This window comes from Pseudomonas sp. SDO5591_S426 (genome assembly GCF_054070755.1).
On sequence record NZ_JBSVXD010000031.1, the window covers coordinates 1 to 42,870 of the forward strand.

18 protein-coding genes are annotated in these 42,870 nt (G+C 62.2%); 12 read left to right on the plus strand and 6 right to left on the minus strand.

The genetic code is table 11. The features are described 5' to 3' along the window. The first annotated feature begins 300 nt into the window (after positions 1-300). From peaA to peaD, 4 genes are all read left to right on the plus strand, one after another. A complete protein-coding gene (peaA, locus tag ACW9JC_RS09455) occupies positions 301-1,881 on the plus strand; it encodes a quinohemoprotein amine dehydrogenase subunit alpha (RefSeq protein ID WP_457454822.1) in 1,581 nt (526 codons plus the stop codon). Between the two features lie 81 nt (positions 1,882-1,962). Beyond that, complete coding sequence (gene peaB / locus ACW9JC_RS09460; protein WP_457454824.1) at positions 1,963-3,393, plus strand: quinohemoprotein amine dehydrogenase maturation protein; 1,431 nt, start codon at positions 1,963-1,965, stop codon at positions 3,391-3,393. Position 3,394: 1 nt separating this feature from the next. Further along, entirely contained in the window at positions 3,395-3,718 is a 324-nt protein-coding gene (qhpC, locus tag ACW9JC_RS09465; protein ID WP_008016081.1) for a quinohemoprotein amine dehydrogenase subunit gamma, read from the plus strand. Between the two features lie 24 nt (positions 3,719-3,742). Continuing rightward, positions 3,743-4,861, plus strand: a complete 1,119-nt coding sequence (peaD, locus tag ACW9JC_RS09470) for a quinohemoprotein amine dehydrogenase subunit beta (protein ID WP_448108743.1) — start codon at positions 3,743-3,745, stop codon at positions 4,859-4,861. Between the two features lie 138 nt (positions 4,862-4,999). On the opposite strand, the gene ACW9JC_RS09475 is transcribed toward peaD, so the two are convergent. Next, on the minus strand, positions 5,000-5,401 hold the full coding sequence (locus ACW9JC_RS09475) for a lysozyme inhibitor LprI family protein (protein WP_448108742.1): 402 nt from the start codon (positions 5,399-5,401) through the stop codon (positions 5,000-5,002). Positions 5,402-5,561: 160 nt separating this feature from the next. Between ACW9JC_RS09475 and ACW9JC_RS09480 the strand changes: the two genes are divergently transcribed. After that, positions 5,562-6,050 (plus strand): SRPBCC family protein, encoded by a 489-nt coding sequence (locus ACW9JC_RS09480; protein ID WP_338582124.1) that lies wholly within the window; start codon positions 5,562-5,564, stop codon positions 6,048-6,050. A gap of 7 nt (positions 6,051-6,057) precedes the next feature. After that, positions 6,058-6,867, plus strand: a complete 810-nt coding sequence (locus tag ACW9JC_RS09485; RefSeq protein WP_457454838.1) for an aminoglycoside phosphotransferase family protein — start codon at positions 6,058-6,060, stop codon at positions 6,865-6,867. Positions 6,868-7,126: 259 nt separating this feature from the next. Here ACW9JC_RS09485 and inhA read toward each other — a convergent pair whose 3' ends face one another. Next, complete coding sequence (gene inhA, locus ACW9JC_RS09490) at positions 7,127-7,813, minus strand: isonitrile hydratase (RefSeq protein ID WP_457454825.1); 687 nt, start codon at positions 7,811-7,813, stop codon at positions 7,127-7,129. Between the two features lie 89 nt (positions 7,814-7,902). Here inhA and ACW9JC_RS09495 point away from each other — a divergent pair, with 89 nt between their 5' ends. Next, positions 7,903-8,886, plus strand: a complete 984-nt coding sequence (locus ACW9JC_RS09495) for a GlxA family transcriptional regulator (protein ID WP_457454826.1) — start codon at positions 7,903-7,905, stop codon at positions 8,884-8,886. Here the strand turns inward: ACW9JC_RS09495 and ACW9JC_RS09500 are convergent. Next, positions 8,855-9,757, minus strand: a complete 903-nt coding sequence (locus ACW9JC_RS09500) for an alpha/beta fold hydrolase (protein WP_457454827.1) — start codon at positions 9,755-9,757, stop codon at positions 8,855-8,857. The two genes, ACW9JC_RS09495 and ACW9JC_RS09500, sit on opposite strands and share 32 nt — an antisense overlap. Before the next feature lie 350 nt (positions 9,758-10,107). Then, positions 10,108-11,931, minus strand: a complete 1,824-nt coding sequence (locus ACW9JC_RS09505; protein ID WP_457454828.1) for a glycoside hydrolase family 15 protein — start codon at positions 11,929-11,931, stop codon at positions 10,108-10,110. Between the two features lie 196 nt (positions 11,932-12,127). Between ACW9JC_RS09505 and ACW9JC_RS09510 the strand changes: the two genes are divergently transcribed. The 5 genes from ACW9JC_RS09510 to ACW9JC_RS09530 all read left to right on the plus strand — a co-directional run bounded on the left by ACW9JC_RS09510 (position 12,128) and on the right by ACW9JC_RS09530 (position 38,195). Then, complete coding sequence (locus tag ACW9JC_RS09510) at positions 12,128-13,300, plus strand: MFS transporter (protein WP_338582120.1); 1,173 nt, start codon at positions 12,128-12,130, stop codon at positions 13,298-13,300. A 73-nt stretch (positions 13,301-13,373) separates the two neighbouring features. Further along, a complete protein-coding gene (locus ACW9JC_RS09515) occupies positions 13,374-14,108 on the plus strand; it encodes a thioesterase II family protein (RefSeq protein ID WP_457454830.1) in 735 nt (244 codons plus the stop codon). 243 nt (positions 14,109-14,351) lie between these two features. Beyond that, positions 14,352-25,334 carry an amino acid adenylation domain-containing protein gene (locus tag ACW9JC_RS09520; protein WP_457454832.1) on the plus strand — a complete coding sequence of 3,661 codons (10,983 nt, stop codon included), beginning with the start codon at positions 14,352-14,354 and terminating at the stop codon, positions 25,332-25,334. After that, positions 25,334-37,096 carry an amino acid adenylation domain-containing protein gene (locus ACW9JC_RS09525; RefSeq protein WP_457454833.1) on the plus strand — a complete coding sequence of 3,921 codons (11,763 nt, stop codon included), beginning with the start codon at positions 25,334-25,336 and terminating at the stop codon, positions 37,094-37,096. The genes ACW9JC_RS09520 and ACW9JC_RS09525 overlap by 1 nt, the downstream gene beginning before the upstream one ends. Before the next feature lie 142 nt (positions 37,097-37,238). Beyond that, the gene (locus ACW9JC_RS09530) at positions 37,239-38,195 is read left to right on the plus strand and encodes an alpha/beta hydrolase (protein ID WP_457454834.1); all 957 of its coding nucleotides are present in this window, start codon (positions 37,239-37,241) and stop codon (positions 38,193-38,195) included. Positions 38,196-38,457: 262 nt separating this feature from the next. On the opposite strand, the gene ACW9JC_RS09535 is transcribed toward ACW9JC_RS09530, so the two are convergent. Together ACW9JC_RS09535 and ACW9JC_RS09540 are read right to left on the minus strand one after the other, a co-directional pair. Then, positions 38,458-40,938: a TonB-dependent siderophore receptor gene (locus tag ACW9JC_RS09535; protein ID WP_457454836.1), complete on the minus strand. Its 2,481-nt coding sequence runs from the start codon at positions 40,936-40,938 to the stop codon at positions 38,458-38,460. A gap of 117 nt (positions 40,939-41,055) precedes the next feature. Then, positions 41,056-42,705 carry a cyclic peptide export ABC transporter gene (locus ACW9JC_RS09540; RefSeq protein ID WP_457454837.1) on the minus strand — a complete coding sequence of 550 codons (1,650 nt, stop codon included), beginning with the start codon at positions 42,703-42,705 and terminating at the stop codon, positions 41,056-41,058. Positions 42,706-42,870 lie beyond the last annotated feature (165 nt).

Genomic DNA, 42,870 nt, shown 5'->3' on the forward strand with positions numbered 1-42,870 from the left:
CGGCGATTTTCGTGTAGGAGCTGCCGCAGGCTGCGATCCTTTGATCTTGATCCTATGCTTGTCTCAGAGTGAAACAGTTGTCGCGAAATTAAACGAGGAACGCAGATCCAGCCATTGGCAAAAACCCGGTACTAACCGGCAAATCATTGATTCATTGAGACATTCGTAAGCTGGCACGCTCCGTGTATTGCTCATCGCAGACGTTTCTCTTGCCTCCGTCAGTGGTTCGCCACCGACGGCAGAAACCAAAAAAACGATAAGCCACAAAAATAAGAAAGCACCGTGCGAGGTTCGACGTTGATGAAGAGAAAACTCCGATCAGGCATGAGCGCCAGCCTGCTGGCCGTGGCCGCTTGCGTGGCGCTGCATTCGCCTCACAGCCTGGCAGCCCGCGACGCCCAGACCATCCTCAAGGAAACCTGTCAGGGCTGTCACACCCCTGAAGCCGATAACGCCCTCAGCCGTATCAGCCACCAGCGCAAGACGCCGGAAGGCTGGCTGATGAGCATCGCCCGCATGCAGACCATGCACGGTTTGCAAATCAGCGATGAAGACCGCCGAACGCTGGTCAAATACCTGGCCGACACTCAAGGCCTGGCGCCGAGTGAAACCGATGGCGTGCGTTATGCCATGGAGCGCCGGCTCAACACCGTCGAGCAGTTCGACGACCAGACCAGCCAGATGTGCGGCCGCTGCCACTCCGGTGCACGGGTTGCGCTGCAACGGCGTCCGGCCCAGGAGTGGGAACGGCTGGTGAACTTCCACCTCGGCCAATGGCCGTCGCTGGAATACCAGGCGATGTCCCGTGACCGCGACTGGTTCGATCTCGCCCGCAAAGAGATGGTGCCGCTGTTGGCCAAGCGTTATCCGCTGGACAACCCGGCCTGGAAAAAATGGCTGGGCACCGCGCCGAAAAGCGAGGCGCTGGTCGGCGACTGGAGCTTCAGCGGTCACCTGCCGGGCAAGGGTGAACTGGCCGGTGTGATGAGCGTCAGCGCCGACGGCAACGACACTTTCAAAGTCAGCGTCAAAGGCCAATACGCCGACGGCACGCCGTTCAACGGTGAGGGCAGTGCAATCCTCTACACCGGCTACGAATGGCGCGGCAACGTGACCATCGATGGCGTGACCATGCGCCAGGTGTTCGCTGCCCAAGGCAATGCGATGCAGGGCCGGATGTTCGAGGCCGAGCACGATGAGCGCGGTCTGGACTTCGTCGCCGCCAAGCAGGGCTCCCAGCGTTTGCTGGCGGTGCAGCCGGGTTATGTGAAGGCCGGCAGCGAAACCGAAGTGACCCTGATCGGCAGTGGCCTCAGTGGCAAGCCGAACTTCGGTAAAGGCGTGGAAGTGCTCGAAGTCGTCGAGCAAGGCCCGGAGCAGATCAAAGTCAAAATCAAGGCTGCCGCCAATGCTCAGCCAGGCCTGCGCGCGGTCACCGTCGGCACGCTGAAAGGCCCGAGCCTGTCGGTCTACAGCAAGATCGCCTCGGTCAAAGTGGTGCCGGAATTCTCGGTGGCGCGGATCGGCGAGGGCGGTGGTTCGACGCCGAAAGTCCAGGGCCGTTTCGACGCGGAAGCCTGGGGCAAAGGCGCTGATGGCAAGCCGTATCGCATCGGTGTGTTCCCGGCGCAGTGGAAGGTCGAGGCCTTCGACGACCGCGCCAAGGAAGACGAAGACGTCAAGTTTGCCGGCACCATGCACGCCGACACCGGCGTGTTCACCCCGGGCGATGCCGGGCCGAATCCGGCGCGCAAGATGTCCACCAATAATGCCGGCAACCTCAAGGTGATCGCCGCCGTCGACGACGCAGGGAAATCCCTGACCGGCGAAGGCCACATGATCGTGACCGTGCAACGCTGGAACAATCCACCCATTCCGTGATGTGCCTGGACTTGTACGTTTCAGACATTTTTTCGGAATGACCGCAGGCCCTCAAAGCAGGGCTTGCACAGGAGGTTGGCAATGGGCGCTATCTTGAATCTGGTCGAACGCAACCTGCACGAAGTGCACGTCGATGCCGACCGCATGCTGTTTCACATACCCAGCAGTTCGCTGTTTGCCAGCGATGAACTGACCGGGACCATCATCGATACCTTGCGCGGTCCCGGTTGTTCTTCGGACGACCTGATCCAGCGCCTGGCCGCGCGCTTCAACGGCGAGGAAATCACCGAGACCCTGCGCGAGTTGATGGCGCTGGAACTGGTCAGTGACGGCTCGCCGCTGACCCCGGACATCGCCACCAAACGGGTCGAGCGCACGGCGATCAATACCGTGGTCTTGAACGTCAACACCGGTTGCAACCTGAGCTGCACGTATTGCTACAAGGAAGACCTCGACAAGCCTTCGGCCGGCAAGAAAATGGACGTGGAAACGGCCATCGCGTCCGTGGAAATGCTGCTGCGCGAATCCCCGGACGAAGAGCGTTTCACCGTAGTGTTTTTCGGCGGCGAACCGCTGAGCAATCGCAAGCTGATCGAGTACATGGTCGACTACTGTGAGAAGCGTTTTCGCGAGGCGGGCAAGTTCGTCGAGTTTGTCATGACCACCAACGCCACGTTGCTCACCGAAGAAACCGTGGATTATCTGAATGCCCACCGTTTCGGGCTGTCGGTCAGTATCGACGGGCCGAAAACCGTGCACGACCGCAACCGCATCACCGTGGGCGGGCAGGGCACTTACGACGTGGTGCGGCGCAAGGCCGAGATGTTGCTGTCGCGCTACAACAGTCGTCCGGTGGGCGCGCGGGTAACGTTGACCACTGGCGTGACCGACGTCGAAACCATCTGGGATCACCTGTTCAACGAACTGGGTTTTGCCGAAGTCGGTTTCGCCCCGGTGACCTCCGGCGACATCAGCAGCTTCAACCTGACCAGCGACGAGCTGATCGAAGTCTTCGCCAGCATGAAGCGCCTCGGTCGGCGTTACCTGGACGCGGCGCTGGAACACCGCAACATCGGTTTCTCCAACCTGCACCAGTTGATCACCGACATCCACGAAGGCCACAAGAAAGCCCTGCCATGCGGCGCGGGCCTGAAGATGCTGGCGGTGGATCACAAGGGTGAATTGAACCTGTGCCATCGCTTCACCGGTTCGAGCCTGCCGACCTTCGGCAACGTCCACAGCGGCGTGAAGCAAGTGGAGTTGAACGACTTCCTGTCCCAGCGCCTGGACCGCAGCAACACCGGTTGCGAGGACTGCCAGATCCGCAACCTGTGCTCCGGCGGCTGCTACCACGAGAGCTATGCCCGCTACGGCGACCCGACCCACCCGACTTATCACTACTGCGAACTGATGCGTGACTGGGTCGACTTCGGCATCGAGGTCTACACCCGAATCATGGCTCACAACCCTGCGTTCATCAGCAGCTACATCACTCCGCGCAAGGCTCACTGATATGAAACATCTCAAGGCAATCAATAACAAAGCGTTGAAGCTGGATCAGGCCGCGGACGAGAACCGCATCGAAGAAGTGGTGGCTATGAGTTCTGTGGCGGGCTGTGCGTCGACCACCGACCCAGGCTGGGAAATCGATGCGTTTGGCGGTGTGTCGTCGCTGTGCCAGCCGATGGAGGCTGACCTGTATGGCTGTTCCGACCCGTGCTGGTGGCCGGCTCAGGTGCCGGACATGATGAGCACCTACCCGGACTGGAACAAGGATGCCCAGGCGTCCAACGACAACTGGCGCAACCTCGGCACTGTCTTCCCCAAAGACAAGTGATCTGACAAGAAGAAGGATTCCAGCATGCACAGCATAAAAGCCTGCGGCCTGGCCGCTTTCGCCGTCCTGAGCACCTGTTCGCTCAGTGTCCTGGCGGATGAAAACACCGCGTTGCAAGACGGTCACGAATACATGTTGACCACCAACTACCCGAACAACCTGCATGTGATCGACCTGGCCACGGACACCTTGTACAAAACCTGCAAGATGCCCGACGCCTTCGGCCCCGGCACCGTGCAGTTGTCGCCGGACCGCAAAACCGCCTACGTGCTGAACAACCACTATGCGGATGTCTACGGCGTTGAGCTGGACAGCTGCAAGCAGGTGTTCCACGCCAGCATTACCCAAAAACCGGGGGAGAAAGCCAAGTCGATGTTCGCCTTCACCCTCAGCCACGATGGCAAGGAATTGTTCACCGTCGCCAACCCGACCTTGATGCTCAATGATCGCTACGAAGTGCAGCAGCCGCGGCTTGACGTGTACAAGACCGACGCCGGCATGGACGCCAAACCGGTGCGCAGTTTCCCGGCGCCGCGCCAGCTGACCATCATGCAGAGCGGCGACGACGGCACGCTGTACGTGGCCGGGGCGGACGTCTACAAGGTCAATGTGCAGACCGGCAAGTTCGACGTGCTGATCCCCAGTCGTCACTGGAAACGCGCGAACTACAGCGCGCCGGACGTGCTTTACGTGTGGAACCAGCAGACCTATCGCCATGACTTCTCGCTGCTCTACACCGCCGCGAAATTCAAGGACAAGAAACAGGACCCGGCCACCGCCGAATACCTGTACGGCCTGTTCAGTGTCGACCTGAAGACCGGCAAGACCGAAACCACCGATTTCGGCCCTCTGACCGAAATCTACTTCAGCGGCATGCGCTCGCCGAAAGACCCGAACCTGATGTTCGGCGTGCTCAATCGGCTGGCCAAGTACGACATCAAGGAGAAGAAAATGCTCCAGGCGGCGACGCTTGATCACTCCTACTACTGCATTTCCTTCAACAAGGATGGCAGCAAGATCTATCTGGCGGGGACGTTCAACGACGTGGCGATCTTCGATGCCGACAGCCTGAAACAGACGGGCAGCATCAAGTTGCCGGGTGGGGACATGGCGATTACCACGGCGCAGATTTTTGTCCGGTAGATTGTGGCGTCTGGGCTGACGCCATCGCTGGCAAGCCAGCTCCCACAGTTTCTTCATTGGCCGCAGATTGTGTGTTCGAACGAAGATCCCTGTGGGAGCGGGCTTGCCCGCGATGAGGCCCTCAAAAACACTAGAGATTCAAACCCCCGGCACCGGACACCCCAAATCCCCCTCCTGGCACTTCAGATAAGTCTTGAACGTCTCAACCCGCGCCTTGGTCAACTCGGTCACGCAATTGCTATAGATCAGCGGATAAACACTCCCGCCTTCCACCCCGGACGCCGAAAACTTGCACTCGGCATCGCGAAACGCAATCCACGACCGCTGCGCGCCCAGCAACAGTTTCTTGCTGTCGGGATTGCCCTTCAGTCGCGAAGTGATTTGCTGGTAAAGCGCATTCAACTCCTTGTCCGCCGCCGCATGCTGCTGCGACGCACACTGGTTCATCGTGGCCTGGTCGGTGGCGTTGTCGCAGTCAACGGCATGAGCCAGGGAAGTGAACAACAAAGGCGTCAACGCCAGGAGAAAGCGTGCGTGCATGGCAGAAACTCGCTGTGACAGGGGAAATTGCGGTGCAGTGTAGCGAAGCCGGCGTCGATGTCAGGCGAACGATTACGACAGCTGACAGCCCACTCATACAACTTTCGGGCTGGACATGTGGTCTTAGAGGCCTACTGTTGTTCAGTACAGGAGGTGACGTATGAAACCAGTTCCCAATAGTTTTGAGCGCAAAATCAAGCTTAAATCGCCGCGCTCCCATGTCTGGCGTGCCTTGGTCGACGCGGAGGCGTTCGGTCAGTGGTTCGGCGTAGCGCTTGAAGGCAGGCGTTTCATTGCCGGCGAGTGGACGCAAGGGCAGGTGACGTATCCCGGTTACGAACATGTGTTGTGGAATGTGTTGGTGGAGCGGGTCGAGCCGCAGCAGTTGTTTTCCTTTCGCTGGCATCCTTACGCCGTGAATCCGAAGATCGACTACTCCCAGGAGCCCACCACGCTGGTGAAATTCGAAATGGAAGACTACGAGGACGGCACGCTGCTCAAGGTTTCCGAGTCCGGATTCGCGCACATTCCCGACATACGCCAGAAGGAGGCGTATTACATGGACAGCCGTGGCTGGGAAGAGCAGTTGAACAGGCTGGAACAATTCCTTGTTGAAAACGCCAAGGCCCGCGAGCGCGAGAGTGACTGACGGCAATATTTTTGAGCCTTGGCTGAAACGCTGGGCGCTGGTGCCGGATGGACAACCGATCACCACGCCCGGCAGCCGCTTGTTGCCGGTGCGCCGGGGCGATGCGCCGGCCATGTTGAAGATTGCCATCGACGCCGAAGAAAAATTCGGCAACCTGTTGATGACCTGGTGGGACGGCGACGGCGCTGCCGAGGTTTACGCGCAGCACGGCGACGGCTTGTTGCTGGAGCGGGCGATGGGGCAGCGGTCATTGATGCATATGGCCCTCAACGGCGAGGACGATGAGGCCAGCCAGATTCTGTGTGCGGCGTTGGCCCGTTTGCATGCTCCACGACCGACACCGCCACCGCTGCTGGTTGCCTTGTCACCCTGGTTCGCCTCGCTACGAGTGGCGGCGCAGCTTCAGGGCGGTGTGTATTCCGTGTGCCTGTCGACCGCCGAAGCCTTGCTGGCCGAGCCGCAAGACGTGGTGGTGCTGCACGGCGACATGCACCACGACAATGTCCTGGATTTCGGCCCGCGCGGCTGGCTGGCCATCGACCCGAAACGGGTGAGCGGCGAGCGCGGTTTCGATTACGCCAATTTGCTCTGCAATCCCGACTTGCCGACTGCCACGGACCCGCGACGATTCCAGCGGCAGATCGAGGTGGTGGCCGAGGCCGCCGGGCTTGATCGGCGCCGTTTGCTGCAATGGGTATTGGCGTTTGCCGGTTTGTCCGCGGCGTGGTTTCTTGAGGATGGCAACGACCGGGCGGCTGAAAGTCAGCTTCACGTCGCGAAACTCGCGGCCTCCAGCCTTGGTGCATGTGGCATCTAAGGGTTTCGGAGGGGACGCTATAGCGAATGTCCTACACGCCGTAACAACTATGTCGTCTATTGCGGATTGGATCCCATGCGTATTCTGGCCCCATCCACTGATGCACAGGGAGTGCTCAGGATCATGGATGATCGGCCATTTGCATGGAATGCTGACGACAGGGAGTCGTAATGGTCTTGGAAGAACCCGCTTCGGCGGGTTTTTTTATGGGCGCAGGAAAAGTCCTGGCAGCGGGAGCCTTGGCCCCCGCAGCTTTTTTCTACCGACGGTCGAGTTTCGCGGCGGCACGCTCAGTGATTTCCGTGCGCAGTTTCAACGAACCTGCGGCGCGTTTGCGGGCCTCTTCCAATACGCTGGCTGGCGCAGTTTCCGGGCTACCTGCCTGGAACGGCGGAGCCGGGGCGTATTCCAGCTGCAATTGCACCAGTTCAGCGGTGTCCTGATCGAACAGTTCTGCAGCCAGGGTCAGGGCGAAATCGATGCCTGCGGTGATCCCGCCACCGGTCAGCAGATTGCCGTCACGCACCACCCGATCTTTCACCGCAATCGCCCCCAGCGGTGCCAGCAATTCGTGATACGCCCAATGAGTGGTGGCGCGTTTGCCTTTCAACAAGCCCGCCGCGCCGAGCACTAGCGCCCCGGTGCAGACCGACGTCACGTAACGCGCATTCGCGGCCTGAGCCTTGATGAACGTCAGCGTTTGCTCATCTTCCATGAGCGGACCGACGCCGCTTCCCCCGGGTACGCAGATCACATCCAGCGCCGGGCAGTCGTCGAAGGCAACGGTCGGCTTCAACATCAGGCCGGTGCTGGCGGTGATGGGCATCAGGTCCTTCCAGATCAGATGCACCTTCACATCGGGCAACGAGGCCAGCACGTCGTAAGGGCCGGTGAGGTCGAGTTGTTGCACCTGTGGAAACAACAGAAAACCGATCTGCAAGGTCATGGTGTTTTTCTCCTGAAGTGGGTGGACGACTTCACTGTAAGCGCCTAGGATTTGGCGCATACGCCAATCACCCCACGAATTACGCCAAAATGCCGAAAACCATTCACGTACTCGCTTTCGCCAACGTGCAATTGCTCGACGTCACCGGGCCGTTGCAGGTATTTGCCTCGGCCAACGACATTGCCCGCCAGCAAGGTTCACCGGCACCGTATGCGCCATCGGTGATTGCCAGCGGCGGCGGGGCGGTGATGTCGTCGGCGGGGTTGGCGTTGTTGGCCGAACCATTGCCCGAGCAGGGCAGCGACACCTTGATCATCGCCGGGGGCTGGGGCGTTTACGCGGCGGCGGAGAATCAGCCTCTGGTGAACTGGGTGCGTGAGCACGCGGCACAATGTCGACGGGTGTCATCGGTGTGTACGGGGGCTTTTTTGCTGGCGGCCAGCGGCTGGCTCGATGGCCGGCGCGTGGTCACCCACTGGACCCGATGCGAGCAGTTGGCGCAGCAACATCCGCAATTGCAGGTCGAGCCCAATCCGATTTTCATCAACGACGGCCCGGTCTGGACTTCGGCCGGGGTCACCGCCGGCATCGACCTGGCGCTGGCGATGGTAGAAGCCGATCTGGGCCGCAATATGGCCTTGGAGGTCGCGCGGCAACTGGTGGTGTTCCTCAAGCGGCCCGGCGGCCAGTCACAATTCAGCGTGACCTTGTCCTTGCAGAAAGAAGGCAACCGTTTCGACGAGCTTCACGCCTGGATCAGCGAAAACCTCACCAAAGACCTCGGCATTCCAACCTTGGCGCTACAGGCCGGCATGAGCGAACGCAGCTTCGTCCGCCACTACCGCGCCGACACCGGCCAGACCCCGGCCCGAGCCATCGAGCTGATCCGGGTCGAGACTGCGCGACGGCTGCTCAGCGATACCGGCGTGCCAATCAAACGGGTCGCCATGCAATGCGGATTCGGCAGCGAAGAAACCCTGCGTCGCAATTTCCTACGGGCGATGGGCGTAACGCCGCAAGCCTATCGCGAGCGTTTTTCCGTCAGCGTTGCAGCAGATCCAGTAATGCCTTGAGCGTCGCCTCGGGGGCTTCTTCGGGAATGTTATGCCCGACACCCGCCAGCATCCGGCGCTCGTAACGCCCGGTGAAATGCTCGATGTCGTCGTCGACCTCCGCTGCCGGGCCAACGCCATCGTCGGCGCCGCACAGGGAAATCGTCGGCACGCTGATCGGTGGCTGGTGGGTCAGCGCCTCCTCGATCGACTCCAGCGCCGGGTCGCCGGCCACATACATGAAGCGGTGACGATAGGAATGAATCACCACGTCGACGAAATCCGGGTTATCGAAAGCCGGCGCGCTCAAGGGATAACGCTCGGCCCTGTTTGCCCAGGTCGGTGACCACAGCTTCCACAACAACTCACACACGCCCCGGCGATTTTCCGTCAGTCCCTCAACGCCACGCGGCGTATGAAAATAATACTGATACCAGAGACGATGCTCGGTTTCCGGGGCGCGCGGCCGGATCGAACGAGGAATGTTCTGCAGGTTGTAGCCATCACCCGTCACCAGACAACGAACCCGCTCCGGCCACAACGCCGCGACAATGCACGCCGCCCGACCGCCCCAGTCATAACCGCAGAGCGCCGCTTGCTTGATGGAAAGGGCATCCATCAGCTCGAGCAAATCCTGGGCGAGGGCGGCTTGCTGCCCGGAACGCAGCGTGTCAGGACTGTTGAATCGCGTCGGGCCGTAACCGCGCAGGTAGGGCACGATCACGCGGTAGCCCTTGGCCGCGAGAGGCGGGGCGATTTCGTCGAAGGCGCGGGGGGAATAGGGGAAACCGTGGAGCAGGATGACCGGGTCGCCGGTGATGGGGCCGTGTTCCTCATAGGCTAGGTTCAGAATCGGAGTCCGGACATACTGGATCGGCGCGTGATTACTCATTCGTCAGCTTTCCCCTGGAACTCAACTTTCGCTATCTGGTTGAAATACTTCGCCGCTCCGCTGTACCCGCTGAAGGTCGATGTTAGGTGGGGATGGATAGGCTGGCAATCGGGGATTGCGGTGGGGTTGTTTATTAGATGTAGGACTCGGGCTTGTACAGAATCCACGCCGAATGAGCTTTTGTGGCGAGGGAGCTTGCTCCCGCTCGGCTGCGCAGCAGTCGTAAAACCATTTCGATGCGGTGCACCTGACAGATCGTATTCACAGCCTCCAGGGCTGCTTCGCAACACAGCGGGAGCAAGCTCCCTCGCCACAAAAGCCTGTTCGCCAGAGCTGATTAGGCGGCGACCTCAAGGCTGCCAAAAACTCTTCTCTCCACTCAACTTCCGATCAAGAAAACACGCCGCGCTAATCAACGCCAGATGCGTCAACGCTTGCGGCGTGTTGCCCATATGGCGCGCGTGGCTGTCGAACTCTTCGGCGTACAGCCCCAGCGGGTTGGCGTAGCGCAGCAGTTGTTCGAACTCCAGATGAGCCTTTTCCACCCGACCGGCGCGGGCCAGGCATTCGACGTACCAGAAGGAGCACGCGGCGAACGCGCCTTCGGTGCCGGGCAGGCCGTCGATCTGGTTGAGGTCGTTGTGGTAGCGGTAAACCATGCCGTCGCGCACCAGGTTTTTTTCGATGGCGTCGAGGGTCGAGAGCCAGCGCGGGTCCTTTGCGCTGACGAAACGTACCAGCGGCATCAGCAGCATCGAACCGTCGAGGCCAGTGCCGCCGATGTGCTGGACGAAATGCCCGCGTTCCTCATTCCAGAAGTTGTCCCAGATGTCGGCGTAGATCGCTTGCCGAGTCTGATCCCAGCGGGCGAACGGGGCGGGCAACGAGCGTTTCGAGGCGAGACGAATCGCCCGATCCAGTGCGACCCAGCACATCAGGCGCGAGTGCAGGAAGTGATGCTGCTCGCCGCGCATTTCCCAGATGCCGACGTCTTCCTGTTGCCAGGTTTCGCAGATCTGATCGACCACTTCCACGGTGTGCTTCCAGCCTTCGTGGGAAATAGCCTCGCCGTACTTGTTGACCAGATAAACCGCGTCCATCAGCTCGCCGAAGATGTCGAGCTGAACCTGCGCGTACGCCAGATTGCCGATGCGCACCGGTTTCGCGCCACCGTGGCCGGACAGGTGCGTGAGCTCGATTTCCGGCAGTTCCTGACGGCCGTCGATGCCATACAGAATGTTGAGTTTCATCGGTTGGCCGCGACAATCGCTGACCCGCCCGCGCAGCCAGCGCATGTAGGCATTGGCTTCTTCGACAAAGCCCAGGCGCATGAAGGCGTACACGGTGAACGAGGCGTCGCGGATCCAGGTGTAGCGGTAATCCCAGTTGCGTTCGCCACCGACGGTTTCCGGCAGGCCGAAGGTGGCGGCGGCGAGGATGGCGCCGTGTTTGCGTGAGGTCAGCAGCTTCATCGCCAGCGCCGAGCGGTTGACCATTTCCCGCCAGCGACCGCGATAGTTGGACTGGCCGATCCAGTCGCGCCAGAACTTGAGCGTGCGTTGCAGGCACAGTGCGGCGGCGCCTTCCTTGAAGCGCTGATCGTCGATGGCGCCGAGCAGGAACTCGGCGGTCTGGTCCTGTTCGAGGGTGAATTCGGCGACCGCCGCATTGGCGTCTATGCGCAAAACCTGATCCGCAGACAGGCGCAGCGATGGCTGGTTGGCGGCTTCGAAAATCACGTCCTTTTTGTCCATGCGCGCGCCGGTCATGGCGCGGGCGTAGTCGTGACGCACCGCGCAACGCAGGTGAAAGGTTGCCTTGCCGCTGACCACTCGCACCCGGCGCATCAGCACCGGGAAATCGTCCTCGCTGTCGCCGATCGGCAGCAAATCGGTCACTTCGACCACCGCGCGATCGCTCAGCCAGCGGGTTTGCAAGACGTTGGTGTCCGGCAGGTAAATCTGCTCGCGGCGGGCGTCGGGCAAGTCCGGGGATAACTGGAAAATGCCGGCCTCGGGACTGTCCAGCAGCGAACAGAAAATCGACGGGCTGTCGAACTCCGGCCAGCAGAAAAAATCCACGCTGCCCTTGTCATTGACCAGCGCGGCACTGCGCATGTCGCCAATGATGCCGTGGGCGTCGATGGGGCTTTGGCGTTCGGGGTGATCAGCCATTGTCGCGAAACTCCGGGATTCATGGGCCTATTTAGCTGACTGGTTTGGGTGGACTGGAGTTCATTTGTGCGTTGACTGTTCTGGCCCCATCGCCAGCCTGCTGGCGATGGGGCCTTCACATTCAACCAACAATTCCACGCTTTCTTCTCAATCAGCGTTTATGGCAACGTGCAGTCCCTTGACGAGACCTGCACCCATGGCCAACCCCTACCGCGAACTGTTCAAAGCCCCGGGCGCCCGTGCTTTTGTGCTGGCCGGGATGATCGCGCGCATGCCGATTTCCATGACCGGCATCGGCCTGATCACCATGCTGTCGCAGTTGCAGGGTGGCTACGGATTGGCCGGCGCGGTGGCGGCGACGTTTGCGCTGGCCACGGCGTTTTGTGCGCCGCAGGTGTCGCGGCTGGTGGACCGTTTTGGTCAGCGACGGATTTTGCCGGTGTCAGCGTTGATTGGCGGCGGGGCGCTGTTGATGGTGTTGCTCTGCACCCGTTTGCAGGCGCCGAACTGGACGTTGTTTGTGTTTGCCGCGATTGCCGGTTGCATGCCGAGCATGTCGGCGATGGTGCGGGCGCGCTGGACCGAGTTGTATCGCGGCCAGCCGCAACTGCAAACGGCCTATGCACTGGAATCGGTGCTGGACGAAGTCTGCTTTATTGTCGGGCCGCCGCTGTCGGTGGGCTTGTGCGTGGTGGCGTTCCCCGAGGCCGGGCCGTTGGCGGCGTTGCTGATGCTGGCGATCGGCGTCACGGCGTTTGTGTCGCAGCGCAGCACCGAGCCACCGGTGCATCCCCATGAAGCACACCACGCCGCGTCTATCATTCGCTCTGTGGACATCCAGTTGCTGATGCTGTTGATGGTCGCCATGGGCACCATCGTCGGTGTGGTGGATGTGGTCAGCGTGGCGTTCGCCCAGCACCAGGGCCAACCGGCGGCGGCGAGTATTGTGCTGTCGGTATATGCGATTGGCTCGTGCATGGCCGGATTGGCGTTCGGTGCGTTGCGTTCGAAAGTGCCGCTTCCACGGTTGTTTCTCTATGGAGGAGTAGCGACGGCGGTGACGACCTTGCCGCTGTTGCTGGCGGTGAACATTCTCGGGTTGTCGCTGGCGGTGTTTGTCGCCGGTCTGTTTTTTGCGCCGACGTTGATTGTCGCCATGGCCCTGGTGGAGCAGATCGTTCCGCCGGCCAAGCTCACTGAGGGCCTGACCTGGCTGGTGACCGGGTTGAGCATCGGCGTGGCGATCGGTGCGGCGGGGTCGGGGTGGATGGTTGATGCGTTCGGGGCCAGGAGCGGGTTTTGGCTGGCGATTGGCGCGGGTGCGGTGGTTCTTGGTTCGGCGGTGCAAAGCTATCGCCATTTGAAATGATGATTTAACTGTACGACTAATTCTCTGCGTACTTCATCCGTTCTCTTTACAGACAACTTTCGAGGTACGCCCGGTGACCCAGCTGACATTGCTGTGCCTGCCCTATTCTGGCGCGAGCGCCATGGTCTATAGCCGCTGGCGGCGCAAACTGCCGGAGTGGATCAAGCTGCAGCCGGTGGAATTGCCGGGGCGCGGCGCGCGCTACGGCGAGCCGTTGCACACCGACATGCGCCGCCTGGCGCTGCAACTGGCCAGCGAACAAAAAGCTATGCTCAAGGCGCCTTATGCCTTGTTCGGTCACAGCCTCGGCGCGTTGCTGGCCTGTGAAATGGCCCACGCGTTTCGCTCGCTCGGCGGTCCGGAGCCGGTGGCCTTGTTCGCTTCAGGCACCGCCGCGCCGACGATGCGCCTGGAGTACGACCGAGGTTTTGCCGAACCCAAGACCGATGCCGAACTGATCGAGCAACTGCGCACCCTCAACGGCACCAGCGAGGAAGTGCTGGCCAGCGAAGAGCTGATGAGCCTGACGCTGCCGATCCTGCGCGCCGACTTCCAGTTGTGCGGGCGTTTCGAGCCAATCCAGCGACCGTTGCTCAAGTGCCCGGTGCATGTGCTCGGCGGCAAGGCTGACCGCGCCACCACCGAGCAGTTGATCGGCTGGAGCAAGGAAACCCACGGCAGCTTTTCCGTGGACATGCTCGCTGGCGGGCACTTCTTCATTCATGAGCATGAGGCCAAGGTGCTGCGGGTGATCAAGGATCAGCTGGAGGTTCATCATCGGCGGCATGCCATGGTTGCTGTGGGTTAACCCAAGCTCAAACTTCACTCATTCCCTGTGGGAGCGAGCTTGCTCGCGATAGCGGTGTGTCAGACAACATTGATGTCGACTGACACTCCGTCATCGCGAGCAAGCTCGCTCCCACAGGGATTTTCAGCGTTCTGAAATCTCCCTTCTGATACTTGTTCTCATTCGCTAATTTTTCCGGTCTGCATTCGTTTTATAGGGACGACGTGCCTTTGTGCTTCCCGCCACTGATCCGGATACCCAGAAATGAATGCTGAAGACTCCTTGAAACTTGCTCGCCGGTTTATCGGGTTGCCCCTGGAAAAGCGCCAGATGTTCCTTGCGGCCTTGCACAAGGAGGGCGTTGATTTCGCCCGTTTCCCTATTCCAGCCGGCGTCGAGGCCGAGGATCGCCAGGCGTTGTCGTACGCCCAGCAGCGCATGTGGTTTCTCTGGCGACTGGACCCACAAAGCGGCGCCTACAACCTGCCGGGCGCGGTACGCCTGACCGGTCGTCTGAATCTGCCGGCGCTGGAACAGGCCTTCGCCAGTCTGGTGGCGCGTCATGAAACCTTGCGCACCGTGTTTGCGCCGCAACCCGATGACACCCTGCTGCAAGTGCCGGCCAGCGCGCCGCTGGTGATCGATCACGTCGATTTCAGCGCCTTGCCCGCCATCGAGCGCGAGCAGGCCGTGGCCCGGGCCGCCGAGCAGCAATCGGTGTTGCCGTTCGACCTGGGCGCCGGTCCGCTGCTGCGCGTGACCCTGCTCAAACTCGCTGAACAGGAGCACGTGCTGCTGCTGACCCTGCACCACATCGTGTCCGACGGCTGGTCGATGAACGTGCTGATCGACGAATTCATCCGCTGCTACGACGCGTTCGATGCGGGCACGCAACCGCAACTCGCGCCATTGCCGATCCAGTACAGCGACTACGCCTTGTGGCAGCGCCGCTGGCTGGAGGCAGGCGAGCAGGCGCGTCAACTTGAATACTGGCAGGCGCAACTGGGCGATGAACACCCTGTGCTGGAACTGCCACTCGATCATCCGCGCCCGGCGATGCCGAGCTATCGCGGCACGCGCTACGAATTCGCCGTCGACGGGCAACTGGCCGAGCAACTGCGCGCCACTGCACAGAAACACAACATCACCCTGTTCATGCTGCTGCTCGGTGCGTTCAACGTGCTGCTGCACCGTTACACCGGGCAGAACGACATCCGCGTCGGCGTGCCGATTGCCAACCGTAATCGTGCCGAAATCGAAGGCCTGATCGGTTTCTTCGTCAACACCCAGGTGCTGCGCACGCAACTGGACGGCCAGACCCGTGTCGACGATCTGCTGCGCCGCATCAAGGAAACCGCGCTGGGCGCCCAGGCCCATCAGGACCTGCCGTTCGAGCGCCTGGTCGAAGCCTTGAAGCTGGAACGCAGCCTCAGCCACACGCCGCTGTTCCAGGTGATGTACAACCACCAGCCGCAGGTCGCGGACATTTCCACGGTGACCACGGCGTCCGGCCTGGCACTGGGCATGATCGAGTGGCAAGGGCGCACCACCCAGTTCGACCTGACCCTCGATACTTATGAGAAGGGTGGCAAACTGCACGCCGCGCTGACCTACGCCAACGACCTGTTCGACGCTGCGACCATCGCGCGCATGGCGCAGCACTGGACACGTTTGCTGCAAGGCATGGTCAGCGATTCGCAGCAGCACATCAGTGATTTGCCGTTGCTGGAACAGGCCGAATATCAGCGCATCGTGCATGACTGGAACCGCGCCGATGAAAGCTTCGCCGAAGACCTGTGCATTCATCAGCTGATCAGCAAGCAAGTGGCTGAGAGCCCTGATGCATTGGCCGTGACCTTCGCGAACACGCATCTGACTTACAGTGAACTCGACCAGCAAGCCAACCGTCTGGCACACAAACTGATCGAACTCGGCGTCGGCCCGGAAGTGCGGGTCGGCGTGGCCATGCAGCGTTCCGAGCATCTGCTGCTGGCTTTGCTCGCCGTGCTCAAGGCGGGTGGCGCCTACGTGCCGCTGGACCCGGATTACCCGGTCGAGCGCGTCGCCTACATGCTCGAAGACAGCCGCGCGCTGGTGCTGATCACGCAGCAGGCTGTCGCCGAATCGTTGAGTGTGAGCGCAGACACTCAAGTCCTGTTGATGGACGACATCCAGTCGCTAACCGACTACCCGCAAAGCACCCCGGTCACCCGCGTCACGCCGGACAATCTCGCCTACGTGATCTACACCTCCGGTTCCACCGGCAAACCCAAAGGCGTAGCCATCGCCCATCGCAATGTGCTGGCGCTGATCGACTGGTCCAGATCGGTTTACAGCCGCGACGACATTCAAGGCGTGCTGGCCTCGACATCGGTGTGCTTCGACCTGTCGGTGTGGGAGCTGTTCGTCACCCTGGCCAACGGCGGTTCGCTGATCATCGCCCGCAACGCCCTGGAGTTGCCGCATCTGCCGGCGCGGGATCAGGTGCGTCTGATCAACACGGTTCCATCGGCGATCAACGCGCTGCAACGCGACGGGCAGATCACGCCGAGCGTGCGCATCATCAATCTGGCCGGTGAACCGCTCAAGCAAAGCCTGGTTGACGCGCTGTATCAGCAAGCGACCGTCGAACACGTCTACGACCTGTACGGCCCGTCGGAAGACACCACCTATTCGACCTGGACCCGCCGCGAGGCCGGCGGTCGCGCCAACATCGGTCGCCCGCTCAAGCACACCGCCAGCTATCTGCTGGATGCCGACCTGCAACCGGTGCCGCAAGGCGTGTCCGCCGAGCTGTACCTGAGCGGTGCGGGTATCACCCGTGGCTACCTGGCTCGCCCAGGCCTGACCGCTGAAAAGTATGTGCCGAACCCGTTTTCCAGCAGCGGCGAACGCCTGTACCGCACCGGCGACCTGACCCGTTATCAGGCCGACGGCACCCTGCAATACGTCGGCCGCATCGACCATCAGGTCAAGGTCCGTGGCTTCCGCATCGAACTCGGTGAAATCGAAGCGCGGCTGTTGCAGCAAAACGCGGTGCGCGAACTGGCGGTGCTGGCTCAGGAAGGCGCCAGCGGTCAGCAACTGGTGGCGTACATCGTGCCAAACGATTCAGCGCTGGTAGTCGATGCCGAGGCGCAAGCGACCTTGCGCGAGACGCTGAAAGCCGCGCTGCGTCAGCATTTGCCGGACTACATGGTCCCGGCGTTCCTGTTGTTCCTTGACCACCTGCCGCTGACGCCGAACGGCAAACTTGACCGCAAGGCCTTGCCGGCGATTGATGGATCGACTCAACAACGCGAACACGTCGCGCCACGCAGCGAACTGGAAAAATCCCTCGCCGCTATCTGGCAAGACGTGCTGGCCATCGACAGCGTCGGCCTGGAAGACAATTTCTTTGAACTGGGCGGCGACTCCATCGTCTCGATGCAAGTGGTCAGCCGTGCGCGGCAGGCCGGTATCGTGCTCAGTCCCAAGGACCTGTTCCAGCATCAGACCATCCGCAGCCTCGCCCAAGCGGCACGCACTGGCGAGCAATCGCCGATCGATCAAGGTCCGGCGGTGGGCGCAGTGGCGCTGGCGCCGGTGCAGCAATGGTTCTTCGAACAGGCGATCCCCGAGCGTCAGCACTGGAACCAGTCGCTGTTGCTGATGCCGCGCGAGGCGCTGAACATCGAAGCGCTGGAGCGTGCCCTGGAGCAATTGCTGACCCAGCACGACAGCTTGCGCCTGCGTTATGCACAGGCAGAAAACACCTGGCAGCAAACTTACGCCGCGCCGACCACGGAGTCGGTGTTGTGGCAGCGTCAGGCGCAATCGGTCGAGCAACTCAACGCCTTTTGCGACGAGGCCCAACGCAGCCTCCATCTGCAAAACGGCCCGTTGTTGCGCGCACTATGGGTGGCGATGGCTGACGGCTCCGAACGTTTGCTGCTGGTGATCCATCACCTGGCGGTGGACGGTGTTTCCTGGCGCGTGCTGCTGGAAGATTTGCAGCACTTCTACACCGGCGGCAGTGCGCAAGCGAAAACCAGCACTTATCAGCATTGGGTCGCGCGTTTGCAGGATCATCTGCCAGCCTTCGAATACAACCTCGGCCACTGGCAGAAGCAATTGCAAGACGCGGCGAACGAACTGCCATGCGAGCGCCCGAACGGTGCTCTGGAAAATCGCTTCGAAGAAAAACTCGAACTTAAACTCGACGTCGAACAAACCCGTCAGCTGCTGCAACAAGCTCCGGCGGCCTATCGCACCCAGGTCAACGACCTGCTGCTGACCGCATTGGCCCGCGCCGTTTGCCGCTGGAGCGGGCAGGGCAGCACGCTGATCCAGCTCGAAGGCCATGGCCGCGAAGACCTGTTCGACGATATCGACCTGACCCGCACCGTCGGCTGGTTCACCAGCCTGTTCCCGGTCAACCTGAAACCCGACGCCGACTTCGGCGCATCGATCAAATCAATCAAGGAACAACTGCGCAACGTCCCGGACAAAGGCCTGGGTTACGGCGCGCTGCGCTACCTCGGCACGCCTGAGGTCCGCGCGGAACTGGCGGCGCTGCCGCAACCGCGGATTACCTTCAACTATCTGGGGCAGTTCGACCGTCAGTTCGATGAGGGCGCGTTGTTAACCCCATCCACCGAAGGCAACGGTGTGGCGCAGGACCCGTCGGCGCCGCTGGGCAACTGGCTGGTGGTCGAAGGTCAGGTCTATGGCGGCGAGTTGTCCCTGAGCTGGGGCTTCAGCCGCGAGATGTTCGACACCGCGACCATCCAGCGTCTGGCCGACGAATACGCGCATGAACTGAACGCGCTGATCGATCACTGCTGCGCACTTGAAGTGGCGCAAGCCACGCCGTCGGACTTCCCGCTGGCGCAGATCAATCAGGCGCAACTCGATGAATTGCCGCTCGCCGTCTCGACGCTGGAGGACCTGTATCCGCTGTCGCCAATGCAGCAGGGCATGCTGTTCCACACCCTGTACGAGCCGCAAGTCGGCGCCTACATCAGCCAGTTGCGCCTGGACATCGGCGGCCTGGACATCCAGCGTTTCACCCGCTCCTGGCAGGCAGCGGTCGAGCGTCACGATATTCTGCGCAGCAGCTTCCACTGGCAGGGTCTCGACACCGCGCATCAGGCGATTGCCCGTCAGGTCGCGTTGCCGCTGGAAGTGCTTGAGGCGACCGACACCGACGCGCTGGCCGATGCCGAACGTGCCCAGGGTTTCGAGCTGGGCACGGCGCCGCTGTTCCGTTTGAAACTGGTGCGTACCGGCACCGACGCCTGGCACCTGATCTACACCAGTCATCACATCCTGATGGACGGCTGGAGCAACGCGCAGTTGCTTGCCGAAGTCATCCAGCACTACGCCGCCGGGCAGTCGCTGCCGGCGCCAACGGGGCAATACCGCGATTACCTGGGCTGGTTGAAGCAGCAATCGGCCGTCGCTGGCGAGCAATTCTGGAAAGCTGCGCTGGCGCCGCTGGAAGCCCCGACCCTGCTGGCCGAAGCCCTGCGCCCACCGGTTGGCGCCGAGGGCAGCGAGGAACATCGCGTGGCCCTCGACAGCCGCGCAACCCAGCGTCTGGCCGAGTTCGCCCGTCAGCAGAAAGTCACCCTCAACACCGTGCTGCAAGCGGCGTGGAGCCTGTTGCTGCAACGCTACACAGGCCAGGATTGCGTGGTGTTCGGCGCGACCGTGGCCGGGCGTTCAGCACCGTTGCAGGGGATCGAAGAGCAACTGGGGCTGTTCATCAACACGCTGCCGCTGGTGTGCTCGATGAAGCCGGATCAGACCGTCAGCCAGTGGCTGAGCGAGTTGCAAGGTCTGAACCTGACCATGCGCGAGTTTGAACACGTGCCGCTCTACGACATTCAAGGTTGGGCGGGGCAACAGGGCTCGGCGCTGTTCGACAGTTTGCTGGTGTTCGAAAACTTCCCCGTCGCCGAAGCGCTGAAGCAGGGTGCACCGGCCGGGTTGTCGTTCGGAAACCTGCACAACCATGAGCGCACTCACTATCCACTGACGCTGGGCGTCGAGTTGGGCGAAGCATTGAGTTTCGATTTCAGTTACGACGCGGCGCGTTTCAGTGCTGCCCAGGTCGCTCAACTGTCGGCCAATCTGCAGCACCTGCTGACGCAATTGGTCGGCGCCCCGGACGCTGCATTGGGTGCGCTGGAACTGCTCGATGCCGAAGGCAAAAACGCGGTACTCGCCATCAGCCAGCCGGCCACGGTTGAGTTATCCACAACACTTCTGGTCCACGAAAGGATCGCCGCGCAAGCCGCTGCCACTCCGGATGCGCTGGCATTGCAGGTCGACGGTCAGTCCCTGAGCTACGGCCAGCTGAATACCCAGGCCAATCGCCTGGCCCATCGCCTGATCGACAACGGTGCCGGTCCCGGCAAGCGTGTCGGCCTGGCGCTGCGTCGCGGCCCGCAGCTGATCGTCAGCCTGATCGCGGTACTGAAAAGCGGCGCGGCCTATGTGCCACTGGACCCGAAATACCCGGCCGAACGCCTCGGTTACATGATCGAGGACAGCCGTCTCGATGTGCTGCTGTGCGAGTCGGGCCTGCTGGAAGACTTGCCGCTGCCGGTGCATCTGCGCCTGCTGAGCCTGGACGAAGCCACAGGCTATCCGGACACCGATCCACAAAACGGCGCCGTCGGCGCAGACCTGGCCTACATCATCTACACCTCCGGTTCGACCGGTCAGCCCAAAGGCGTGGCCATCGACCATGGCGCGCTGCGCGAGTTCTGCCAGACCGCTGCCGACTATTCAGTGCTGTCGGGTGCTGACCGTGTGCTGCAATTCGCGACCTTCAGCTTCGACGGCTTCGTCGAGCAGTGCTACCCGGCGCTGTGCGTTGGCGCGGCGTTGATCATGCGTGGCGATGACCTGTGGGACGCCGGTCGACTGGCGGCGGAAATCATTGAGCAAGGCGTGACCGTGGCCGACTTGCCCGCCGCCTACTGGTTCCTGCTGGCCCGCGAATGCGCCAGCGGTGTGGTGCGCAACCTTGGCGATTTGCGTCAGGTGCACGTTGGCGGCGAAGCCATGTCGGTGGAAGGTTTGCGCCTGTGGCATCAGGCCGGTTTGAGTCATGTGCGTTTGCTCAACACCTACGGGCCGACCGAAGCGACCGTGGTGTCTAGCGTGCATGAATGCCGTCTGGACGATGCCAGCGACGCGTTTGGCATCCCGATCGGTCGCGCCATTCCCGGCCGAGCGTTGTATGTGCTGGATGCGGCCGGTCAGTTGCTGCCGGCTGATGGCGTCGGCGAGTTGTGCATCGGTGCCCCGGCCTGCCTGGCGCAAAGCTATTTCGACCGTCCGGCGCTGACCGCCGAACGTTTCCTGCCGGACCCGTTTGCCCGCGAACCGGGCGCACGTCTGTACCGCAGCGGTGACTTGGCGCGCTACAACGCCAACGGCGATCTGGAATACGTCGGGCGCATCGATCATCAGGTGAAAATTCGCGGCTTCCGCATCGAAATGGGCGAGATCGAAGCCTGCCTGCAAGCCCGGGAAGAGGTGCGCGAAGCGGCGGTCATCGCCCAGGACGGCACGCAACTGGTGGCGTACGTCGTCGCCAGCGGCGTGGTGAATTCCGAGGCTGACTATCTGGAAGGGCTCAAGGCCGTTATGCGCAAAGCGCTGCCGGAATACATGGTGCCGAGCCATCTGATCCTGCTGGCGCAATTGCCGCTCAACAACAACGGCAAACTCGACCGTAAGGCCTTGCCACGGGCTGAAGGCAGTGCGGCACAACGTGCCTTTGTTGCCCCGACTGAAGGACTGGAAACGCAACTGGCGCAGATCTGGCAGAGCGTATTGCAGGTTGAGCAAGTCGGTCGCGACGACAGCTTCTTCGAGTTGGGCGGCCATTCGTTGCTGGTGCTGCAAGTGATCTCACGGGCACGCCAGCAACTGAACATCGAACTGTCGGTGAGCAGCCTGTTCTCCGCCGCGAACTTGGCGGAATTCGCCGAGCGTGCGGCGCTTGCCGAGACCAGTGCTCAGCCACAACTGCAACGTGCGGCGGACGATCAACCGCGGATTCTGTCCTACGCCCAGCAGCGCCAGTGGATTCTCTGGCAATTGGACCCGCAGAGCAGCGCCTACAACATTCCCGCCGCGCTGCGCCTGAAAGGACCGCTGAACATGCAGGCCCTGCGCCAAGCCTTCCTGCAATTGCAGGCCCGTCACGAAACCCTGCGCACGACCTTCGAACAGGACGGTCAACAGGCGCGTCCGTTGGTGCACGCCGAACTGGCGTTGCAGTTGAGCGAGCGACCGGTCGCAGAGTCGTCGATCAACGATGCCGTGGCCGAAGAAATCGCCCAGCCGTTCGACCTGCGCAACGGTCCGCTGTGGCGCGCATTGCTGCTGCAAGTCAGCGCCGAGGAACATGTGCTGGTGCTGACCGTGCACCACATCGCTGCCGATGGCTGGTCGATGCAGGTGATGGTTGATGAGTTCAGCTCGTTGTATCAGGCGGCTGCCGAGGGCCGCGCGGCTGACCTCAACCGTTTGCCGGTGGCTTACAGCGACTATGCCTTCTGGCAGCGCGACTGGCTGGAAGCGGGCGAGGGCGCGCGGCAACTGGCGTGGTGGCGCGAACAACTGCAGGGCAGCCAGGCACCGCTGGAGTTGCCGAGTGAGCTGACCCGTCCAGCTCGCCGCAGCGAACGCGGGGCGAGTCTGTCGCTGAACGTTGATCGCGAACTGCTGGCCGGTTTGCGTGCATGTGCACAAGAACAGCAAGTGACCTTGTTCATGCTGTTGCTGGCGAGTTTCCAGACCCTGCTGCACCGTCAGAGCGGGCAGTCGGGCATCAGCGTTGGCGTGCCGAGTGCTGGTCGTTCGCGCCTGGAAACCGAAGGCCTGATCGGCTTCTTCATCAACACTCAAGTGCTGCGTGCCGAGATCGATGGGCAGCAACCATTCAGTACCTTGCTGCAACAGGTCAAGCAAACGGCGCTGACCGCGCAGGCCCATCAGGACTTGCCATTCGAGCAGTTGGTCGATGCCTTGCAACCGGACCGCAGCCTCAATCACAGCCCATTGTTCCAGGTGCTCTACAACCATCAGCAGCAGTTGGGCGCGAGCGTCGAGCGGGTCGTCGCTGGTTTGCAGGTCGAGCGTTTGCACTGGCAGCAGCACACCGCGCAATTCGATCTGGTGCTGGATACCCAGGAGCAGGGCGATGCACTTGATGCCAGCCTGAGCTACGCCACCGACCTGTATGACGAAGCTTCGATGCAGCGTTTGGCCGAGCAGTGGCTGAACCTGTTGCGTGCGGTGGTGGCCGATCCGCAGCAACGCGTCGTTGAGCTGCCGTTGCTGCAAGCGCCGCAATACGACGGTTTGATCCAGCACTGGAACCCGACGTTCCAAGCGCAAGCGCCGTCGCCAACCTTGCATCAACTGTTCGAAGCCCAGGCTGCGCAACGGCCGGACGCGATTGCACTGGTATTCGAGGGCGAACACCTGAGCTACGCCGCGCTCAACGCCCAGGCCAACCAACTGGCGCGCAAACTGCGCGAGCAGGGCGTCGGGCCGGAAGTGCGCGTGGGTATCGCCACCGAGCGGGCGATGCCGCTGGTGGTCGGTTTGCTGGCGATTCTCAAGGCCGGTGGCGCCTACGTGCCGCTGGACCCGCAATACCCCGCCGAGCGCTTGAGCTACATGATCGACGACAGCGGCATCGCGCTGCTGTTGACCCAATCGCACTTGATCGACGGTTTGCCGGCCCGCGATGGCGTGCAGGTGCTGGACCTGACGTCGCTGCAACTGGAGGCCTACAGCACCGACAATTTGCTGCCGCTGGCGACGCCGGACAATCTCGCTTACGTGATCTACACCTCCGGTTCCACCGGTCGGCCAAAAGGCGCATTGCTCAGCCACGGCAACGTCGGCCGCCTGCTGACGGCCACCGCTGGCGAGTTCAATTTCGGCGCGGACGATGTCTGGACTCTGTTCCATTCCTACGCGTTCGATTTCTCGGTGTGGGAGCTGTTTGGTTCGCTGTGCACCGGCGGGCGTCTGGTGATCGTGCCGTATTACATCAGCCGCGAGCCGCAGGAATTCCACCGCTTGCTCTGCGATGAAGGCGTGACGGTGTTGAACCAGACCCCGACCGCGTTCCGTCAACTGCTGCCGATTGCCTGCGCCAGCCCACGCAACCTGGCGTTGCGTCAGGTGATCTTCGGTGGCGAAGCATTGGAAGTCGCCAGCCTGCGCCCATGGTTCGAACGCTTCGGCGACCAGCAGCCAACGCTGGTGAACATGTACGGCATCACCGAAACCACGGTGCACGTGACCTACCGCGCCATTCGCCTGGCCGACCTCGACGGCAAGGCGCAGAGCCCGATTGGCCTGCCGATCCGCGACCTGCGCTGGTACTTGCTCGACAGTCAGTTGCAACCGGTCCCGGTGGGTGTGGCGGGCGAGTTGTACATCGCTGGTGCGGGTCTGGCGCGGGGTTATCACGGGCGTTTCGGCCTGACCGCCGAGCGTTTTGTGCCGAGCCCGTTTGACGCTGCGCAACGCCTCTATCGCAGTGGCGACCTGGCGCGTCAACGCGCCGACGGCAGCATCGATTACCTCGGGCGCATCGACCAGCAAGTGAAGATTCGCGGCTTCCGCATCGAACTGGGTGAAATCGAGGCCGCGCTGCTGGCGCAACCGGGTGTGCGTCAGGCGGTGTTGAGCGTGCATGCCGGTGACGCTGGGCCGCAGCTTTGCGCCTACGTCGTCGCCGAACAGACGCCGCATGACCCGATCGCCTGGCGCGACAACCTGCGCGCCGCGCTCAAGGTCGACCTGCCGGACTACATGGTGCCGAGCCACTGGCTGCTGCTCGATGACCTGCCGCTGACCAGCAACGGCAAGCTCGACCGCAAGGCCTTGCCGCTGCCGGATGCCGAGGACTGGCAACGACCGTTCGAAGCCCCCGAAGGCCAACTCGAACGGCAACTGGCGGCGATCTGGGCCGACGTGCTGGGCGTGGCGCAGATCGGCCGGCGCGACAACTTCTTTGAATTGGGCGGGCACTCGCTGCTCGCCGCCCAGGCCAGTGCCCGCGTGGAACTGCAACTGGGCATCGAGCTGCCGCTGCGCGCGCTGTTCGAAAGCAACGACCTTCAGGCTTATGCCGCCATGGCCGGGCAACAAGCCCCGACTGACAACGATGCACGTCTGGATGCGCTTGAGTCGCTTCTCGACGAGATGGAGATCAACTGATGGAACACACCACCGCCATGCGTATCGCCACTCGCTTTGCCGGCCTGCCCGCCGACAAGCGCCGCGAGTTTTTGACCAAGATGCAAGAGCAGGGTGTGAGTTTTGGCCAACTGCCGATTCCTGCCGCTGCCGAGCCGCAAGCGACGTTTGAACTGTCCTACGCGCAGCAGCGCCAATGGTTCCTCTGGCAACTCGATCCACAGAGTTCGGCGTACAACATTCCTGCCGCCCTGCGTCTGCATGGACCGCTGAATGTCGCGGCCCTGCAACAGAGTTTTGATGTGTTGCTGGAGCGGCACCAGAGCCTGCGCAGCCGCTTCGTCGAGGACGACGGCCAGGTGCTGCAAACGCTGGCGGCGTTCACTTCGCTGTCCATCGAACAGCACGATTTGCGCGAAGAGCCTGCGGCGCAGCGTTTCGAATGTGCAATGAAAAAGGTCGAGCAGGAAATCGCCCGGCCATTCGATTTGCAGCACGGCCCGCTGCTACGCGTCAGCCTGTTGCAATTGGACACCGAGGACCATGTGCTGGTGCTGACCCTGCACCACATCGTCACCGATGGCTGGTCGATGGGCGTATTGATCGAAGAGTTTTCCCGACTGTATGGCGCCCATTGCCAAGGGCAGGGCGCGGAGCTGCAAGCGCTGCCGATCCAGTATTCGGACTACGCCGCGTGGCAACGTCGCTGGATGGAAGCCGGGGAGCTGGAGCGTCAACTGAACTGGTGGCGTGAAAAACTCGGCAGCGAACAGCCGCTGCTGGAACTGCCGACGGATCGTCCGCGTCCGGCCCAGCCGAGCCAGCGCGGTGCGCGTCTGGATTTCGCACTGGACGCTACACTCGCAAGCGGTTTGATGGCCCTGGCCAAACAGCGCGGCGTGACGCCGTTCATGCTGTTGCTCGCCAGTTTCCAGGCCTTGCTCTATCGCTACAGCGGTCAGGCTGATCTGCGCATCGGTGTGCCGATCGGCAACCGCAACCGGGCAGAAACCCGTGGCCTGATCGGCTTCTTCGTTAACACCCAGGTGATGCGCGCCGAACTCGACGGACGCCTGCCGTTCAGCCAGTTGCTGGAGCAAACTCGCGCCACCTCGCTGGATGCCCAGGATTATCAGGACTTGCCGTTCGAGCGTCTGGTGCAGGCCCTGCAAGGCGAGCGCAGCCTCAGCCACAGCCCGTTGTTCCAGGTGATGTTCAACCACCAGCAAGCCCGGCCGGCAGCGGTCAGCGGTTTGCTGGCAGGGCTGCGGGTCGAGGCGCTGAACGCCACGGCGCAGACCACCCAGTTCGACCTGCAACTCGATACCCAGGAAGAGGGCGACAAACTGTTCGCCAGCCTCACCTACGCCACCGACCTGTTCGACGCTGAGCGCATCGAAACGCTGGCCCGGCATTGGCGCAATCTGCTCGCCGGGGTGCTGGCGAACCCGCAAACCCCGCTGGCCGAATTGCCGTTGCTGGATGCCGACGAGCGCCTGCGCATTCTCGATGATCTCAATGACACGGCTCAGGTGTATCCGGGCGAAGTCTGCGTGCAGCGGCATTTCGAAGCACGGGTGCTTGAAAACCCTGACGCGACGGCGCTGGTGTTCCAGGGCCAGTCCTTGAGCTACGCCGAGCTGAACCTGCGCGCCAATCGTCTGGCCCATCACTTGCGTGCGCAGGGTGTCGGCCCGGAAGTGATCGTCGGGATCGCCTGCGACCGTTCGTTGGAAATGGTGGTCGGCCTGCTGGCGATCCTCAAGGCGGGTGGCGCCTATGTGCCCCTGGACCCGGAATACCCGCTCGATCGCTTGAGCTACATGATCGAAGACAGCGGCATTTCGTTGCTGCTGACCCAAGCGCATTGGCTGGCGCAACTGCCGACGCCGGACAACGTGCGCACCCTGTGCCTGCACGCCGATGCCGATTGGCTGAGCGACCTGCCGGGCAGCGATCTGCCGAACATCGCCGTGGCAGAAAACCTCGCCTACATGATCTACACCTCCGGTTCGACCGGTAAACCAAAAGGCGCGGGCAACCGCCATGTGGCGCTGCACAACCGTATCGAGTGGATGCAGCAAGCCTACAACCTGCTGCCGTCAGACCGCGTGCTGCAAAAGACGCCGTTCAGTTTCGACGTGTCGGTGTGGGAGTTTTTCTGGCCGCTGATGAAAGGCGCGACGCTGGTGATCGCCGCACCGGGCGAGCATCGCGACCCGCAACGCCTCGCCGCGCTGATCGTTGAGCAAGCGATCACCACGCTGCACTTCGTGCCGTCGATGCTCTCGGCGTTCATCGGTGCCGACGAAGCGCTGGCCTGTACCTCGCTGACCCGGATCATTTGCAGTGGCGAAGCGCTGCCGATGGAACTGCAACGCCAGACCCTGCGCAGCCTGCCGCAAGCCAACCTGTACAACCTGTATGGCCCGACCGAAGCGGCCATCGACGTGACCCACTGGACCTGCGTCGAAGAGGGTCGCGACAGCGTGCCGATCGGCCGACCGATCGCCAATCTGCGCACCTGCATTCTCGACAGCGAACTGCAACCGTTGCCGCTGGGCGCGGTGGGTGAGCTGTACCTCGGCGGCGTTGGTCTGGCGCGCGGTTATCACCGTCGTGGTGCGCTGACTGCCGAGCGTTTCGTGGTCGACCCGTTCGGCAGCGGCGAGCGCCTGTACCGCACCGGCGACCTGGCGCGGTATCGCGCCGATGGCGCCATCGATTACTGCGGACGCATCGACCACCAAGTGAAAATTCGCGGCTTGCGCATCGAACTCGGGGAAATCGAAGCGCGTCTGCAAGAACATGCCGACGTGCAGGAAGCCGTGGTCCTGGCCCTCGACGGCCCGAGCGGCAAGCAACTGGTGGCGTACATCGTGCCGCAGGATCGCGCTTTGGTCGGCGCCGATGCCGAGCAACAGGGCGCGTGGCGCGAAACCCTGAAAAGCCATTTGCTCGGCAGCCTGCCGGATTACATGGTGCCGGCGCAGACCGTGTTGATCGAACAGATGCCGCTGAGCCCCAACGGCAAACTGGATCGCAAACGCCTGCCGGCGCCGACCGTGCAGATCAGCCAGCGTGCGTTCGAAGCACCGCGCAGCAGCCATGAACAGGTGCTGGCGCAGATCTGGCAGGACGTGCTGGGCGTGGAGCAGGTCGGGCGTCAGGACAATTTCTTTGAGCTGGGCGGCGATTCGATCATTTCGATTCAAGTGGTCAGTCGCGCCCGCCGTGCCGGCCTCAACCTGCAACCGCGCGACCTGTTCCAGCAGCAAACCCTGCAAGCCCTGGCTGCCGTGGTCAAGGAACAGGCCGCGCCGCTGGCCCAACAAGGGCCGGTCGATGGCGTGCAAAAACTCACGCCGATCCAGCGCTGGTTCTTCGAAGAACCGATCCCGCAACGCGCACACTGGAACCAGGCGGTGTTGCTGACACCGCGCGAAACCCTTGAACTGCCGCGTCTGCAAGGTGCCTTGCAACGTGTGCTCAAGCAGCACGATGCCCTGCGTCTGCGCTTCAGTCAGGTCGACGGCCAATGGTCGGCGCGTTATGTCGGCGCCGACAGCGCCGACGTCATTGACATGCTCTGGACCGCCCGTGTCGCCAGCGATGCCTCGCTGGAGTCGGTGTGCGACGAAGCCCAGCGCAGCCTTAGCCTGCAAGACGGACCGCTGCTGCGCGTGGCGCTGATCGCCCAGGCTGATGGCTCGCAACGCTTGCTGCTGGTGATCCACCACTTGGCGGTGGACGGTGTTTCGTGGCGGGTGTTGCTGGAAGATTTGCAGGCCGCTTATCAAGGTGAAGAACTGCCGCCGAAGACCAGCGCTTTCCAGGCTTGGGCGGACAAACTCGATATTTACGCACGCTCTAAAACCGCCGCCGACGAACTGAATTGGTGGCAAGCGCAGTTGGCCGGAGCCAGCGATTCGCTGCCGGCGGCCAACGCGCAAGCGAGTCAGGCCGGGCATCTGCGCCAGGGCGTGAGCATCGGCCTGGATCGCGATCAGACCCGCCAGTTGCTGCAACAGGCCCCGGCGATCTACCGCACTCAGGTCAACGATCTGCTGCTGACCGCATTAGCCCGCACCCTCAGCCGCTGGACCGGTGAAGCGTCGGCGTTGATTCAGCTCGAAGGCCATGGCCGCGAAGAGCTGTTCGATGATATCGACCTGACCCGCACCGTCGGCTGGTTCTCCAGCCTGTTCCCGGTGCGCCTGACACCGACCGCCGACCTCGGCGCTTCGATCAAGACAATCAAGCAGCAACTGCGCGACATCCCAGGCAAAGGCCTGGGCTTCGGCTTGCTGCGCTACATGGGCGATGCTGCGGCGCAATCCGCATTGGCGGCATTGCCGCAGGCGCGGGTGACTTTCAACTACCTGGGCCAGTTCGACCAGAGCTTTGCCGAGGACGCGTTGTTCACCCCGGCCAAGGAATCCAGCGGCGCCGCGCAATCCGCCGATGCGCCACTGCCTAACTGGCTGTCGGTGGACGGTCAGGTCTATGGCGGTGAGCTGAAACTCGACTGGACCTTTAGCCGCGACTGCTTCGAGCTGCGCGAGATTGAAGCCCTGGCCATCGATTTCCGCGCTGAGCTGTTGGCGCTGATCGACCATTGCCTGAGCGATGGCGCGGGCGGCGTGACCCCGGCGGACTTCCCGCTGGCGCGCCTGAGTCAGACGCAACTCGATGGTCTGCCGGTGTCGCCGGCGCAGATCGAAGATGTGTATCCGCTGTCGCCGATGCAGGCCGGTTTGCTGTTCCACAGCCTCTACGAATCAGCGTCCGGTGCCTATGTGAACCAGCTCAGCGTCGAGGCTCGCGGTCTCGATGCCGAACGTTTGGGCCGCGCGTGGCAAGCGGTGCTCGACAGCCATGCGATCCTGCGCAGCAGTTTCCACTTCCCGCAAGGTTTCGAAGCGCCGGTGCAACTGGTGCATCGTCATCTGCAATTGCCACTGACCTGTCTTGACTGGCGTGGTCACGACAATCAGGCCGAAGCGCTGGCGCAACTGATCGACAGCGAACGCCTGCAACTGGACTCGACCAAAGCGCCACTGATGCGCCTGACGCTGGTGCGCCTGGACGACGAGCGTCAGCAACTGATCTACACCCACCATCACCTGCTGCTCGACGGCTGGAGTAACTCGCTGCTGCTGAGCGAAGTCTTGCAGCGCTATGCCGGGCAAGAGGTGCAGGCGCCCACCGGACGTTTCGCCGACTACATCGGTTGGCTGCAACGTCAGGATGCCGAGGCCGACGAGGCTTTCTGGCGCGGGCAACTGGCAACCCTCGACAACCCGACGCTGCTGGCTCAGAGCCTCGCCCATGGCGACAGCAAAAACCTGTCGGAGGCGGAGTTTGCCGACCATCGCCAGACGTTCGATGTCGCCACCAGCAAACGCTTCAGCGACTTTGCCCGCCAGCAGAAAGTCACCCTCAACACCTTGGTGCAAGGCGCGTGGGCGCTGCTGCTGCAACGCTACAGCGGCCAGCGCAGCGTGGCGTTTGGCGCCACAGTGGCCGGGCGTCCGGTGGATTTGCCGGGGGCTGAAAGCCAGCTCGGTCTGTTCATCAACACCTTGCCGGTGATCAGCAGCCCGGACGCGGTGGAAAGCGTCGAGCAATGGCTGAGCCGTTTGCAGGCGCAGAACCTCGAACTGCGCGAACATGAATTCACCGCCCTCGGTGACATTCAGCGCTGGGCCGGGCGTGCTGGCGAGCCGCTGTTCGACAGCTTGCTGGTGTTCGAAAACTTCCCGGTGGCCGAAGCCCTGCAACAGGGTGCGCCGGCCGGATTGAGCTTCTCGATCCCGCAGAACCACGAACGCACCAACTTCCCGCTGACCCTGGCGGCCACCGCTGAAAGTCAGCTGAGCCTGAACTGGAGCTACCAGTGCAGCCATTTCAGCAGCACGGCGATTGCGCGCATGAGCGAGCATCTGGCCGCGTTGCTGGCGGCGATGGTCGCGGCACCTCAGGCTGCTTTGAGCGAACTGGACCTGCTGACGGCACCGGAGCGCGCCCAGCAATTGCTGGCGTGGAACCCGCCGTTCACCGTCGCGGAAAACCCGCTGTGCGTGCATCAACTGATTGAGGCGCAGGCCGTTGCCCGACCGGACGCCACGGCGCTGATCTTCAATGATGTGGAACTGAGCTTCGACGAACTCAACCGCCGCGCCAACCGTTTGGCCCATCACTTGCGCGGGCGCGGTATCGGCCCCGAAGTGCGGGTCGGCCTGGCGATGCAGCGTTCGCCGGAAATGATCGTCGGATTGCTGGCGATCCTCAAGGCGGGCGGCGCGTACGTGCCGCTCGACCCGGCGTACCCGGCTGAACGCCTGAGCTATCTGATGGACGACAGCGGGATTTCGCTGCTGATCAGTCAATCCTGGCTGCGGGAAAAACTGCCGTTGCCGGAAGGCCTCGCGGTGCTGGAAATCGACCGTGAACCGTTGGAGTCCATGGCGGACAGCAACCCGGTCAACCTGACCTGCGGCGAAAACCTCGCCTATCTGATCTACACCTCGGGCTCCACCGGGCGACCGAAAGGCGTCAGCGTGGCCCACGGTCCGCTGGCCATGCATTGCGTGTCGATCGGCGAGTTGTACGGCATGACCCCGGACGACCGCGAACTGCAATTTGCCTCGATCAGCTTCGACGGCGCCCACGAACGCTGGCTGACACCGCTGGTGTTCGGTTCGGCGGTGATGCCGCGCGACGACGAGTTGTGGAGCGTTGAGCGCACCTGCGCCGAAATCGAAAAACACCGCATCACCATCGCCTGTTTCACCCCGAGCTACCTGGCGCAGATCGCCGATTACATGGGCGAAGCCGGGCGCGATCTGCCGATCCGTTCCTACACCCCGTGCGGTGAAGGCATGGCCAAGCATGCGTTCGACGAAGTTCAGCAAGTGCTGCAACCCAAGCGCCTGATCAACGGCTACGGCCCGACCGAAACGGTGATCACGCCGCTGATCTGGCTGGCGTATCCGGATACCGAGTTCGACTCGGCGTTCATGCCGATTGGCCGCCCGGTGGGCAACCGCAGCGCGTACATTCTGGACGGTGGTTTGCAGCCATTGCCGGTCGGCGTGGCGGGCGAGTTGTACCTCGGCGGCGAGGGCGTTGCGCGGGGTTACCACCAGCGTCCGGACCTGACTGCCGAACGTTTTGTGCCGGACCCTTTCGTGCCGGGGGCGCGGCTGTACCGCAGCGGCGACCTCGCACGGTTCCGCGCCGATGGCGTGGTCGAATATCTCGGCCGCATTGACCAGCAAGTGAAGATTCGCGGTTTCCGTATCGAGCTCGGCGAAATCGAAGCCTGCCTGATGGAGCACGAAGGCGTGCGTGAAGCGTTTGTTATCGACCGCGACGGTCCGGTGAGTCGCCAACTGGTGGGTTACGTAGTGCCGCGCGATCCGCTGGCCGACGAGCAGGACCTGCGTGACGCACTGACCGCACAGCTGCGCAGCCGTCTGCCAGCGCACATGTTGCCGGCGCACCTGATGTGTCTGGCCGCGCTGCCGCTGACGCCGAACGGCAAGCTTGATCGTCAGGGTTTGCCAGCGCCGGAAGCCTCGCGTCAGAGCCTCGATCAGGTCGCCGCCGCGACGCCCGCCGAGGCGCTGTTGGTGGAGATCTGGCAGGAGCTGCTCGGCCTGGATTCGCTGGGCGTCACCGAGAACTTCTTCGAACTGGGCGGCGACTCGATCATTTCGCTGCAAGCGGTGAGCCGTGCCGGGCAGCGCGGGTTGGTGTTCAGTCCGAAGCAATTGTTCGAACAGCAGACCATTCGTGCACTCGCCGCCGTGGCGACCCGTCGTGAAGCTACGTTGGTGAAAGCGCCGACCGTCGAGGCGTTTGCCCTCGTTCCGCACATCGATGCGACGGCGCATGAGGGGCTGCAAGACCTGTATCCGCTGTCGCCGATGCAGCAGGGCATGTTGTTCCATTGCCTCGATTCACCGGAGCTCAACCCCTACGTCAACCAGTTGAGCGTGGCCGTGGATGGCTTGCAGGTGCCGCGTTTCCGCGCGGCATGGCAGGCGTTGGTCGAGCGTCATGAAGTGCTGCGCGCGGCGTTCCGCTGGCGCGATGGTCTGGCCGATCCGCTGCAAGCGGTGTTTGCCGAGGTTGAGTTGCCGATCGAAGAACTCGACTGGCGTGAGCGCAGTGACACCGAACAGGCACTGAGCGAACTGGCGGCTGCCGAGCAAGCCAAAGGCTTCGACCTGAGCTGCCCGCCGCTGATGCGCTTCATCCTGGTTCGCCTGGGTGAAGAGCGTTACCAGATGATCTGGATCTACCATCACCTGCTGTTGGACGGCTGGAGTGCTTCGCGTCTGCTCGGCGAGATGCTGCGCCTGTATCACCACGACAGCCTGCCGGCGCTGACCGGTCGTTACGCCGATTACATCGCCTGGCTGCAACGTCAGGACGATGCCCAGGCCGAAGGTTTCTGGCGCGAGCGTCTGGCGTTGCTGGAAGCCCCGACCATTCTGGCCAAGGCGTCCGGTGCCGCAGGTTCTGGCCACGGCGTGATTTACAGCGACCTCAATGCCGAGGCGACGCGCAAGTTGCACAGTTTCGCCAAGCGTCAGCGCGTGACCCTCAACACCTTGGTGCAAGGTGCCTGGCTGTTACTGTTGCAGCGCCACAGCGGACAGCGCAGCGTGGCCTTCGGCGCGACAGTGGCGGGGCGCCCGACCGGTTTGCCCGGTGCCCAGGAAATGCTCGGCCTGTTCATCAACACCTTGCCGGTGATCCAGACCCTCGACCCGCAACAGCCGCTGGGCGAGTGGCTGCGTGAGTTGCAGGATTACAACCTGGCCGTGCGCGACTACGAACACACGCCGTTGTCCGACGTCCAGCGCTGGGCCGGGCAGGGTGGCCAGGGTCTGTTCGACAGCATCATCGTGTTTGAAAACCATCCGGTGGACCGTGCCTTGCGCGGTGGCGAAGAAGGCGAACTGCGCTTTGCCGAAGTCGGCAGCGGTGGCGTCACCAACTTCCCGATGGACTTGATGGTCAGCGCCAACGACGACGGCCTGGAAGTCGAATACCTGTATTTGCGTGATCGCTTCAGCGAACAGGAAGTCGAGCGCATTCGTGCTCAGCTGGAAGGGTTGCTGCGCGCCTTGCCGGAAGACGCCGATTGCCTGCTTGGCAACATCGGATTGCCCGAGGCGCGTTTGAGCCTGCCGCAAGCGTCTGCCGACAACACGGATTTGTTGCACGCGTTCAATCAGCATGTGCGCAGCCAGCCGCAGAAAATCGCGTTGTTCTGCGAGGATCGTGAGGTCCGCTATGCCGATCTCGACGCACAGGCCAACGGTCTGGCGCAGCAACTGATCGCTCGCGGCATCGGGGCGGAAAGCATGGTGGCGTTGGCGTTGCCGCGTTCCGAGCGCACCATCGTGGCGTTCCTCGCGGTGCTGAAGGCGGGCGCGGCCTATCTGCCGCTGGACCTCGCCTACCCGGCTGAACGATTGGCCTACATGCTCAGCGATTCGGCGGCGAGCCTGTTGATTTGCGACAGCGATCTGGGTGAACGGCTGACATTGGCCGACAGCCCGCCGCGCTTGTTGCTCGATCATTTGAGCATTGTCGGCAGCAGCGAATGCCCGGTTGTTGAGCCATTGCCAGGACATCTGGCGTACCTGATCTACACCTCTGGCTCCACCGGCCAACCGAAGGGCGTGGCCGTGGCGCGTGGACCGATTGCCCGGCATTGCCGCGGCATCATCGACCTCTATGAACTGGCGCCGCGCAGCCGCGAACTGCACTTCATGTCGTTCGCCTTCGACGGCGCCCAGGAACGTTGGCTGAGCGTGATGCTGGCCGGTGGCAGCCTGGTGATCCGCGAGGACAGCTTGTGGACCCCGGAGCAAACCCTGGAAGTGCTGCATAGTCACCACGTTACCGTCGCCTGCTTCCCGCCGGCCTACCTGCAACAAATGGCCGAAGTGGCCGAGCGTCTGGGCAATCCTCCGGCGGTCGAGGTGTATTGCTTCGGCGGTGATGCGGTGCCGGACGCCAGTTTCGAGCAGGTCAAGTGTGCCTTGCGTCCGCAGCGTCTGGTCAACGGCTACGGCCCGACTGAAACCGTGGTCACGCCGCTGCTGTGGCGTGCCGAGGCCAGCGAAACCTGCGACGCGGCCTATGCGCCGATTGGTCGTGGCGTGGCCGGGCGTGGTTTGTATGTGCTGGATGCCGATCTCAATCCGCTGCCGGTGGGTGTCAGCGGAGAGTTGTATCTGGGCGGTGAATGCCTGGCGCGGGGTTATCACCAGCGTCCGGGCATGAGCGCCGAGCGCTTCATTCCCGATCCGTTCGAGGCCGGTGGTCGCATGTACCGCACCGGCGACCTGGTGCGCCAGCGCGAATGCGGCTTGATCGACTACCTCGGCCGCCTCGATCAGCAAGTGAAGATCCGTGGTTTCCGTATCGAACTGGGCGAAATCGAGGCGCGCTTGCGTGAATGTGCAGGCGTGCAGGATGCCGCCGTGGTGGTGCACGACACGCCGACCGGCAAGCAGTTGGTCGGTTACGTGGTGGCTGCCGGTGCGGTCGGACTGGATCGTCGTTTGAAGGCCGAGCTGCAAGCGCAAATGCCGGACTACATGGTGCCGGCGCGAATCCTCGTGCTGGAGCGTTTCCCGCTGTCGGCCAACGGCAAGCTCGACCGCCGCGCACTGCCGGAGCCGGAATGGGCGCTCGGAGGTTACCGCGCACCGCGCAACGCACTGGAGCAGGCGTTGACCGCGATCTGGCAAGAGGTGCTCGGCGTGCCGCAAGTGGGCATCGACGACAACTTCTTCGAACTCGGCGGCGACTCGTTGCAGGTGCTCAAAGTCATCTCACGGGTGCGCAGCCAGCCGCAACTGGGCTTCGAATTGAAGCTGCGGGACTTGATGCAGAAACCGTGCATTGCCGAACTCAGTGGCTATCAGGCTGCCGAACCTGCGAAAGCGCCAGACCCGTTGCTGACGCTCAATGGCCGGGTCGCGAATGTGCCGGCTCTGTTCTGCCTGCACGCCGGTTTCGGCACGGTGTTCGACTACGAGCCTTTGGCCCGGCGTCTTGAAGGACGGCGCACGGTGTATGGCCTGCAATGCCGCATGCTGCTTGATCCGCAATGGCAGGACGAATCGCTGCTGGCGATGGCTCAGGCCTACACCCAGCGGATTCGTGCGCAGCAGCCGCAAGGTCCGTATTACCTGCTCGGCTGGTCATTGGGTGGTGCGCTGACGCAACTGGTTGCCCATGAACTGGAAGCCCAAGGTCAGACGGTTGCGTTTGCCGGACTGGTCGACAGCTACGTGGCGGGCACGGCGGAAGCGGGGGACTGGCGCGAAGATTTGGCCGACTTCCTTAAGTTCGTCCTCGGTCAACCGTCTGAAGAAGCAGAGACGCTGATTGCCTTGAAAGCCGCTGGCCTGAACGAGCGTGAAGGTGCCGCAGCGGTGATCGAAGCGGCGATGCACGGTTCCAATGAAAACGCGGCGCTGGGTGCGAGCGAACTGACGCAGATCTTCGCCACCGGTTCGTCGCTCAAGCAACTGGCCCTGGCCCAACGGCAGTTGCCGAAGGTGCAAGTGGCGGCCCATCGCTGGTGGGTGGCCGAGCGCGACGACGAGCGCCGGGTGTTCGAGGCGCAGGTCGGCCATCACGGGGTTGATCGCTTGTTGGCGGGCGGGCATTACGAGTTGCTGCGCGGTGATGAGTTGCTGGATGAGCTTGAAGCCTTGCTGGAACGCCGGACCGCGATCGCATGATCCATTGTAGGAGCTGCCGCAGGCTGCGATCTTTTGACCTTGATTTTATCGGTGAATCGAATTCCGCCAGAAGATCGCAGCCTGCGGCAGCTCCTACAGGTGTTCCCGAATATTGACCTCTCTGTGTAAAAGGATTCACCCCATGGCCGTACTGCCAGAACTTGAAGCTTTTCTCGAACTCGCCGAGTTCGGCCGCCTGACCGGCAAAAGTCGCGCAATGCACGAGCAGACCCCGCAACAGGCGCGGATCGATTTCGAAGCGTCCTCGGGGTTCCTCGATGTGCCGCTGGACAACATCGTCTGCGAGAACTTCAGCATCGCCGCGCGCGACGGCCACCGCCTGGCGGCGCGGCTGTATCGCGACGGGCAAACGGTCGACGGTTTGCAACCGGTGATCCTGTATTTCCACGGGGGTGGCTACGTAGTCGGCAGCCTCGATTCCCACGATGCGCTGTGCCGACGCTTGGCCGCGCAGGGTGGTTTTGCCCTGTTGACCGTGGATTATCGACTGGCGCCGGAATGGCGTTTCCCGGCCCCGGTGCAGGACGCCTGCGATGCCGGCAACTGGCTGGTGCGCGAAGGCTCGGCCCATGGCCTGGACGCGTCACGGGTGGCGCTGGCCGGTGACAGCGTTGGTGCAACCCTGGCGACGGTGCTGTCACTGATTGCTGTGCGTGAACCCGAAGAACTGGCGTTGAAACCCAAGGCTCAGTTGCTGGTGTACCCGGTCACCGACGCCACCACCCATCGCGCCTCGCACCGGGATTTTGCCGAAGGGTACTTGCTGGAAACCCCGACGCTGGACTGGTTCTACGCCCACTACGGCCGCACCCCGGCAGACCTCGCGGACTGGCGCTGCTCACCGCTGCTGGCCGAAGACCTGTCGGGTATGGCGCCCGCCTTGGTGTACCTGGCCGGCCACGATCCGCTGCACGACGAAGGCCTGGCCTATGCCGAGCGTTTGCGCGCTGCCGGCAACGACGTGACCTTGCTTGAACAGCCGGGCATGACTCATGACTTTCTGCGCATGGCGGGGTTGTTGAGTGAGGTGGAAGGGATTCATGCGGAAGTGGCGGGGTGGGTGCGGTCGAAGGTGTGAGGTGACGTAAAAAGAACCGTCATCTCTGTAATGGAGATGGCGGTTTTTTGTGGCTGACATTTGGATTTGTGGTGTGGCGATTATCGTCATCGCGGGCAAGCCCGCTCCCACAGGGATCTATGTTGGCTGCACTTTTTGAGTACGCCTTGAAAACTGTGGGAGTGGGCTTGCCCGCGATGGCGGCGTTGGATCCACCACAAATCCCGACCCATAAAAAATGCCCGCATCTCACGACACGGGCATTTTTCATTTCGGCTCAGGCTCAGAAATCGTACTTGGCCGTTACCTGGAAGTTACGCGGCTCGCCGTAGAAGGTTGTGCCGAAGTTGCCCAGGCCTGTCAGGTACTTCTTGTCGAAGACGTTGTAGGCGTTGGCGGTGAAGCTCAGGTGCTCGTCGTACTGATAACGGGTCATCAGGTCCACGAGGGTGTAGCCGCCTTGCTTGAGGGTGGCGGTTGCACCTTGACCACTGCCATCGACGCTCGGGTTGAAGCTCTGGCCGTAGAACGCGCTCTGCCAGCTCACACCACCACCGACGGTGACCTGGTCAAGTGCGCCAGGCAGACGGTAAGTGGTGAACGTGCGCACGACGTGTTCCGGTTTGGTGGTGGCCAACGGGAAACCGTAGATGCGTTGCTCTTCTTTGTCACGGGAGCGGGCGTAGGTGTAGCCCGCCGACAGGTTCCAGCCTTCAGCCAGTTCACCGGCCAGTTCCAGTTCCACACCCTTGGTGGTGGCGCCGGAAGTTGGTTTGTAGACGTCTTGACCGGTGTTGGTGTCGGTGGTGACGTACTGGGCGACGTTGTCCTGTTCGATGCGGAAGAAGGCCAGGCTGGCGTTCAACTTGCCTTCGAAGTAGGCGGCTTTCAGACCGGTCTCGTAGCTGTCGCCTTCCACCGGTTCCAGGGTCTTGCCGCTGGCGTCCTTGTAGATTTGCGGCTGGTAGATGCTGGTGTAGCTGGCATACACCGAGTACGTATCGTCGAGGTCATAGACCACACCGGCGTAAGGCGTGACCACGCCATGTTCCTTGTAGCTGGCGTGGGTATCGGTCAGGCTCGCGCCTGGATAGTAGGTGTAGTCTTCGTTGTACTTGAAGGTGCTGACACGGCCGCCGAGGATGAACGACAGGTCGTCCGTCGGACGCAGGCGCGTGGCCAGGTAAGCGCCGTTCTGGCTTTGGGTACGCTCGTACTTGCCGTTTTTCGGGAACTCCTGTTTCGCGATGTGGCCTTCCCAGTCAAAGATGTTGCCCGGCACCAGTTCGAAGGCGCTGGTGTCGTAGGTGGAACCGGTCTGACGCGAGTGGGACGTCATGAAGCCCGCGACCAGTTCATGCTCGCGGCCGCCGAGGGAAAACGGACCGGAGACGTTGATGTCAGCGGTGTTCTGTACGCGATGGCCTTCCCAGCGACCCCAGTAGAAGAACATGCCTTCGCCGGTGGCGCGATCCGGGTTGCCGCCGCTGGCGGAGGCCAGTTGGGTATCGTGATCGGTGGTTTTCTGGTCCAGGGTGGCCTTGAGTTTCCAGTCGTTGGCCAGCGCTTGTTCCAGGGACGCGAAGTAGGTGGTGCTGTCGAAGTCACGACGGCTCCAGTCGGAACCCGGGTTGAAACTGCGCGAGAAATCGGTACGGCCACCGTCGCTGAAGAACGGCGAGTTACCGGTCCAGGAGCTGCCGCGCGGGGTGGCGCTGGACTTGTCGACGCCCAGGGTCAGCAGGGTATCGTCAGTCAGATCAGCCTCGAGGATGCCGTAGTACAGGTCTTTCTTCTGGCTGTAGTGGTCGATGTACGAATCTTTGTCCTGCAGGGCGCCGACAAAACGGCCGCGCACGCTGCCGGTATCGTTCAGCGAACCGGAGATGTCGCCTTCGGTGCGGTAGTTGTCCCAGGAACCGGCGGTAGCGCTGACCGATGCCTTGAAGTCCTTGGTCGGCTTCTTGCGCACCAGGTTGACGGTTGCGGCCGGGTCACCGGCACCGGTCATCAGGCCGGTCGAGCCCTTGATGACTTCGATGCGGTCGAGGCTGGCGGAGTCGTCGCTGTTGTTCGGGTTTTCACCGTAGACACCGTCGTAGGGAATGTTGACGCCGTCGTACTGAAAGTTGGTGATGGCAAAGCCACGGGTGGAAAATTCGGTACGGTCACTGTCGTATTTTTGCATGGTGACGCCAGGCGTGTTGCGCAGGACATCACCCACGCTCTTTGAGCCTTGGTCATCCATCTGCTGACGCGTCACCACGGTCACCGATTGCGGCGTTTCGCGAATGGTCAGCGGCAGCTTGGTGGCGGTGGTGGTGGCGCCGGTGGTGTAGGAACCGGTGTCTTCAGTAGTCAGGCCCAGCGCCTGGCCGGAAATGGTGGTCGCGCCCAGTTGCAGGCTCGAAGAGCCGCCGGAAATCAGCGTCACGCTGTTGCCGTTGATCTGGAACGAAATGCCGGTGCCCTTGAGCATCTCGGCCAGGGCCGCGGACGGCTCCAGCGAGCCGGACACGGCGCGGGACTTGATGCCGGCCACCTGGTCCGGGCTGTAGAGGATTTGCAGATTGGTCTGCATGCCCAGCTCGGTCAGCGCGCTGGACAGCGGCTGCACGGAGATACTCACTTTTACAGGCGCTGCGTTGGCCATGTTGCTCCCCAGCAACGTGGCGGTCAGCAGAACGCTGGTCAACAGGGTCCGATGCAGAGACGGGCGCTGTACGGCCAGCGCGAGAGGTGTGCGGCGTGGAAGAGATCGCATTACTTACCTGTGCTCCTGAAAAAGTGTCGTGCAGAGTTTTTGTTAATAGGAATGATTATTAAGACGGGGCGTGAATGCGAAACCGGAAAAGAAATGTGAAAAAAATGTCATTGGGGTTCAGGCCGGCATCAGTTCGGTGACGACCCGGCCGCTTTGCATGCGCACAAGCTGATCGGCGACATCGAAGTAACGGTCGTCGTGGGAGATCACGATGATGGTCTTGCCCAGGCGTTTCAGGTCCGGCAGCAGCTCGGTGTAGAAAATCCGGCGGAAGGTCGGGTCCTGGTCGGCGGCCCATTCGTCGAACACCAGCACCGGGCGCTCTTCCAGCCAGGCGTTGACCAGCGCCAGGCGTTTGCGCTGGCCGGTGGAGAGGTCGGTGGTGGTGAAATTGCCGTCCTTGACGCTGACCTTGTGTGCGATCTCCAGGCGCTCCAGGTATTTGTTGGCGTCTTCCGGGATGTGCGTATCGCCCTGGACCACGTCGTCGAACAGGTAGTAATCGGCGAAGATGGTGGTGAACAACTGGCGATAGTCATCGCGGTTCTGCGCGTCGATGGCTTCGCCGTTAACGCGGATCTGCCCCTGTTGCGGGGTGTACAGGCCCAGCAGCAACTTGATCAGCGTGGTCTTGCCGCAGCCGTTCTCGCCGACGATGAAAGTGATGTCGCCTTGTTTGATCGTCAGGTTGACCGGCCCCAATTGAAACGGCGCGGCACCGTCGACCGACGGGAAGACGTAGCGCACGTCCGCCAGTTGCAACTCGTGCACGGCGGGTTTGACGTCGCCTTGATCGCTAAGCAGCAGATGCGCTTCCGGGGTGGAAAATTGCTCGGACAATTCGGCGATGCGGCGGAAGGCGATCTGCGCGCGGCTGACGATCGGCAGGGTGCTGATCAAGTGTTCCAGCGGGCCTTTCATGTACAGCAGCACCAGCACGAAGCCGCTCATCACGGTTTTGTCGGCGCTCGGCCAGAAGGTTTGCAACGCCAACGCAAGGCCGATGACCACGAAGAACAACATCGAGCCGAAGGTCTTGGCGATGACGAAGGTGTTGATCGAGCGCACCTGGGTGTTGCAGATGAATTCGGCAGTGCCCTTGATGCCCGAGGTGAACATGCGCTGGCGACGTGGGCGGTGAATGCGCAGTTCCTTGGCGCCTTCGGCGATTGCGTTGTAGTGCTTCTGCAATTCGTCTTCGGCGTCACGGGCGGCCATGAATCCTTGCACGCCTTTGCTCTGGGCATAGGCCTGGATCGCGGTGCCGATCAGGATCGCGGCGACCATGATCAGGAACATCGGCCACGACAGGATCGCCAGGTAGCCCATGCAACCCAGGGTCACGGTGACGGAAATCGCCAGTGGCGCGAAGGCGAAGGCGAAGTCGCTGATGGTGTCGACGTCGTGGGTCAGCACCGGGATTAGGCGATGGCTGCGGTAGCGCTCGATCTGTTCGATCGGCGCCGACAGGACTTTTTCACCCAGCTGTTTACGCAGCTTGGCGATGATGTGCTGGCCGACGTAGTTGGTGCCGATGTCGGAGCAGATCGAACTGGCCAGTGCCAACAGGCACAGGCCGGCGAACAGCGCGACTACGCCCTGGGTCAGGCCGCTGTCCGAATGCAAAGCGTTGTTGATGGTCGCCAGCAACACCGTGACACTCAGGCCGCCGACCATGCCCAGGAAAATGGACGCGGCGACGATCAGTCGAAAGGGTTTGAGCAGGGCGAACAATTCGCCGATGGCGCCTCGGGTGGGCTGGGTCATGGAAGACAGTTCCTTGGGTCGGAAGGCAGATACCCAGTAGAACGTCTGGTCGAGGGGTTAATTTAGAGAGGTGCCGACTGATGGCGGAGTTGGCACACAGAAACCTGTAGGAGCTGCCGAAGGCTGCGATCTTTTGATCCGGTTTGTAAAAATCAAAGTCAAAAG

Excerpts from the sequence above, each read along its gene's own strand:
- ACW9JC_RS09510 (WP_338582120.1), top strand. The coding sequence starts at position 12,128 with ATGGCCAACCCCTACCGCGAACTGTTCAAAGCCCCGGGCGCCCGTGCT.
- ACW9JC_RS09505 (WP_457454828.1), bottom strand. The coding sequence starts at position 11,931 with ATGGCTGATCACCCCGAACGCCAAAGCCCCATCGACGCCCACGGCATC.
- ACW9JC_RS09525 (WP_457454833.1), top strand. The coding sequence starts at position 25,334 with ATGGAACACACCACCGCCATGCGTATCGCCACTCGCTTTGCCGGCCTG.
- ACW9JC_RS09530 (WP_457454834.1), top strand. The coding sequence starts at position 37,239 with ATGGCCGTACTGCCAGAACTTGAAGCTTTTCTCGAACTCGCCGAGTTC.
- peaB (WP_457454824.1), top strand. The coding sequence starts at position 1,963 with ATGGGCGCTATCTTGAATCTGGTCGAACGCAACCTGCACGAAGTGCAC.
- ACW9JC_RS09540 (WP_457454837.1), bottom strand. The coding sequence starts at position 42,705 with ATGACCCAGCCCACCCGAGGCGCCATCGGCGAATTGTTCGCCCTGCTC.
- ACW9JC_RS09475 (WP_448108742.1), bottom strand. The coding sequence starts at position 5,401 with ATGCACGCACGCTTTCTCCTGGCGTTGACGCCTTTGTTGTTCACTTCC.
- peaA (WP_457454822.1), top strand. The coding sequence starts at position 301 with ATGAAGAGAAAACTCCGATCAGGCATGAGCGCCAGCCTGCTGGCCGTG.
- peaD (WP_448108743.1), top strand. The coding sequence starts at position 3,743 with ATGCACAGCATAAAAGCCTGCGGCCTGGCCGCTTTCGCCGTCCTGAGC.
- ACW9JC_RS09500 (WP_457454827.1), bottom strand. The coding sequence starts at position 9,757 with ATGAGTAATCACGCGCCGATCCAGTATGTCCGGACTCCGATTCTGAAC.
- qhpC (WP_008016081.1), top strand. The coding sequence starts at position 3,395 with ATGAAACATCTCAAGGCAATCAATAACAAAGCGTTGAAGCTGGATCAG.
- ACW9JC_RS09520 (WP_457454832.1), top strand. The coding sequence starts at position 14,352 with ATGAATGCTGAAGACTCCTTGAAACTTGCTCGCCGGTTTATCGGGTTG.
- ACW9JC_RS09535 (WP_457454836.1), bottom strand. The coding sequence starts at position 40,938 with ATGCGATCTCTTCCACGCCGCACACCTCTCGCGCTGGCCGTACAGCGC.
- ACW9JC_RS09495 (WP_457454826.1), top strand. The coding sequence starts at position 7,903 with ATGCCGAAAACCATTCACGTACTCGCTTTCGCCAACGTGCAATTGCTC.
- ACW9JC_RS09480 (WP_338582124.1), top strand. The coding sequence starts at position 5,562 with ATGAAACCAGTTCCCAATAGTTTTGAGCGCAAAATCAAGCTTAAATCG.
- inhA (WP_457454825.1), bottom strand. The coding sequence starts at position 7,813 with ATGACCTTGCAGATCGGTTTTCTGTTGTTTCCACAGGTGCAACAACTC.